We start from the raw sequence: 55,263 nt of genomic DNA, 5'->3' as shown, positions 1-55,263 counted from the left end.
ACAACGATCACGATTGCGCATATCACCTTTTCCATGGCCTATATCGCGGTCGTGGTCCAAAGCCGGCTGGTCGGTTTCGACCGATCGATCGAAGAAGCGGCGATGGATCTGGGCGCGCGGCCGTTGAAGACCTTTGCTGTCATTACACTGCCGATCATCGCGCCGGCGCTGGTTGCCGGGTGGCTGCTGGCTTTCACCCTTTCACTCGATGACCTGGTGATCGCCAGCTTTGTTACCGGGCCGGGGGCGACGACGTTACCGATGTATATTTTTTCCAGCGTCAGGCTGGGCGTCAGTCCCGAGATCAATGCCCTGGCCACCATCATTGTCGGAATCGTGGCAACCGGTATTCTGGTTGCGGGTGTGGTTCTGATGCGTCATGAACGACGGCGGCAGGAAGATGCGCAGGCCGCATTCAGGGATGACGACGGCTGACGACGGGGCTGACGACGGGGCTGACCACGGGGTTGGCGACCGGGCTGGCATCGGCAATGCTGCACGGCAGGATTGCCAAACCCATCGACCATTCATACTCTCTTCCATCGCGTCACCATCAGCAGGATAGCCGATCATGGCCACGCCCGCAGACCACGGCTTCAGGATGCCGGCCGAATGGGCGCCCCACGCAAGGACGTGGATGGCGTGGCCTTGCCGTGCAGAAATCTGGGGAGACCGAATCGAGGCTGCACGCGCTTCTTATGCCGATGTGGCCAATGCGATTTCGTCGGTCGAGCCGGTTACAATGGTCTGCAACCCGGACGACGTAATCGAAGCATCGCTCGCCCTCGGGTCGAGCGTGGAGGTGATGCCGCTGGAAATTGACGATAGCTGGTTGCGGGATAGCGGTCCAATATTCCTCCTCGACGGTCAGGGCGGTATGGCCGCCGCTCATTTCCGGTTCAATGCCTGGGGCGGAAAGTACACGCCCTATGACAAGGACGCCGCCGTTGCCGCCGGTATCGTCGACCGCGTCGGTGTCCAGCGATTCGAAGCGCCATTCGTGCTCGAAGGGGGAGCTGTGACGGTCGACGGCCTTGGCACGGCCATCGTGACCGAGGAATGCCTGCTCAATCCGAACCGGAATCCGGGCATGACCAAGGAGAAGGTCGAGGAAAACCTCGCTCAGTGGCTGGGAATCACGCGAACGATCTGGCTGCCTCAGGGATACGAGGAAGACGAAACCGACGGTCATGTCGACGAGATCGCGGCCTTCGCCAAGCCGGGTGTCGTTCTGGCGTTGACGACTGACGACAAGGACGATGCGAATTACGACGTCCTTCAGGACAATCTTGACATATTGCGGAGTGCCACCGATGCGACCGGTGCGGCGCTGCAGGTCGTGGAACTGCCGCAGCCGGCCGCCCGGGACTATCCGACCGGTGGCCGCATCACCCTGTCCTATGCCAATTTTTACCTTTGCAATGGCGCGGTCATTATTCCCGGTTTCGGACAATCGGCCGACGACCGCGCCTACAAGGTCTTCCGCGAAGTCTATCCTGACCGCCAGATCATTCAGGTGCCGGCCTACGACATCGCCTGGGGCGGTGGGTGCATTCATTGCATTACGCAGCAGCAGCCTGCGATCGGCTGAAGATCCGCCCTACTGGCCAGCGGCGCCCGCTTCTTCAGCCTGGGCATCCAACTGCCGACGCAGTTCGTCCGGCAGATGCAGCGCATCGGCGAGCCTCTCAAGGTATCGGCGTTCTTCGGGCGTGTCGACATCCACCGACAGCGCCGAGGCGAGATAGATTTCGGCCGCCTGCTCCTCGCCCCTGGCCAGGCGCGCGATCGTGACGGGGTCGCTGGGTGCATTCATCTGGTCGAAAAGGAACGCCTTTTCGTCCGCCGCAAGATTCATCGACTGAATGGCTTCCTGCAGGCGAGCATTCTCGTCCTTGTCGATATGGCCATCGGCCTTTGACGCGCTGATCATGGCGCGCACGAGCGTCAGGCGCATGTCGCCGCCGGCACTGTCATGCTGGGTGGCGGGGTCGAAAGCGTCGGCGGCGGGTGAGCCAGCGCCGGTGGCGATCGCGCCGGGCGCGCCATTGCCGGAAGTGTTGGCCTTGTAGTTGCTCCATGCCTTGTAGGCCAGGCCGCCAACGACGGCGAGGCCGCCATAGGTAAGGGCTTTGCCGCCGAATTTCCGCGCGCTCTTGTTTCCCATCAACAGGGCAATCAGACCACCGGCGGCGGCTCCGCCCGCCAGGCCCGACGGCAGGCCCGATCCCCCGGCCGACCCCAGGCCCAGACTCGATGCGAGCCCCGATAATCCGCCGCCGGACTGTCCGGCTGCTTGCCCGGTAGCTTGCCCGGTAGCCTGCCCGGCAGCGCGTCCAGCGCCCTGACTCTGGCCGGCGCCGCCCTGACCGAGGAAATTCTCCAGTAAGCGATTGATATCCATGATGCACCCTTCCGTTCTGCCCGTCGCAGGTCGCCGCAGCACGTCAGATGGTGGCACCTGTTTCCAATTCCAAGTGACGGAACCATTGTCGCCGGACGGGGCTTCAGGGCTTCAGTCCGGGCTCGTGCCTGATGGCGATATTCGCCGCATCCCACGGCCCCGGCCAGACCTCGGCGCTGCCGTGGCGCATGGCCCTGACGGCCGCCAGCGGCAGGTCGCGGACCGATAGCACGGGGCCGTCTCCATGGTGCTGGTTCAGGCGCCCGGTTCCGATCAGCAGTCCGTCATCGATCAGGCCGGGTTCGCAGGGGCCATAGACGGCCGCGCCGCCGTTGTTGGTGGTTCCATCGGGCAACGTTCCGATCGTACCGACCGTTGCGACGACCGTCATCAGTTCGATGGCCCGCGCTCGGGCGCATGAATGGACGCGGTGATAGCCGGTTGCAGCGGCGGTCATGCTCGGCACCAGGATCAGGTCGATATCCAGTGGCGCCAGCCGCGCGGCAATGGATGGTTGCTCGATATCCAGACAGATCAGGATCGCCGTGCGCCAGCCGCGCCAATCGAACACGGCGACCGACTCGCCGGGCATCAGCGTCCAGGCGGCGGGGTCGCGCTCACCGGGGGTCAGTGTCAACTTGTCCTGGACGATCGCCGTGCCGTCGGGCCGGCAGAACAACGCGCGGTTGACGGCGGAGGTATCGCCCGTGTTGCATCGCCAGGGCCAACTGCCCGCCAGGATGTCCATACCGGTGTCCACTGCCATCCGGGCTACAGCCGACGCGGCATCGGCCGCCAGATCGGCCATCCACGGTATCTCGTCGCTGGCGGATTCCGGTGCGCCGGGCATGTGGAGCCATTGGGCGCAGGCATATTCCGGCAGCACCAACAGTTCGTGGCCGGTATCGGCAGCGATGCGGGCCTGCTTCGCCAGCCGATCGATCCAGTCGTCAAGGCTTCGGACGGGCCGGCCGACATTGGTCGCCCACAGCGAAATGGCAGGAAGCGACCCGGTGGGACGGTATTGGCTGTCGTCGGCAATAGGGTCGGACATCGGTGCCCCTCTTTTCCTGTGGCCGGCGCGGCGTGTCAATTCGGTGGTTCAAATTGAGTCGGCAAGCCGTTACATATAGCCACCATCGTCGCCGGGGCAAATAAATGGTAACCTGAACGCGTATAAATCAAAGCGGCGGCTGATCGCTGCCGCCGCTCGACGACACTCTTCAACTCAATCGCCGAAAGGCCGGGAACCGAATATGGCTGGCACCGCGGGCACTTCCGCCCTCAGAACCGTGATCGCTCCCATCCATCGGGCGGGCTACCCCTTTATCGCCGCATTTGCCGCCGTCACCCTGATCCTGTTCTTTCTCTGGGAGCCGCTTGGCTGGCTAGGGGTTCTGGCAACAGCGTGGTGCGTATATTTTTTCCGCGATCCCGTGCGGGTCGTGCCGACCCGACCGGGGCTGGTCGTCGCGCCGGCCGATGGGCTGGTGTCGGCGATCGGTCAGGCGCTGCCGCCCAAAGAACTTGATCTCGGCGACGAACCGTTGACGCGGGTATCGATCTTTCTCAACGTCTTCAATGTACATGTGAACCGGATACCGATAGATGGCCGGGTCTCCAGGGTTCACTATCACCCTGGCAAGTTCCTCAGTGCCAACCTGGACAAGGCCAGCGAGGAAAACGAACGCTGTGGCGCGGTGATCGAGCTGACCGATGGCCGAGAAATCGCTGTCGTCCAGATCGCCGGTCTGGTAGCGCGTCGGATCATCAACAACCTGACCGACGGCGCCACCTGCCGGGTCGGCCATCGTTTCGGTCTGATCCGATTTGGCAGCCGGACGGATGTTTATCTGCCGCCGGGCGTTGCCCCTCTCGTGGTCGTCGGCCAGACGATGATCGGGGGCGAAACGGTTATTGCCGACCTCGACACCGCCGAGCCGCAGCGGATCGGCCACGGCATCTAAGCGGCCGGTTCCGCCCGGGAAAGGCCCATACCAGGCGCCAGGCCGGGCAGAGATCGGCCGAAAGGGACACCATATGATACGGCCAAGACGCCATCGGCGGGCCAGGAACGTCACGTTCAATCGGCTCTTGCCGAATATACTCACGACCTTCGCACTCTGTGCCGGCATGACATCCATTCGGCTGGCCATCGACGGACGGTTCGAACTGGCCGCGATCGCGATACTGATCGCCGCTGTTCTCGACACGTTGGACGGTCGCGTCGCCCGGCTCCTGAAAGCCACCAGCCCGATGGGCGCGCAACTCGACAGTCTGTCGGATTTCGTGTGCTTCGGGGTCGCTCCGGCGCTCATGATCTATTTCTGGTCGATCCACGAAGCGGGGCAATTCGGTTGGGCCGTGGTGCTGATCTTTTCCGTCTGCGCGGCGATGCGGCTGGCACGGTTCAATGTGCAGCTCACCGACGAAGACCGTCCGCCCTGGGCATCCAGCTACTTTACGGGTGTCCCGTCACCGGCCGGTGCCGGACTGGCAATGCTGCCGATCTTCTTCTTCCTCGAAACCGGCATCGCGCTTCAGGAGTTCCCGATACTGATCGGCATCTGGACCATGGGCGCCGGGCTTCTGATGGTCAGCACGCTGCCGACATTTTCGCTGAAATCGGTGTTCATACCGGCGAAATACCTCGTATTCGTTCTCGTCGGTATGGGATTGGTGATCGCCGGAATGATCACGGCAACCTGGCTGATGTTGCTCGCCATGGGGCTTGCCTATCTGGTGAGCATTCCCCTGGCGTGGCGGCGCTATCAGAATCAGACTCTGCGCTATGCTGCCACCAGGGCCTCGATGCTCCATCGTGGCGACGAGGGTGGTGACGCGGGGAAGGGGCCGAAACCAGATTCCAGATCCAGCCCGATATCGGGAAGCGATGATGACGACGCGCCACATGGAGGCGGCGGTGCTGCGACGCCCGCAGCGCGACCGGATCATGGCGCCGCGAACATCCAGAATACCGATGCTGGCACAGATCGTCATCAAGGCAGGACCGCGTTGTCGGATCGCGCTCCATCAACCCTGAAAACATTGCAACCAGGTGTTTATCCGATTTCGTCCCGCAGCGCCTAGCCGATGCGGGCGATTCAGGTTAAGGGCGACAGCCACTGGTCGGTAAGGGCCGGGTCGGTCATTTCCGACAAGAGCGTGGCAAGTGCCGTGGCCGCGTGATCGAGAAGGATATCACCGGTCGCGGCGGTCGCCTTGGCGGCGTTGCCGGTCGCCCCGGCGGCGTTGAGATCTTCGGCGCGCCAGCCGATACGTGCCGCCCCCTCCGGTTCCAGCCATTCGTAACGCGCGGCCATATCCCGGGCCCGCGAGGGAAAATCCGCTAGCAGGTCCATCCGCACACTGTCGGGTGCCAGGGCCATCATCATTGCCGTTTCGACCTGGCCCGCATGCAGCCCATGCCGGCACTCGGCCTCGTCGATGATGCCGGCATCAAGGAGTTCACGCGGAGTACCGAAATCGGGCCAGCTCACGGCGGTTGCGAGCATTCCGTTCCGCGCTCTGGCCTCGCGGATCAGCAGTCGCGCCAGAGGGACCTGCCCGCCGTGACTGTTGAAGATGAGCAGCCGGCGGATCCCCGTGGCGGCCACGCAGGCGATGATTTCCGTCCAGATGCAAAGCGCGGCGGACGATGAAAGCGTCAGCGTGCCGGGGAACCGGTCGTGCTCAGGCGAATAGCCGATGGATTGTTCAGGCAGGACCAGCACGGGTGTGCCGGGATCCAGCCTGCTTATCGCGCGCCCGAGAATGCCGCGATTGATAACGGCGTCTACGGCCACCGGCAGATGCGGGCCGTGCTGTTCCGTTGCCGCGATCGGGAGAACGGCGACCGTCCGGTGACCATCCTGCCCGCCGAGAAGCGACGCGAACTCCCCCGACGTCAACGCGTCCCATCGCGCCGGCAGGCAAGGGGGCTGGGGGACGGGGTCGGCTGGAATCCGCGACGTCACGGGATTGCTCCGATCAGCTTTCGTACTGGATCAGGGTTTCGATCGGCGTATCGATCCGCTCCCGGCCGTTCAGGAAGGTCAGTTCGACGATGCACGCGCAGCCCCGGACGTCGGCACCGATCCGTCGCATCAGCTCGACCGACGCCGCCATCGTGCCGCCGGTTGCCAGCAGATCATCGAGAATCACCACCCGCTGACCTTCCGACACCGCGCCTTCCTGAACCTCGATCGTGTCCTCGCCGTATTCCAGCGCATAGGTATGCTTAACCGTCGGACCGGGAAGCTTGTTGGATTTGCGAACCATGACGAATCCCAGGCCAAGCTTGAGGGCGAGCGGGGCCGCAGTCAGAAAGCCACGGCTTTCAATCCCGACCAGCACCTCGGGCTGCATGGGGGCGATGGCGTCGGCCAGACGGTCGACGGTGGTGCGCCACGCGATCGGATGGGCCAGAAGGGTTGAAATGTCGTAGAAAAGTATGCCCGGCTTGGGAAAATCCGGGACATGGCGGATATGGTCCTTAAGATCCATTATTCTCGTGCCCTATTGTTGCCGCGACGGTTCGGCTATGTCGTACCGTGCGGAATTCATGCCGTTAGCAGAGGCGGCGGCATAACGACCGATCCACTGGAGAAGGTTGCCATACGCTTCAGCCAGGCAACGACGAAAACCGCAAGGATATTTCCGACATATGGGTTCACCGGACCATACGATTACGACACAGTCTACGCGCAATGGCGCGCGCGGGGAACCGCTCTTCGCCATTGATCTGGTGGCGGGATCCACGGGTGCCGTGATTCGCTGTGTCGGACGATGGACGGTTCAATCGGTCGAGGAATTGTCCGGCATGGTCGACACCGTCGTCGCGCGCTGTCCGGCAGGGAAGGTCCGTCTCGATCTTGCGGATCTGGAGGTTCTGGATACCGCCGGGGCATTGATGGTTCGCCGCCTTCGCCTCTTGCTGGCCGGGAGCGGCCGGACGGTGGAGGTGTCGGGCGCCCGGACGAAACCCGCTTCGGTTCTGGCGACGGTGTCGGAGTCCGTCGATAAACCGAAAGGGGAAGGATCGGGCGGCGAAAATGCATCGCCTGCATCCGGGCGATCGCGCCTCGGCGGGATCGCGGAATCCGTCGGCCGCACGGTCTTCGACGTCGGCGATGAAGCCCGCGGCCTGGTCGGATTCCTGGGGCTGATTGTCACCCGTTTCGGGCGGTTGATCAGGCATCCTTCGCGGCTGCGGACGACGTCGATTGTTTTTCATGCCGAGCAGACGGGCTTGAATGCCGTTCCGATCGTGTGTCTGCTGTCGTTCCTGGTCGGCATCGTGATCGCCTATCAGGGCGCCGTGCAGCTCCGGCAATTCGGCGCTGACCTGTTCGTCGTCAACCTGATCGGCATTTCCGTGCTGCGTGAACTCGGCATCCTTGTCACGGCGATCATCCTGGCCGGCCGATCCGGATCCGCGTTTACGGCGCAGATTGGCACGATGAAGGTGAACCAGGAGGTCGACGCCATGGGCACGATCGGCCTGGACCCGGTCGAGGCCCTGGTCGTTCCGCGGCTGATCGCGCTGCTGATCACGTTCCCGCTGTTAACGTTTCTGGCGAACATCGCTGGTATAGGGGGCGGCGCATTGATGGCATACGTGATCCTGGACATCGATCTCGGCACCTTCATTCGGCAGTTTCAGAGCGACGTTGCGATCGGGCATCTCTGGGCCGGGCTGGTCAAGGCGCCGGTATTCGCCTTTACGATCGCGATGGTAGGATGCTACCAGGGATTGCGCGTGACCGGCAGCGCCGAAAGTGTCGGGATACTGACGACGAAATCGGTGGTCCAGTCGATATTTCTGGTGATCGTCCTTGACGCGGTCTTCTCCATCGTCCTGTCCGACTGGGGCTTTTGATGGAGGGAATGACGGCGAAACTCAGTGACGGCGACGACGATGGGGATCCAGCCCAACCTGTCATCCGGGTTCGCGGCTTGCGGACCCAGTTCGGTTCGACGGTGATTCATGACGGGCTCGATATGGATGTCCGCCGGGGCGAGGTGCTTGGCGTGGTCGGGGGATCGGGGACCGGAAAATCAGTGCTGATGCGCGAGATTATTGGCCTGCAGTCCTATGCCAAGGGGACCATCGAAGTCTATGGTCATGACATCTCGACAATGTCCGAAGTCGAGATACATCGCCTTCAGGGCCAATGGGGCGTTCTGTTTCAGGACGGCGCCCTGTTTTCCTCCATGACGGTGGAGGAAAACATCATGGTGCCGCTCGCTGAGCATACCGGCATGAAGCGCGATCTGATGCGGGAGATCGCGCAACTGAAAGTGGCCATGGTCGGACTGCCACCCGATGCCGGAACCAAGGTTCCCTCGGAGCTTTCCGGCGGCATGCGCAAACGCGCCGGCCTTGCCCGGGCTCTCGCGCTCGATCCGGGCATCCTGTTCCTGGATGAGCCGACCGCCGGCCTCGACCCGATCGGTGCGGCGGCGTTCGATGACCTTATCGGAACCCTTAGCCGGAACCTGGAGTTGACGGTCGTAATGGTGACACACGATATGGACAGTCTGTTGACCATCTGCGATCGAATCGCCGCATTGATCGAGAAGAAGGTCGTGGTCGACACATGGGAGGGCCACAAGAGCAGTCAACATCCATGGCTGCAGGCCTATTTCAACGGTGTCCGGGCGCGATCCATGCCGGCCGCTGCCTCCATGAACGAATAGGTTGAGGTAATGGAGACGCGGGCGAAATATGTAGCCGTCGGGGCCTTCGTGCTGACCGTGGCGGGGTTGCTCCTTGGCTTCGCTTTCTGGCTCGGTCTGTCGAGCCTTACGGATCGCGGCGACCGTTATCTGATTTACTTCGACGGGGCTGTCACTGGTTTGCAATCCGGCAGTCAGGTCCGCTATCGGGGAATTCCCGTCGGCCAGGTGAGCGATATCCGCGTCGATCCGGCCAATATCGAGCGTGTCCGGGTGATGATCGAAGTCGATCCCGAAACCCCATTGCGCGACGACAGCTTTGCCATGCTGCAGCTTGCCGGTCTGACCGGCGGCAGTTTCGTCCAGATTTCCGGTGGCTCTCAGGATGCCGCAATGCCCACCATCCCGATCGGCGAAGACTACCCGGTAATCGAATCGCAGCCTTCGACCCTCGACAGCCTGACCGAGCAGGCACCCGATTTGCTCGCTCAACTGCTGGCGGTGACGAACCAGGCTGCGGATCTTTTGTCCGACGACAATCTGGACTCGGTCAATCGCATCCTGTCGAACGCCGAGAGCATTTCGTCCGATCTGTCCGGCCAGACGGAAGTGATCGCGGCGACAACAGACCGGGTGGGCGGTCTGATGATGAATCTCGACAGTCTGGTGACAGAATTTCGTGTCGACGTCGCCCGCATCAGCGATCGGCTCGATACCATCCTGACATCGGCCGATGACGGTTTGACATTGTTTCAGGACGAAGCCGGTGCGACATCCGCCGCGGCTCGCGAATTGCTCGCCAGCGCGGAACAGGCAGCCAACAGCCTCAATACGATCGTGTCAGCGGCTGGACCGGGTCTTGAAGACTTTGCCAATACCGGCCTTTACGAATTTACGATCATGACAACCGAGCTGCGAGATCTCGCGCGCAATCTGTCTCGGGTCATAGAGCAAATCGAACGCAGCCCAACCCAGTTCCTGCTCGGCCCGCGCGGCGGAACAGGCGTTCCGGTGGAGTGATGAGTCATGGACATGTGCAATACGACAGCGCGGAGAACCGCAATACCCTTAACCAGTGGCCGGTATAAGCGTGCAGCCCTGAGGTCGGCCCTGGTTCTTCTCGCCGTCGCCGTGTCAGGCTGCGGCGCGCTGCCGACGCTGCGCGAGAGCACAAATCTCTACAGCCTGTCGGCGCCGTCGGCGGAGTCGATCGCCGGGCCGACGGTTTCGTGGCAGCTTCTGGTCGACACCATGAACGCGCCTGCCGGGCTCGACACGACCTCGATCGCGGTGCGGCAGCGCACCTCGTCGCTCGACTACTACGAAGGGGTGGCATGGACGGACCGGGCGCCGGTCATGATGCAGCGATTGTTGGTCGAAACGTTGGAGAATACAGGCCTCATCACCGGTGTGGGCCGGGACAGTCTTGCGATACGCGCGAATTTCGTTCTGCGCTGTGAACTCCGGGATTTCCAGGCCGATACGACCGGTACCAATACGACCATTGCAACCGTGCGAACGAGTTGTGCGCTGATCAACATGCCCGACCGCGAAATCGTTGCACGCGAATCGCATTCCGGTCAGGCGACAGCAGGCGGGACGGAGTTCGCCCAGATCGTCGCTGCGTTCAACAGGGCAACCGACGATGCGTTGACAGACATAGCCCAATGGGCTCTGTCAGCTGGCGACAGAGAGTTCAGCGGGTGAGGGGTAGCCGATCGTGATGCCGATGCAACAGCGAGACCGGGGACAGATTCGGGGGGGACAGATTCGGGAAAGCACTGTTGATGATGCTTCCGGCGTCGACCGGTCATTGCGAACCCTCCTCGGCTGTATGGCCACTGCCCTCGCGATCGGGGGGCTGGCGATACCCGGCGCTGCCGCTGCAGAGGATGAAGCCCTGCCGCCAGCGGAGCAGGCCACCGAGACCGGCCCGGGTTCCGGAGAGACGGTTTCCCCCGTCGTGTCGATCGCGTCGGGCATGCCAAACGGCCTCTATTTTCCAGTGGCCGGGAGTGTCGCGCAGATACTCGACGCGAGCGGCAGTTTCGACGGGACGACGTTCGCGGCGGAAAGCACGACCGGTTCCTGGGAGAATGTCGTGCGGGTCAATGCCGGTGAGTTCGACTTCGGGATTGCGCGATCGGACCGCGTTTTCGAAGCCGTCATGGGAATCGGGCCGTTCGCCGACAGTGGACCATTGGGCGATCTGCGGCTGCTGATGGCGCTTCACGATGAACCGCTGACGATCATTGCACGCAACGATTTTGCCGCTGACGATTTTTCCGATCTCGGCGACGCCCGGATCAATCTGGGGCCCGACGAGCATAACGCGATGCGGGTTGCCATGACGGCGGCGCTTGAGGCTGCCGGCATGATCCCGGAGGCCGGGCAAGAGGGCGACGACGCCGGGGCGGACGGCGAAGAAGCGGGTCCGACACTCCTGTCGCTGCCGCTCGGGACCCAGCATGAAGCCTTGTGCGCAGGCGAAGTCGACGTGATTGCCTATATTGCAGGGCACCCGACCGGCACCGTCCACGAGGCTGTGACCGCCTGCGAGGCGCGGATCATCGGAATCGGTCCGGAAATCGTGGAAACGGTGCTGTCGGCACATCCCTATTACAAGGCATCGAGCATTCCGTCAGGCTACTACCGCGATACGGCGGTATCCGGCGCCGAAGATGTGGCCGCGGACGAACCGGCTGTACCGACATTCGGCCCGGTCGCACTGATGGTATCGCATGCCGGTGTCGACGATGCGATGGCCGAAAGCGTGACGGCAGTGATCGTCGAAGGTATCGAGGCGCTGCGCAACGTCCACCCGGCGCTGGCGAATCTGTCGATAACCGAAATCCTGGGCAGCGAATTTTCGGCGCCGCTCCATGACGGTGCCTTGGAATTCTTTCGCGAACGCGGTATCCAGTAATCTGGATAAACGGGCGAGAAGCGACGATATGACCAGCGTTTTCCACCGGCATACCCATAACGAGCTGCCGACGGCTGTCAGGGGCGAGGGTGTCTGGCTCTTCGACAACGAGGGCAAGCGCTATCTCGACGCATCGGGCGGGGCGGCTGTTTCATGCCTCGGCCATAGCGACGCGAGCGTGCGCGAGGCCATGAAAGCGCAGATCGATCGTCTGGCTTTTGCCCATAGCGGGTTTTTCACCACTGAGCCGATGGAGGCGCTGGCCGCCCGCCTGGTTGCCCGGGCGCCGGGACGGCTGCGGGACGGAAAGGTCTATTTCGTCTCGGGCGGCTCCGAGGCGGTTGAAACGGCGCTGAAGATGGCCCGGCAGTATTTCGTCGAAACCGGGCAGCCCCAGCGCAAACACGTTATCGCACGGCGGCAAAGTTATCACGGCAATACACTCGGTGCGCTGGCGGCGGGCGGTAACCAGTGGCGGCGGGCGCCGTTCGAGCCGCTGTTGATCGAGGCCTCGCACGTTTCGCCCTGCTACCCGTATCGTGGCAAGATCGATGGCGAAAGCGACGAGGCCTACGCCGATCGGCTGGCAGAGGAGCTGGAGCAGGAAATAGCGGCACAGGGGCCGGAAACGGTCATGGCCTTCGTTGCCGAAACCGTAGTCGGCGCGACGGCCGGTGTGCTGCCACCGGTGGAGGGGTATTTCCGCCGGGTCCGCGAGATCTGCGATCGACACGGCATTCTGCTGATCCTCGACGAGGTCATGTGTGGAATGGGCAGAACCGGAACCCTGTTCGCGTGCGAGCAGGACGGCATTGCACCGGATATGCTGGCGACGGCCAAAGGTTTGGGCGCGGGCTATCAGCCCATTGGCGCTCTTTTGTGCAGCGATGCGATCTGGCGCGCCTTTCGAGACGGATCGGGATTTTTCCAGCACGGCCATACATATATGGGGCATGCCCTGGCCTGTGCGGCGGCGATCGCGGTTCAGGAGCGAATCGAAGACGGCGACCTGCTGAGCAACGTCAATCGGCGCGGCGAAGAGCTTCGCAACGCCCTGGAAAGCCGCTTTGGCAATCATCCCCATGTGGGCGATATCCGGGGGCGCGGGTTGTTCATCGGCATTGAAATGGTCGCGGACCGGCTGAGCAAGGAGCCTTTCGATCCAGCCTACCGGCTTAATGCGCGGATCAAGTCCGAAGCCATGACCCGCGGCCTGATGTGCTACCCGATGGGGGGAACCGTCGACGGCAAGCGCGGCGATCATGTGATGCTGGCGCCGCCATTCATCATTGATGCCGATATGATCGAAGTGATTGTCGATCGACTCGGCGCGGCGATCGATGCCGCTACAGCTCAGTCCGCCGTATAACGACCCATCGACTGGTTCGAGGCCATCGAATGAAGAACGAAGACGATTCCGCGCTCCCCCGACCGATCGAGTCGCCATTGCCATGGGGGGCGCCATGCATCGTCATGGTCGCTCCCAATGGTGCGCGCCGCACCCAGGCGGATCATCCGGCATTGCCCCTGACGCCGGCCGAGATGGCCCGCACGGCGTCGGCTTGCCTGGAGGCGGGGGCGGCGGCGATTCACGTACATGTGCGCGACGCGGAATTGCAGCACAGCATTGATACCGGTGCTTACGTGGAAATGATCGACGCGATTCGCGGCGCGGTCGGCGAGGGTCTGTTCCTGCAGATCACGACCGAGGCGGTGGGCCGCTTCACGCCGGCGGAACAAATGGCGACGGTGCGGGCGGTCCGGCCGGAATCGGCGTCGGTGGCCGTTCGGGAACTGATTCCGCCCGACGCCGACGATGCGCATCTTTCAGTCGTGGAGTCCTTCATCGACTGGTGCGGCACTGAGAATATTGCCCTTCAGTACATTGTGTATGATGCCGTTGATCTGGAGCGATTCAACACATTAAGGGCGCGTGGCGTCATCCCGGATGAAAGCGCCTTTCTTCAACTCGTGCTCGGCAAATATGCGACGAACCGTTTCTGCGCGCCGCCGGAACTGTTGCCTTATCTCGGTGTGCTGCGGGAGGGCGATATCTGGTCGGTCTGCGCATTCGGCCCGCTGGAGGGACCGGCGCTTCTCGGCGCGGCGATGCTGGGCGGGCATGGCCGCATCGGCTTCGAAAACAACATCTACCATCTGAACGGCGAACCGGCCGCCTCCAACGCCGAACAGGTGGCGGGTTTGGTCTCGGGCATCCGTTCGCTGGGCCGGGACCTGGCCCGGGCCGACGACATTCGCGAACTGCTGGCGAATCGTTGAGCCGCGCCTGAACGACGGCGGGACGAACGCGATCGGCAGAGCGTCATTGCTCTGCCGTCGCCTCGCGGAGGAATGCGATCAGGGCAGCGCGCTCGTCACCGTCGCGCAGGCCGGCGAATGACATCCGGTTGCCGGGGACTACGCTACGGGGGGCAGCCAGAAAATCATCCAGGCTTTCCTCGTTCCAGACGATGCCGCTGTCGACCATGGCCGCAGAGTACCGGAACCCACCGGCGCCGCCAGCTTCGCGTCCGAAAAGGCCGACGAGGTGGGGCCCTGCGCGATGACGCTCTTCATCGATCACGTGGCAGGACGAGCAGACCTGGAACGCCGATCGGCCGGCTGCGACCTGCGGGTCTTCGTCGACCGCCGCCTCATCAGCGCCCTGGTCGCCGCATGCGGCCAGCACGAGCGGCAGGAGTCCGACGGCGAGGCCGAAGCGGGGAAATTTCAGCATCATGGTGCTTGTCTCATTCGCGATCGCGGAACCGGCCGGAAGCAAGGACCGGAGTGCAGCCTGTCCCTGATAGCAATGCAATGCACCCGGGGCCAGCATTCGCGGGGACATCGAGGAGCGGCAAATCGCGGCACGTCGGTAAGGCGACGACAGATCGGCTTGATCGGCTTGAGGCGGGGTTTAAGGCGGGCGAGCTTAAGAGGCGTTTAAGAACTATCGCACTATAGTCGCGCGACGCGGCGCATTCGTGAGAACACGGCCTCTTGTGCGTGCGCGTGGGTTAACGGTCGGAGACAAGCAGATGAGCGACCGGCTCACGGAAGAAGACGTTGCCAGGCTGCTGTCGGATCCATCGGTTGAATCGCGCGCCAGTCTGACTCCCAAACTGGCAGGCCAGATCGATACCGAGGGCCTGAGCGATCGCGCCCGGGCCATGGCCGAGGATATTATCCGCAGACTTTCCGCCGATGCGTCGGATCTCGTTCGGACGACGCTGGCGGAGAACCTGAAGATGTCGCCGCATGTGCCACGCGATGTGGCGCGGCAACTGGCTTCGGACATTGACAGCGTGTCCATGCCCATCCTGGAATACTCGTCCGTACTCACGCAAGACGATCTGGTGGAACTGGTCGCGCAGGCAAGCGAAGACGGGCAGGTTGCGGTTGCCCGCCGAACGGATCTGAACGATACCGTCGCCGATGCGCTGCTGGACCGCGCTTCCGGCCGGGTCGCCGAGACGATTGCGGAGAACACGTCGGCACCCCTCGGTGATACCGTATTGGGCCGTATCGCTGACGAACATGGCAGCAGCACGTCCGTGAGCCAATCGCTCAAGAGCCGCCCCGCCTTGTCGGCTACGGTTGCCGAACGCCTCGTTGCCAGAATGTCGGATCACCTGAGCAAGGTTCTGACAGAGAGGCAGGCGTTGCCGGAATCCGTTGCGACCGATCTGGTTCTGAACGCGCGGGAACGCGCCACGCTCTCAATTGCCTCCAGCGAGGCCGACCGCGAACTACTCGGTCTCGTTGAGCAACTGAAACGCGCCGGTCGACTGTCGCCGTCACTGCTGTTCAGGGCCGTCTGCGTCGGCGATACCGGCTTCTTCGAGGCCGGGATTGCGACGCTTGCCAGCATACCGGTCCATAATGCGCGCGTGCTGATCTACGATCAGGGCAAGGTGGCTTTCCGCCGCCTGTACGACAAGGCCGCGCTGCCGGAGCGGCTGTTCCCGGCGTTCCGGATGGCGGTCGATCTGGTCAACGATACAGATATGCGCAGTGCAGATTTCGATCCGCAATCCTATAGCAGGATGATGATGGAACGCGTCCTCACCCAGGCATCCGATCTGCACCCCGAAGAAGCCGACTATCTGCTGGGACGGCTGCTGGACATCGCGCCGGGCACGACCGACAGCCGCCCATCCAACTGATACCCGCCCGCCAGATGAGCTTTCGCCAGATGAACCTTCACCTGATCAACTTTTGGGGCAATCACAGCCGATCAGATGATGATATCGAGGATCTGCCCGCGGTCGCCGCGCTTCTTCCGTGCGCTGGTCTTGTGCACACGTTCCATGGCTTCGACGGCGTTTATCGTCTCGGTCTTTACCCGCGTCGGGTTGCGGGCCTGGCGCAGGGCTGGCGTCGGCGCCACTACATGAACAAGTGGGGCCGGCGGTACGACGGGAACTGCAAGTGCCATCACGTCACCTCCGGGTCTCGGGCCGGCACCCGCCGGGTCGTTCTTCCCGGACTGGATGCCACGATAATAGTATACGGCATTCTCGACATTTTCGCAGGTGAAACCGACGAGGTTACCGCTCGTTCGTTAACGTCCGCTCGGGACCGACCTCTTGTGGACCGACGCCGAAGGGCCATTTGAAGATGCGACAGTTTTACCGGCGGAGGACGCGAGAATGGATAAATCGGACCGCGAAGCGATTGACGATCTCTTCGACAAGGTAGCGAAGGCGGAACGGCAGGGCGGCGACCGCGATCCGGAGGCGGAGGCCCATATTCGCAGCAAACTGGACGAGCATCCGGCTGCTCCCTACTACATGGGGCAAGCCATCGTGATGCTGGAAGAAGCCTTGGGCCGGTCCAATGACCGCATTGCCCAGCTCGAAGAAGAGCTCCAGAAGCGTCCGGCGGGTGGCTTCCTGTCCGGTATCTTCGGCGGTGGCGACAGCCCGGTTCCGCCGCCCACACAGCGGCATGCCCATGATGGCGGATCCCCGTCGGACCAAGTGGGCCGCGGTGGCGGGTTTCTGGGCTCAGCCGCTGGCACCGGAATGGCCATGATCGGCGGTGCCATGTTGGGTTACGGCCTGGCATCCGGTTTCGGCAACGACGCCGAAGCCGCGGAAGCGGGCGCCGAGCAGCGCCCGGCGGAGGGTACGGACGATGGAGGCGGCGATATCGGGGGCGGCGCGGGCGATTTCGATATGGATTTCTAGATCGACCTGAGTTGAGTGTACGAAACCTAAGCACTTTCTAGTTGCTCCGGGAGCGGGGTGGAGGCTATCAGATCAGCGGTTTTCGTTCCGCCTTCTGGATGCTTCATGCCCCGCGATCCTGGAATCTATCCCCGCCGAACCGGTGTTCGCCCCGGAAATGGGGTTCGGCGTCTTCTCGTCGCGTCCACCGTCCTGTTGTGGGCCGGCTCCGTTCAGGCTGACCTAGACGTTCATTTCATCGATGTCGGTCAGGGCGATGCGGTACTACTGGCCACCGCCGATGCCCGGATCCTCGTGGACGGAGGCGGCGCCGGCGGGCAGGTGAGTGACTATCTGGCCGCGCTGGGCGTTACCGATCTCGATCTTGTGGTGGCGACACATGCGCATGCAGACCACATCGGCGGTCTCACGGATCTGCTGCAAGCCGGTGACATTGCGGTTGACGCCCTCTGGTATAATGGCCAGACCCATACCACCGTCACATTCGAAACGTTCATCGATGCAATCGCTGCTGCACCCGGTATTGATTATCGGGAACCGGTTCGTGGCGACCGAGTGTCGATCGACGGCATCGGGGTCTCGGTCCTCCATCCGGCAACATCGGCCGCCGATGCCACAGGTGACCTGCACGACAGCATGATCATCCTGCGTGCCGATTATGGGCAAACCAGCGTTCTGCTAACGGGCGATGCCGAGGTGGCGTTGGAAGCGAGCCTTCTGGAAACCGGAATCTCCGTCCATGCCGACATTCTGAAATTGGGACACCACGGATCGTCAACCAGCACCTCGGTTGCTTTCCTTGAAGCGGTGTCGCCGGAAATCGCGGTCTATCAGGCAGCGGCGGACAATCGCTATGGCCACCCCGATGACGCCGTGCTGGCCCGTCTGGCAGCTGCCGATATCGCAGTCTATGGAACCGATACCCACGGTACGGTCGTCGCGCGCAGCGACGGGAAAAACTGGGCGGTTCCGGACATTGACGGGGCTCCTCTAATGGCGGCGGCGGCATGTGTGGACCTGAACGCCGCCACGCCGGATCGGCTGGCGGAGATCGTCCATATCGGGCCTGCCCGCGCCGAGGCGGTTGCCGCAGCGCGCCCCTTTGGCAGCATCGACGAGTTGGGCCGCGTGCCGGGAATTGGACCGGCCCGCCTTGCCGATATCGCCGCCCAGGGGCTGGCCTGCGGTCCCTGACCGGCCACCGCCGGCAGGTTGCGCCTGCTATTCGGTCAGTTCAGCCACCTTGCCGATCATGGTGGCGCAGGCGTCGGCGACCTCACGGCCCTTGACCGTGAAATGGTCGTGGAAGAACCGGTGGTGCTCGGCGCTCTCATGGAAATGATGCGGCGTCAGAACCGCCGACAGCACCGGAACGCCGGTTTCGAGTTGTACCGACATCAGACCGTTGAGCACGGCGTGGGCCACGAAGTCGTGGCGGTAGATGCCGCCGTCGACGACGAACCCACAGCCCACGATGCCAGCGTATTTGCCGCTCCCGGCAAGAAGCTTGGCCGTCAACGGGATCTCGAAGGCGCCGGGAACATCAATGACGTCGATATTGGCGGCCGGTGTGCCGCGTTCCGCCATTCTTGCGAAAAAGGCCTCGCGCGCCTGACCGACAATGTCGCCGTGCCAGCCGGCCTGGATGAAGGCAACGCGGGTGCCGCGCGGCCTGTGGATGATGGAGGTCATGTGGATGGTGCCCCTGATAGAGCGCATTGAAGCGAGTGGCCGAAGGTGTTCGGATTACCAGCCTCCGTCTAGGCCAGTCGGCTCAAGGGCGCAACGGGAACGGCAACCGGTTTGCCACATTGCCGCATTTTTCGATCGCATTACGCTCGTCGCGCAACCTTGAGTATTGATTCTATGGCGGTGCATGGATACACTCTGCCGTATGGACAGAATGCTTTACACGGTCGACCGCTTATCCGACGGCGTTGCGGTCCTGATCGGCGATGATGGTACGGCGTACGAGATCGACGCCGGGCGACTGCCGGCCGGGGCGGGCGAGGGTGCGGTCCTGCGATCGCACCTGGACGAGTTTCAACTCGACGAAGGCGAGCGGCAGCACCGGGCGGATCGTATCCGCAGCAAGTTGCAGGCGCTTCGCGACCGATGAGGCGGTAGTGGATCGCCGTCAGGACGCGTTCGCGATCATGTCGGCAGTGGCGTCGAAGGCTTCCCAGAATCGGTCGCGCAAGGCGTCGCGCTCCATCAGGATTTCGTGACGCGCCTCGTCGATCCTGACCAGCCGTGCGTTCCCGAGCTTGTCGACCAGACGATCCTGGGCAGCGTTGTCGACCAGTTCTTCCTGGCCGGCCTGTACGATCGTCACAGGCATCGTCAGTTTCGCGATCGACTCCGGTTGCGACAACAGGCGGCAGGACCGATAGGCGGCCAGAAACCAGGCCCAGCTTGGACCGCCAACGGTCAGGCCGGGGTTGTGATCGGTCCATTTCGACTGCACCGCAAAGCGCAGCGGATCGCTGGTCAGGCAATTGCCGTCGAAGGTCTGGCGTTTGGGGGCGCTGCCGTCGCTCTGACCGGGCGGATAGGTCGAGCCCCGGCCGATGGCGACCATCAGCCGTGCCATCGCGGCGATCAGCCGGACCGGCACGCCGGCCACGGGCCGAAGACCGACCATCGGGGCGCTGAGGACCATCGACGGTGGCGCGATCAGCCCCGCCGCCACCGCCCGAAGCGCCATGTGCCCGCCCATGGAGTGGCCGAGCACGATGCGTATGGCCGATTTGTCGATCGAATCGACGACGGTCGCGACATCGGCGAGATAGCCGCTGAAATCGGTCACATGGCCCATGGAAGGATTGGACGGGGGGCGGCCGTCCGACAGTCCCTGACCGCGCCAGTCCCAGCCGACGACGTCATAGCCGCGGTGAGTCAGATCGGCGGCGGTCTCTGCGTATTTCTCCATGAACTCCGTACGGCCGCTCATCAGCAGGGCGATGCCGCGGGACGGCGATCGTGCCTGCCACCGGCCGCGCCGGATCGACAGGCCGTCTTTCGTGACGACCCGATCGATCGTCGGTCCCGGCCAATGTTTGGCCGCGACCGCTTCATCCGCCGAACTCGCCCCGTCAGCGTCCATGGAGTTCGATCATCCTGTTCTGTGTCCCGGCGGGTCCGATTTCAGGCTTGCCTGCGCCGCTGCCAGCCGCGCAATCGGAACGCGGAACGGCGAGCAGGACACATAGTCGAGCCCGACGGATTCGCAGAAGCTGATGCTGTCAGGATCGCCGCCATGCTCGCCGCAGATGCCGAGCTTGATATCGGGCCGGGTCTCGCGCCCGCGTTCGACGCCCAGGCGGACGAGTTGACCGACGCCTTCCTGATCGAGGGTGGTGAACGGATCGCGATCGAGGATACCCTGATCGACATACGCCCCCATGAAATTGGTCGCGTCGTCCCGGCTGATGCCGAGTGTCGTCTGGGTAAGATCGTTGGTGCCGAACGAAAAGAACTCGGCCGATTGGGCCAGTTTGTCCGCGCACAGCGCGGCGCGCGGCAATTCGATCATGGTTCCGACGAGATATGTCAGCTTTTCTCCCGCGCCCACTTCGGTTGCGACCCGGTCGATCATCGTCTTCAGGATGTCGAGTTCCTCACGCGAAAAGGCCAGTGGGATCATGATTTCCGGGATGACCGTATCGCCGCTTTCGCGGGCGACCTCGACCGCGGCTTCCAGGATCGCGCGGACCTGCATTTCGTAGATTTCGGGATAGGTGATTCCGAGGCGGCAGCCGCGATGCCCCAGCATCGGGTTGGATTCATGCAGTTGCAGCGCCCGGTGGCGCACCGTGGGAACATCCACGCCCGCGGCTTCCGCAACATCGGCGAAATCGCCGTCCGACCGGGGCAGGAATTCGTGCAGTGGCGGATCCAGTAGCCTGATCGTGACCGGAAACCCGCGCATAATGGTGAAAAGTTCGACGAAGTCGCTGCGTTGCATCGGCAGCAGCCGGTCCAGGGCGGCGCGGCGGGCGGTCTCGGTCGTCGACAGGATCATGCGGCGCACCTCGGTGATCCGCTCCTGGTCGAAGAACATGTGCTCGGTCCGGCACAGGCCGATACCTTCGGCGCCGAAGGATAGCGCGGTCCGGGCATCGGCAGGCGTCTCGGCGTTTGCCCGCACACGCATGCGGCGGTGCTTGTCCGCCCATGCCATCAGGGTCGCGAAATCGCCGGACAGGGTTGGCTGGATGGTACCGACGTCGCCCAGCATCACCTCGCCCGTGCCGCCGTCGATGGTCAGCCGGTCGCCGGCAGCCAGTGTATGCCCGGCGACAATGACCTTGCCGGCTTGTTCGTCGATTCGGATTCCACCGACGCCGGAGACGCACGGGCGTCCCATACCGCGCGCCACCACGGCGGCGTGGCTCGTCATGCCGCCGCGCGTGGTCACGATTCCGGCGGCGGCGTGCATACCGTGAATGTCTTCCGGGCTGGTTTCCTCGCGCACCAGAATGACGGTTTCGCCGCGACCGGCACGCGCTTCGGCGTCGTCGGCATTGAGCACGATGATCCCGGCTGCCGCGCCGGGCGATGCCGGCAGTCCCTTGGCGATGACATTGCGCTCGGCGTCCGGGTCCAGGCGCGGGTGGAGCAACTGATCGAGACTGGCAGGCTCGACCCGGCGGACGGCTTCGGATTCGTCGATCACGCCGTCATGGCAGAGGTCGACGGCGATCTTCAGGGCGGCGGGTGCCGTTCGCTTGCCGTTGCGGGTCTGCAGTATGAAGAGGTCGCCTTGCTGTATGGTGAACTCGATATCCTGCATGTCCTTGTAGTGGGCTTCCAGCCGGTCGCGGATATCGACCAACTGGCCGAACACCGCCGGCATTTCTTCTTCCATGCTGGGCAGTCTCGAGCCGGCATTTTCGCGAGCCGCTCTGGTCAATGACTGCGGTGTGCGAATGCCGGCAACGACGTCCTCGCCCTGGGCATTGATCAGGTATTCGCCATAGAAGACGTTTTCGCCGGTGGAGGGGTCACGGGTGAAGGCGACGCCGGTGGCGCAGTCATTGCCCATATTGCCGAACACCATCGCCTGAACGGTGACGGCCGTGCCCCAGGCATCGGGGATGTTGTGCAGCCGGCGATAGGTGATGGCGCGCTGGTTCTGCCATGAACCGAAAACAGCACCGACGGCGCCCCATAGCTGCTCGCGGGCGTCCTGGGGAAAGCCATCGGGTGTTTCGTCGGCGACGACCCGCTTGTAGCCTTCGATCACTTCTTCCCAGTCGGCGGCTGTCAGGTCGGTGTCCAGTGTGAACCCGTTGGCGCGCTTGGTGCTGTCGAGCACGTCTTCGAACAGGTAGTGATCGACACCCAGCACCACGCCTGAATACATCTGAATGAAGCGGCGATAGCTATCGAGGGCAAAGCGGCGGTCGCCGGTCTTCTTCGCCAGACCTTCTGCCGTTTCGTCGTTGAGGCCCAGGTTGAGGACCGTATCCATCATGCCCGGCATCGACGCCCTGGCGCCGGAGCGCACCGAAACAAGCAGCGGGTTGTGCGCGTCACCGAATCCCATGCCCAGCCGCTTCTCGATGCGGGCAATCGCCTCGTCGACGGCGGCATTCAGGTCGTCGGGATACCGCCGGCCGTTGTCGTAGAAGTGGGTGCACACGGCGGTCGAGATCGTGAAGCCTGGCGGCACCGGCAGGCCCAGCGTGCTCATCTCCGCCAGATTGGCGCCCTTGCCGCCCAACAGGTCGCGCATGTCGGATCGACCGTCGGCTTCGCCGCCGCCGAAATTGTAGACCCACTTGGTCATGGCTTGAATCCCCTTCAGCCTTTTCTTGCACGCGCACGTCAACCGCTTCGGCCGTCACCGTGCGAGGCGGGCCGGATCCGGTTCTAATCCGTGCGCTATCGTCCGCGCGGCGGTATCAGCCTTCTATTCGGCTGAATGTTGCCACGCGGTCCATCGTGGTGACCATCGCCTGAAGCAGCGCCAGACGATTCCGCCGAATGGCGCCGTCCTCGGCGTTCACGGTCACCGTATCGAAAAAGGCGTCCACCGGCCCGCGAAGGCCGGCAAATACTGTCATTGCGTCTTCGAACCGGTCCTGCGCCGTGAGCGGACCGATCTGTTCGTCCGTGGCCATGATTGCCGCGTGAAGTGTGGTCTCCGCCGCGTCGGTGAGCATCTCAGGTTCTACCGGCGCATAATCTTCGGCGCGCTGGCCGTCCTTTTTGGCCTCGATCCGGACGATGTTCGCCGCTCGCCGATACGCAACCAGCAGATTGGCGCCGTCGTCGGTTTTCAGGAATGATTCCAGCGCCCGGACCCGGGCCAGCAGGCGCACCAGATCGTCTTCGGTCGCGGCGGCGAACACGGCGTCGATCAGGTCGTGCCGGACCCCGCTGTCGCGCAAAACGACCTTGAGTCTGTCGGCGAAGAAGGCCAGCAGTTCTGTTTTAAGGTCGGGGCCGGCTTCGACGTGGTGGCCGTACAGCGACGCCGCCTCGTCGAACAGCGATGACAGCGACAGCCGATAGCCGTTCTCGACGGTGATCCGGATGATCCCGAGCGCAGCGCGCCGCAACGCATACGGGTCGCGGCTGCCGGTCGGTTTCTCGTCGATGCCGAAAAAGCCGACCAGGGTATCCAGCTTGTCGGCGAGGGCGACGGCGGCTGTGACCGGATCGTCGGGACACTGGTCGTTCGGGCCGAGCGGCGCATAGTGACCGCCGATTGCAGCGGCCACGGCGGCATCTTCGTGCTCGGCGGTGGCATAGTACCCGCCGATGATGCCCTGCAGTTCCGGGAATTCACCGACCATGCCGGTTACGAGGTCGGCCTTTGCCAGTGTGGCAGCACGTGTCGCCTGATCGATCGGGCATCCGAGCAGGGGCGCCAGGGTCCCGGCGAGCGCCACCATCCGGTCGACCTTTTCGGCCATGGTGCCCAGCCGCGCGTGGAATGTCACTTCACTCAACTTGGGGACACGGCTGGCCAGGGGTGATTTGCGGTCCTGGTCCCAGAAGAACTTGGCGTCGCTCAGCCGTGCCTGAAGCACGCGCTGGTTGCCCTCGACAACGGCCTTGCCGCCATCGGCGGCCTCGATATTCGCGATGACGACGAAATTCGGCGCCAGGGTGCCGTCAGGCCGTTCAAGGGCGAAATAACGCTGATGAGTCCGCATGGATGTGGTCAGCACTTCCGGCGGAACATCCAGAAAGGCGGTGTCGAAATGGCCCAGCAGTGCGACCGGCCATTCGACCAGTCCGGCAACTTCATCGATCAGCCCGGGATCGTCACGCAGCGTCAACCCGGCTTCGGCGGCACGGGCGCGGGCGCCGTCCTCGATCAGGCGCTTGCGGTCGTCCCGGTCGAGAACGACCTTTGCGTCCAGCAGCTGGGCGGCGTAATCGGCCATTCCGGTAACCGTGATCGGTCCGGGCGCCATGAAGCGATGGCCGACAGTAGTATCGCCGAATGCGAAGCGGGTTCGGGCGTCGGGCTCGAACCCGCCATCCAGCACCACGCCATCGAAAAGCGCGACGATCTGGCGAAGCGGCCTGACCCAGCGGAACGGTCTGTCGCCCCAGCGCATGGATTTCGGCCAGCCGAATCCCGAAAGCACCGTCGAAATCGTTTGGGTCAGCACCTCGGCCGTCGGGCGGCCGGGTTTCTGGATCACTGCGTACCAGATATTGCCTTTGGGCGTTTCGCGCTGTTCGCATTGGTCCAGCGTCAGTCCCGTAGCGCGCAGGAACCCCTCGACCGCCTTTTCCGGCGCATCGACCTTCGGGCCCTTGCGTTCCTCGACCCGGTCGTCCTGCCGGATCGGCATGCCGCCGATCGACAAAGCCAGCCGGCGCGGCGTGACATGGGCGGTGCCGCCGTCATGGGGCAGACCGGCGTCGGTCAGCGCGGCCGCGAACAGGCGTCGCAACTCGTCCGCCGCCCGCGCCTGCATGCGCGCGGGGATTTCTTCGGAGAGGATTTCGAGAAAGAATTCCGCCATGGATCGTCTATCGCTCCGCCAGCCACATTTCGCAGCATGCCTTGGCCAGTTCCCGCACCCGGCCGATATAGGCCTGGCGTTCCACCACGCTGATGACGCCGCGCGCGTCGAGAAGGTTGAACAGATGGCTGGCCTTGATCGCCTGATCGTAGGCCGGCAGCGCCTTGCGCGCCTTGATCAGGTCCTGACAGGCCGTTTCCGCGTCCGAAAAATGCCGCAGCAGGACGTCGGTGTTCGCCAGCTCGAAATTATAGGCGGAATATTCCCGCTCCGCCCGATGGAAGACGTCGCCATAGGTCTTGGCGCCGGGCGTATCCGGATCGTTGTACGGAAGATCGAAGATCGATTCCTTCTTCAGGACGTACATCGCCAGGCGTTCCAGGCCGTAGGTCAGTTCCATCGGAACCGGATCGCATTCGATTCCGCCGACCTGCTGGAAATAGGTGAACTGCGTCACCTCCATCCCGTCGCACCAGACCTCCCACCCCAGGCCCCAGGCGCCGAGGGTCGGGCTTTCCCAGTCGTCCTCCACGAAGCGGATGTCGTGCAGTGCGGGATCGATGCCCAGCGCCGCCAGACTGCCGAGATACAGCTCCTGGCTGTCGGCGGGCGAGGGCTTCATCAGGACCTGAAACTGGTAATAGTGCTGAACCCGGTTCGGATTCTCGCCGTACCGGCCGTCGGTCGGCCGCCGTGACGGCTGGACATAGGCACAGTTCCAGGTGCGTTCCGGCCCCAGCGACCGCAGCGTGGTGGCCGGGTGGAACGTGCCGGCCCCGACCTCCAGATCATAGGGCTGAAGGATAACGCAGCCCTGCCGGCTCCAGTATTGCTGAAGCGTCAGGATAACGTCCTGAAAGGATCGTGGTGGTGAGGTGGCGACGTCCATGCGGTGGCCTGACGGCTTTTCGATTGTCGTTCGTCGGGGCGCGGCCCGATATCCGCGTTGCAGCGCACACTAGTGCCGCGCGCCGGCGGGATCAAGCGCGCGACGCAAGAATTCCGGCCGGGCCTTCGCGTTCCGGCCCAAAACAGGGGGCCAATTTCGAGGGCTATCGGGCCGGACCGTCTGGATCGCAGACATGGATGTTGGGGTCGGAAATGTAGGCGCCGCACTGGGGACACCGCACCAGATCGAGTTCGGGCTTCTTGTTGGCCGAACGGCGCGCCTGATCGGCCGCGCGGCGGGTGCGGGCGGAATCGATCCGGGCGTAAACCCGGTAACCATACCAGACGACGAAAATAATCACCGCCAGGACGAGGAGTTCGCGGATGCTGAGCATGTCCCGAAGACGTTAGGGCCGGGGCCTGTTGCCGGTCAAGTGGACCCTGCGGCGCAGGGCGCGAAAGATGGATATTGCGACAGATGGGGGGGCGCGAAGCTACGACAGATCGTAGCGTTGGTTCTGAGCGCGTTCGTCCATGACGTCCAGCACCGCATGAACCAGGCTGCGGGCATCCTCGGTCGTCAGTCCCCCGGCCACACCTCCGGACACTCCTCCTGCCAGGCCGAACCGCCGCCGAAGCGAGGGCTTGTCCGGATTAACAACCCTCAGGCGCAGCTTCGAGCCATAGCGGGCGCGCAGGAAGGGCCGCATATGGTCGATCGCGTCGACCAGCCCCAACCGCCGGGCAGCCTCGCCACTCCAGAACTCGCCGTTGAAGATGTCAGATCCGGTCGTGCCGTCGCCGGCGGCCAATCGGTCACCACGGCGCTCGCGGACCAATTTGATGAAGGCCTCGTGAACGTCCTGTTGCAGGCTTTCCAGCTTGTGCACGTCGTCCTGCCGCTCCGGAGAGAAGGGGTCCAGAATCAGCTTACGGGTGCCGGCGGTATAGACGCGCCGCTCGACTCCCATACGTTCGAGGAGTCCCGTAAAGCCGAAACCGGCTGAAATCACGCCGATCGAGCCGACAATGGATGATTTGTCGGCAATGATCTCGTCGGCAGCACAGGCAAGCCAGTAGCCGCCACTGGCAGCAACATCCTCGACGAAGGCGATGACGGTCTTGTTTTTTTCCACCGCCAGATCGCGAATGCGGCCGGCGATGAGGGATGATTGAACGGGCGAGCCGCCGGGCGAGTTGACCACAAGTGCTACCACCGGCCCCTTGGTGGCGAAGGCACGCGCGATGTGAGATTCCAGCGACGCCAGCGTCATGCCGGAACGGCCGAACCCGGCCTGGCCGATCGTGCCGACCAGCCGCAGGACGGGAATGTCGGGCTGACCGCGTCTCAACAGCCGGTCCAGCCAGGAACGGGATTGCGCCCCAAGCCTGGACCGGGGCCACGATCCGGGCGTCCGATCGGGCGGAGCCGGCGGCTGTGGGGCCGGGTTCGGGGAGTCGGAGATTTCAGCACTCATGAATGGCGATGCCTGTGGTGTCGGACGTGCGACCAGATCCTGACAAATGCCCATGGTTCGCGGTGTTGCAAGGGGGGTGGGCACTCGATCATCGCCTGCCGGCATTTTCTTCAAGGGGCTGTGCGTCGTTCAGGATCCGAAGCGCGGCCGGGGTAAAGCCGCCATCGGCCTCGTGCAGAACCAGACCGGCAGCAATCGATGCCGGCGTTTTGACGTCGCGCCGGGCGTGAACGATGACGCGGCGCGCGCTGTCCCCATGGCGGCTGTAGATCGGATGGATGGCGATCGCGCCGAATCGCGGCGCAAGCGTGGCGATGATGTCGGCGATTCTGTCAGCCCGATGGATTATCGACAACCAGCCCCGTGGCTTCAGCAGGCGATGGGCCGCCGCGATCCAGGCCCGAAGGTCGATATCGCCTTCCGCCATGGACATGGCGCGGTCGGCTCGCGGCGAGCGCCCGTGTCCCGATTCCGCATAGGGCGGATTGGTCATCACGCGATCGGCAGTTCCAGGCGCGATGGGGCCTGAGGCCATGGTGCCGGCACCGACACAGCCCGCGACTATCGCCATACGATCCTGCACACCGGTCGCCGCGGCGCCAAGCCCGGCCAGCAGGGCATAAGCGGTCTGCTTTTCCAGCCCGATGATCGATACGCCGGGGGAACGCACGGCCAGACAGAGGCCGGCCGTGCCGACCCCGCAGCCGAGATCGACGACGACGTCGCCTGCATGCGCATCAACCGAGGCTGCCAGAAGGATCGGGTCGATCGCCGCACGATAACCCGCGCGCGGCTGGATCAGGGTAACGCGGCCGCCGAGCACGGCGTCCCGCGTCGTGCCTGCCGGGCGATCGCTCGTCCCCGCCGGGCGCTCACTGGTCAAGATGTCACTCCACCAGATCGTTCTCACCGGCGTCGGTCAGGAGTTTGATGGTGCTGGCGACATCGTCGTCGGCGACCATCAGTCGCCGGGGGATGGCCCCGACGCTGCCCTCCATGATCGACGTGTGCACATCCAGCACGAGGCATTCTATCCCCGCATCCGACAGCAAGGCGCTGATCCAGGACAGCCGGACGACATCGTTGGTGCGCATTATTTCTTTCATGGAACGAACGACTCGTCTACCAGTCGGGTATCTGTCGGGGCGAAAGTATCGGGGCGTCCATGGCCATGCTCTTGACCGGCGGCGAACGCCACCTATGCTGACGCTCATCACTCCCAAGGTCAACGGAGTTGGAGATTATCACCGTGCCCGGCGTTGTCGGATCCAATAAGGCAAAATCACCTGCAGCTTCCCGGTCTGACGACGTGGAGTCCTCCGCGCTGGACCGACTGGCATCGCTGGTCGCGGCGGACATGGATTCCGTCAACCGAACGATCGTCGACCGGATGCACAGCCCGGTGGAGATGATCCCGCAACTGGCCAGCTATATCGTGTCCAGCGGCGGCAAACGCTTGCGCCCCCTGTTGACGCTGGCGACCGCCCGGTTGCTGGGCTATGGCGGCGATGCCCATGTCGGGCTGGCGGCGACGGTGGAATTCATTCACACCGCAACCCTGTTGCACGATGATGTCGTCGACGAAAGCGCGCTGCGCCGGGGGCAGGCGTCCGCGAACGAGCTGTTCGGCAATCAGGCGTCGGTTCTCGTCGGCGATTTCCTGTTCGCCCGGGCCTTCGAACTAATGGTCGAAGGCGAATCGCTGGATATCCTGCGCATCCTGTCGCGGGCATCGGCGGTCATCGCGGAGGGCGAGGTTCTGCAGCTTTCGGCGCAGCATGATGTCGCAACGACCGAATCGACATACATGCAGGTGATCGAGTCGAAGACGGCCCAGCTTTTTGCCGCGGCCTGCGAAGTCGGGGCCGTTATCGCGGGTGCCGACGAGACCGCGCGCGACAACCTCCGCCGTTACGGGTTGTCTCTTGGCCTCGCATTCCAGTTGGTCGACGACGTGCTGGACTATTCGGCCGAGCAGGCGCGTCTGGGCAAACGCGTGGGGGACGACTTTGCCGAAGGGAAGGTGACGCTGCCCGTGATTCTGGCATTCGAAGCCGGTGACGAGACCGAAAAGGCCTTCTGGCGGCGGACCATGCAGGACCAGGATATCCGCGACGGCGATCTCGCCCACGCACAGATGCTGCTGGGTCGGCACGGAACCCTGGATGCTGCCATGGCGCGTGCCGGGACCATTGCGACCGAGGCCGTGGGGTTGCTGGAAGCGGCGCCCGACGGACCAATTCGCGACGCCCTGGCAGGGGTCCTTACCTTCGTGGTCGACCGCGACTATTGACCGGCACAATCCACGAACGAAAATGGCGTCACCCCCGCGAACGGGAGTGACGCCATTTCGTCAGTCCGCTGATACGTCCCGTTCCTCTGCCACGGCCGCTAGTTGGTCGTGATAGAAATCGAGCGCGGCTTGGCCGTCGACGTCGCGTTCTTCGGCCGCCTCGACCCAGTTTTCGGTCACGAAGGCCAGAAGGTCCTGAAGTTCGGAAAGTACCTCATCGTCGATCTGATGCAGGGTGGCGCCTTCTTCCTCCAGGGCTGCAATGGCGTTTTCCTCATATTCCTGCCACACCTCGGCAAATCTCAGCGCCATCGCCTCGCCCGACAGTTCCATGATCGCCTCCTGATCGGCTTCGGAGAGGCTGTCGAAGCTGTCGCGGTTCATCACCATGAACTGGCTGGAATGGGCGAAGCCGCCGGGCGCGATCGAGCCCATGGGCATGTGTTCGGTCATGTTGAAGGCAACGACGGTTTCCAGTTGCTGGAACATGCCGTCGATGACGCCGCGCGCGACCTGTTCATAAGCTTCGGTCAATGGCGACGAAATCGGCGTCATGTCCAGAGCCTGGGTGATCTGCTCTACCACGGCGCCGGGGACGCGAATGCGTTTGCCGTCGACCGCGTCGATCGATGTCAGGGTCGTGTCGTTCGTGAACAGCTGATAGGGGCCGTTGGTCCAGAGGCCGAGCAGGACGACATCGTCGTGCTCGCCGGCATCCATCATGAATTCTTCGTAAGTGCGCCAGTAGGCCAGTGAATTGACCACGGCATCGTTGGACGTGAACGGCAATTCCCCGATCTCGGTCAGCTTGAAGCGTTCCGGCGTATAGCCATGGACGCCGAACGCCAGATCGGCGACGCCATTGGCGACCAGATCGTAATGGGACGGCGGATCGCCGAGCGCCGAGACGATTTCGACGGTGACGCGCCCCTCTGTGGCTTCTTCGACGGCCTCGGCCCAAGGCGTCACCATTTCGGTGACGACGTGGTGGGTCGGTGGCAGCCAGTTGGAGAATCGCAGCACCGTCTGGTCGTCCGCAGCGGCGCCGGTCGCGCCCGCAGCGACCGAGACGAGGGCGGCAACGGCCGTTGCCGTCGTCAGGTATGGCTTTGAACAGGGTTTCATGACGGTATGTGCCTCCTTTTGGCGATTGATGATTCGTGGCCCGTTTCCGCTGGCTACATGCGTGACGGCAGGAACAGAGCGATTTCCGGAAAAACGACGACCAGCAGAATACGCAGGATGTCGGCTCCCAGGAACAGGGCAATGCCGGTGAAAATGGTGCCGAGCGGGACCGTGTTCAGGACCGTGCGCAACATGAACGCGTTCAGCCCGATCGGTGGGGTGATCAGCCCGACCTCGACGACCATGACGATGATGATGCCGAACCAGACCGGGTCGAGGCCCAGCGACGTGATCACCGGAAAGAATATCGGGATCGTCAGCAGGATCATCGACATGCTTTCCAGGATGCATCCCAGCACCAGATAGATCCCGCAGATGATAAGCACGATGACCATCGGCGAGGCGTCGATGCCGGCCAGGAACCCCGCGATCATGCGCGGCAGCCCGGCCACATTGACGTAGTTCATGAAGACCAGCGCGCCGACGATGACGAACAGCATCATGGCCGTCGTGATCGCGGTATCGATCAGCACGTCGCGCAGCACGATCAGGGTCAGGCGCCGCCGGATCAGGGCGATGATGAAGGCGCCGACCGCACCGACACCGGCGGCTTCGGTCGGGGTGAAGATTCCACCGTAGATACCGCCCATGACGATGCCGAACAGCAGCAGCACGGCCCAGACCCGCTTGAGCGAGCGCAACCGCTCGGGCCAGGATTGCCGGTCGGCCGTTGGCGCCCAGTCTGGCCGGGCGCGGGCGATGATTCCGCAGGTCACCATGTACAGCACGACACCGAGAAGCCCCGGCAGGAAGCCGGCGGCGAACAGCATGCCGATATCGGTTTCTGTCAGGACGCCGTAGAGAATGAGTACAACGCTGGGCGGAATGAGGATGCCCAGCGTTCCGCCGGCGGCGATCGATCCGGTGGCCAGAACGTCGCCATAGCCATAGCGTTTCATGGCCGGATAGGCGACGCGTGCCATCGACGCCGTGGTCGCCATGCTCGACCCGGAAACCGAGGCGAAGCCGCCGCAGGCCAGGATCGTCGCCATGGACAGGCCGCCCCGCCAATGCCCGACGAAGCTGTGCGCGCTGTCATAGAGATCGCGGCTGACCTCGGCCCGGTTGATCAGATTGCCCATCAGCAGGAAGAGCGGGATGACCGACAGGCTGTAGCTGGTGACAGTGGAATAGGCGGTTCGCGCCGTCATATACGCCGCCGGGCCGATATCGGTGATCAGTGCGAACCCGATGGTTCCCACCGCCAGCATGGCGACGCCGACCGGAATGCCAAGGCCCAGCATGGTGAAGAGAACGACCAGACCGAGAATGGGGCTCATCCGGCATCTCGATACAGGGCGGTGGTGGCGTCTTCGGCGGCCAGCGGTTCGATCAGCGCGGCGATGGTGCTGAGGCCGGTCAGTACCGCTGCGAACGCCACGAACGGGAACAGCGGAATGCCGCCGAACAGCGTGGTGTCACCACGCGCGGCGAACTGCAGTGCCAGTTGCCCCAGATGCCAGGCGAGAAAGCCCAGCATGGCGGCTGTAACCGCGGCCCGCAGCCACGCCAGATATGGCGCGAGTGCCGGGACGGCCTCCTGCAATGCCGTCACCTGAACATGCCCGCGCCGGACCGTGATCACCGGCAAAGCGCCGAATACGACGAACACCATCAGAAATTCGGTCAATTCGTAGGCGCCGGTGATCGGTGCGTTCAGCGCATAGCGGAACACCACGTCGGCGAACATCAATCCCATCATCGCGAACAGCGCGACGGCGATCAGAAGTGTCAAACCGGATTGAATTGCCGAAACGGCTTTTTCCATTGGCTGCGCCCCGAATACGTCGGTGCGCATCGTGCTATATCGGAATCATTTGATCAATATGACCTTGGCACGGCGACGGCGATCAGGCGGCCGACAGTTATGCGGCCTTACGGGCCGAGCTTTGCGCCGCATCTTCAGCCGCCCCGGCCAGACCGTCGATATGGGTCAGGATGTGCGTGGGCAGATCGTTTGCCCGGCCGACCGGCAGATGGAGTGCCTGGGTTCCGTTGCCGTTGGATCCGAAATCGTCATCGATGACCTGATATATGGGGCAGCCGCGATCCAGGCATTGCTGCAGGCCGGTAAACACGGCCTTGGGCAGGGCAGACTGCGCGATAAGGTCGTGAACCAGACGGCCTTTGCCGGGGCTGCCCAGGGCCGATTCAATCGAACTGCCGCACAGCGTGATTTCGAATTGCAGCGGCCCGCGCAGGCGTCTGACAACCAGCAGATTGCCCGACCAGGGAGCGAGTGTACGGCCCGAGAGTGAGGCCGGCTGAAGAAAATGGCCTTTGACCAGTTGCCGCCAGAGGCCAAGCAGCGCCGCCTGATCGGCCTTCGTCAGGCGGTCGATATCGGGATCGACTGCCAGAGCCGGCGTCGTGGGCACTTTGCCGAGAGTATGGATCGATGCTGTTGTCATGGATGGTATCCGAACCCTGCGCCACCCGCACCAGGACGGGACGAGTTTCAGGTTAACGGGGATATATTAATGGATGGATAATCCGATCCGGATGCCGCCGCGCGGGATGCGCCGGAGGGCAGCTCTAGTAGAGTTCGCCGATACGGGTCACGATGCTCTGGAATACGGCGTCCAGATGGGCCGTCATTGCCGCTGCCGCCGCGTCGCCGTCGCTGCGTTCGAGGGTATCGAGCAGATGTTCGTGTTCGTTGCATGTCTGGACGAATCGTTCCGGCAGCCGGCGGAGATCGAACATACGCGTCTTGCGGCGCACGTCGCGCACGATGTCTGCCATGAGCGCGTTGCCGCAGTGGTCGAGAATCGTGTTGTGAAGGTCGTCGTCGATCCGGCGATGGTCGCCGTCTTCCGGCTCCAGGCCCTGGGGCCGGTCGGCAAAGTCGCGTAATGCCTGCAGCTTCGTGCGCAGATCGGCCAGCGTGGCGGGCGGTATCCGGCCGACCGCCTGACGCGCGGCTTCGGGTTCGAGCAAACGGCGTATCTGCAGCGACTGGACGTAATCGGTGACGGTGAACTGCTTGACCTGAAGCAGTCCGCCGCTTTGCCGGGTCAGGATGCCTTCGCCCTCCAGCAGGATGAGTGCCTCGCGAATGGGGCTGCGCGACACGCCGAGCCGATCGGCCAGCCGCCGCTCCTGAATCGTTTCGCCACCCTTGATCTGGCCGGAAAGAATCAGGTCGATCAGCCGCTCATAAGCGAGCCGTGCCAGACGTTGTCCGTCCTTTTCCACTACAATGCGATCAGTTGTCACCGGTAACCCTTGAAGTCGAGTATTCAATTAAAAGCTGCAGCCATCGGCACCCGAACGGCGTCGACCGCCCTGTCTGGCCGGGGGTTTGGACCACGTTCTGGACCGGCGGCGATCCTAGGCGCAAATCGCGTCGGACGGAAGTGTCGGCTTGTTCGCGGTATACCACTTATATACCATGGTTGCGGGCAATAGGAGTTGTAGACCGTGACATCAGTCGAAGTAACAACGCTGGCGCCAGCGATCGACATCGCTGACGCGCTTTTCCGGAAGATAGCAGCCCGAACACCCGATCCAGCCGGCGAGGGGGCCGGAGTCTCGCGACCGTCCTTTGGCGAGGGTGAGCAGATTGCCCACGACCTGGTGCGAGCGATCGGGACACAACATGGTCTCGAATGCCATGTCGACAAGGTCGGTAGCCTGCATCTCACGCTGCCGGGCAGGGATCGTTCGGCGGCTCCGATCGTGATCGGGTCACATCTCGACTCCGTCCCACAAGGTGGCGACTATGACGGAACCGCGGGCGTTCTGCTGGGACTGGCCGTGGCGATCGGCCTCTCACGGATGGAGGTTGTCCCGCCGGTCGACATCGTCACCCTGGCGATTCGCGCTGAAGAAAGCGCCTGGTTCGACGCCAGCTATGTCGGCAGCCGGTCGGCTCTGGGGCTTCTTTCCCACGATGACGCCCGGAAGATCCGTCGGTCCGACACCGGCCGGTCACTGGCAGATCATATGGCCGAAGCCGGTTTCGATCCCTCTGAGCTGGACGATACGGCGCCGGCGATCGACCCCGCAAAAGTCGGTGCATTCATCGAAGCTCACATTGAACAGGGGCCGCTGCTGATCGATCGCGCCGTACCCTTGGGGCTGGTCAGCGGCATTCGCGGCAGCCTTCGCTATCGCACCGCGCGCTGCATTGGGGAATATGCCCATTCCGGGGCGACGCCGCGCCATCTGCGCCACGACGCCGTGTCGGCGACCGCCGCCCTGATCGAGGCCACCAACGCATTGTGGCGGCAATTCGAGGCGGCGGGCGAGGATTTGGTGTTCACGGTCGGGAAACTTCATACCGATCCGGCGGCCGATGCGTTCAGCAAGGTTTCCGGCGAAACGACATTCACGATCGACGTCCGCAGCCTGTCGACGGACACTCTTGATCGATTCGATGCCGAGCTTCAGGCCGCCGCTCAGGAAATTGCGAAAACGCACGGCGTTACGATCGAACTCGGCCCGAAAACGGGCTCCACGCCGGCAGCGATCGACGGCCGGATGATCGAAAAACTCAGTTCCCTGGCAGCGGATCTGAGTATCGGCACCGAGATCATGCCCAGCGGCGCCGGTCATGATGCGGCGGTATTCGCCGGGGCCGGCGTTCCGACAGCGATGATCTTCATCCGCAACACACATGGCAGTCACAACCCCGACGAATCCATGGAGATGGCAGATTTCGCCGAAGCGGCCCGGCTCGTCATGGCGTATTGCCTCGCGGCGAAATAATGTGCAATGCGGTGACGGTTTTTATCGTATGGGCAGATACGTTCGGCTATCGATGACGCCATGAGCGTTCGATCCGAGAATTGGTCCCGGAGCCGGGACATCCGGCTGTCCAGTCTTTTCCTGACCTTTGCCTTCATCGGCCTTTCGGGCTTCGGCGGTGTGCTGCCGTTCGCCCGGCACGAACTGGTCGAGCGCAAGCGATGGGTTTCGGCTGCGGAATTCACGGACATTCTCAGCATCTGCCAGTTTCTTCCCGGCCCCAACGTCGTCAATCTGACTGTCACGTTCGGCGTTCGAGTGGACGGCATACGCGGTGCCGTTGCGGCGTTCCTGGGGCTGATGGTCATGCCGGTGGCCATCGTTCTGGCGCTGGCGGTTCTCTATGCCGAGTTCAGCGAAGTGCCACAGGTTCGCGACGCCTTCCGCGCCATCGCCGCCGCCGCGGCCGGCCTGTTGGTGGCCATGGCTTTCAAGATGGTGACGGCGATGGGCATGGCCCTGCGCCCGCTGGTGCTGATGGCCGCAGTGATCGTCGCCATTGTCATGCTGCGCTTGCCCCTGTTCGCCGTCGTTGCCGTGCTGGGCCCGATCAGCATCGCGCTCGCCTGGTGGGACAACCGCGCCAAGGCAGACGGAGAGAGAGACACCGATGGACGGCCGTGATCCTCTGATCGATCTTGTCCTGCATCTTCTGGTGCTGTCGTTGGTCGCGGTCGGCGGAATCAACGTCATCCTGCCCGATCTGCACAGGGTCGCGGTCCTGGGCGAAGGGTGGATGACCGACGAGGAATTCACCACCTTGTTCGCGCTGGCCCAGGCCGCCCCGGGCCCGAACATGTTGTTCGTAACGCTTATCGGCTGGAAGGTGGGCGGCATTCCCGGTGGACTGGCGGCCACGGCGGCCATGTCCGGCCCGGCCGTGATTCTGGCCTATGGTATGGCCCGGCTTTGGCTCGCATGGGGGCATCAGCCGTGGTTCACGGCCTTGCGCAATGGTCTGGCGCCATTGACCGTGGGTCTGATTGTCGCCAGCGCGGCGTTGCTGACCATTGCCGCCGCTTCAGGCTGGCAAAGCTATGCCGTGACGGCGGTCGCGGCCGCCATCGTCATCATGACGCGCGTGCATCCGATTATCGTCCTTGCCGGCGCCGGCGCTCTGGGCGTTGCCGGGTTGGTCTGACCGGCGTTAACCAGCTTTCTTTCCCGGAACTGTATGCCGGATGTCGCGCGATCCCGGCACGGCGTTGGCTTGTCCCACAAGTACGCAGCACCATGTTCCTTTCCATTGCCACTTTGAACACATTTGCATACAATCCGCTGATGCAAAAGATCGGCCCGTTGTCGGGACCGGTCCGCACAAAGATGCAAAGAGGAGAACGATCCCATGCCGACACACGGCGACGATCCGGCGAATGCCTCCCTGATATCGGCGGCAATGGTTATCGCCGGGGCGGCGATCGGCCGTCCTGCCGCTGCTGCCTGCGGCTGCTGATCGGTCGTGGCAATGTCGAAGAATTCGGTCTCCCCGGCGACGCGATTGCCGTCGGGCTGGGACGAGCGATACGACGTTCTGGTCGTCGGCGGCGGCAACGCGGCCCTTTGTGCGGCCATTACCGCGCGCAATGCCGGATCGAAGGTTCTGGTGCTCGAAGGCGCGCCAAAATTCTATCGCGGCGGCAATACCAGGCATACACGCAATCTGCGCTGCGCCCATGACGAGGCGAACGAGGTCCTGACCGGTCCCTATTCCGAGGACGAGTTCTGGGACGATCTGATGCGCGTGACGGGCGGGCAGACCAACGAGGAACTCGCGCGTCATACAATTTCGGAATCCAGGGAACTCTGGGATTGGATGAACGAACAGGGCGTCCGGTTTCAGCCGCCGCTGGGCGGCACGCTCAGCCTCGGCCGGACAAACGCCTTCTTTCTGGGCGGCGGGCGCGCCATGCTGAACGCCCTTTATTTGCGCGCGGAAAAACTGGGCGTCGACATCGTCTACGATGCGATGGTCACCGATCTGGAGATCGAGGACGGCCATTTCAATTCGGCGACGGTCGAAGTCGACGGCACGTCCCACACCATCCGCGCCGCGACGCTGGTAACGGCGGCCGGCGGTTTCGAGGCGAATATCGACTGGCTGAAGGAATATTGGGGAGAGCGGGCCGGCAACTTCCTGATCCGGGGCACGCCCTATAACAAGGGGTCGATCCTGCGCCTGCTGCTCGATCGCGGTGTCGAGCCGGTTGGCGACCCTACCCAATGTCACGCGGTGGCGATCGACGCCCGGTCGCCGCAATTCGACGGCGGCATCGTCACACGGCTCGACTGTGTGATCTTCGGTGTTGTCGTCAACAACGAATGCGTCAGATTCTATGACGAGGGCGAGGATTTCTGGCCCAAGCGCTATGCCATCTGGGGTCGGCTGGTGGCCGATCAGCCGGACCAGACCGCCTATATCATTATCGATTCCAAGGCCATAAGCCTGGTGATGCCGTCGGTCTATCCGGCGATCGAAGCCGGCAGCATCGGTGAACTTGCCGGCAAGCTGGGTCTGTCGGCCGAACGGCTGGAGGCAACGGTTGCCGACTATAACGCCAGCGTGCAGCCCGGCGACTTCGACCCCAATACCCTTGACGACTGTCATACCGAAGGCCTCGAACCGCCCAAGACCCACTGGGCGCGGACCATCGACGAGCCGCCCTTCTATGGCTATCCGGTTCGCCCGGGAATTACCTTCACCTATCTCGGCACGCGCGTGGACAAGCAGGCGCGCATCCTCATGACCGACGGCAAACCATCGGCAAACATGTATGCCGCCGGCGAGATCATGGCCGGCAACGTGCTCGGCAAGGGATATATCGCCGGGATCGGCATGACCATCGGGGCCGTCTTCGGCCGGATCGCGGGCCGGGAGGCCGCAAAACATGCACGCAACTGACGCTCTCGCCGAAGCCGATCGGCAGATGACCATCTGCAACGCCTGCCGCTATTGCGAAGGCTTGTGCGCGGTTTTTCCGGCAATGGAGAAGCACCGCACTTTCGCCGACGGCGATCTGAACTATCTGGCCAATCTCTGCCATAGCTGCGGCGCCTGCTATCAGGACTGCCAGTTTTCCACGCCGCATGAGTTCGCTGTCGACGTGCCCCGTACGCTGGCGAAGGTCCGTAACGATTCGTACAAAACCTACGCATGGCCCGGCTTTCTGGCCGGTCTTTTCGACCGCAACGGTCTCGCCATCTCGATCGTCGCCGCTCTTGGCGTTGCGGCGTTCATCCTGGGTTTCATCGCATTCAACGATGCCGATCAACTGTTTGCCGTTCACCAGGGCGAGGGGGCGTTCTACCGGCTGATGCCGCACAATGCCATGATCATCCTGTTCGGCGCGGCGTTTGCTTATGCCATTCTGGCATTGTGCATGGGCTGCAGGGCGTTCTGGCGCGACAGTAATGCCGTGAATGCGGTGATCGGCGATGGCCGCGTATCAATCTGGCAGGCGATGAAAGATGCCTCGACCCTGCGCTATCTCGATGGCGGCGGCGTCGGGTGCATCAACGAGGACGAACGTCCGACAGACAATCGGCGCCTGTATCATCACCTGACATTCTATGGCTTTCTGCTGTGCTTCGGCGCCACGAGCATGGGCACGATCTATCATTATGTGTTCGGTTGGCAGGCGCCGTATCCGTGGTGGGATATACCGCCGATGCTGGGCAAGGTCGGTGGCGTCGGGCTGGTGATTGGCACCGTCGGCCTTCTGGCCGCCAAATGGCGGCGCGACCCGGCGCTGGTCGACGAGAGCAAGCGCGGCATGGACACGGCCTTCCTGGTGATGCTGTTCCTGACCGCGGCCACCGGGCTGGCGCTGCATGGCCTTCGGTCCACGCCGGCCATGGGCATGATGCTCGCCATCCATCTCGGCGTCGTGTTCAGCCTGTTCCTGACCATGCCGTATGGCAAATTCGTCCACGGCATTTATCGGTTCGCGGCACTAACCCGCTATGCGATGTCCAACCGCCATGGCTTCGCAAAGCCCGGGGCCTCGTCCTCCGACTCCTGATCGCGGCTGAACTCCCGGCCTGACCGTTCGCGTTCTGTGATCCGGATCGCCCCCGCCTCTCGCGGGGGCGCATCAGGTTCCATCGCTTAAGCGGAAGGCTGCTTCGTCTTGCGCAGATACGGCAGCACCGTGTCATACGATCCGAAACGCTTGGTGGCATCCTCGTTCGAGACGGCTGGCGTGATGATGACATCCTCACCGCTCTTCCAGTTCGCCGGCGTTGCGACCTGATGCCTGGCGGTCAGCTGCATCGAATCGATGGCGCGCAGAATTTCGTCGAAGTTCCGTCCGGTCGTCATTGGATAGGTCAGGACCAGCTTGATCTTCTTGTCCGGACCGATCACGAACACCGACCGGACGGTGGCGTTGTCAGCCGGGGTGCGGCCGTCGGAACTGTCGCCCACTTCAGCCGGCAGCATGTCGTAAAGCTTTGCGACGCTCAGGTCCTTGTCACCAATCAGTGGGTACTTGACGCTATGCCCCGTCGCCGTCTGGATATCCTGGCCCCATTTTTCGTGGCTTTCGACCGGATCGACGGATATGCCGATGATCTTGACGTTGCGCTTCTTGAACTCGCTCTCCATTCCCGCCATCGTGCCAAGCTCGGTCGTGCAGACGGGCGTGAAATTCTTGGGATGCGAGAATAGCACCGCCCAGCCGTCGCCGATCCACTCGTAAAAATTGATGGTGCCGTGCGTGGTTTCGGCGGTGAAGTCGGGTGCGGTGTCGTTGATGCGAAGGCCCATTGCCGGAAACTCCCAAATTGAACGTCGCGCGGGCGCCGCGCGCCCCGAAGAGCCGTTCGCCCTTCTGCGCGCTATATGGCATTCCTGCGATGTTGGAACAAGGTATCCTCGCAGATGCGATGTAGGATGTTGGAATTCTCCGATACAGACATGTTCAATTCATGGTCTGATGGCATTTGGCGGGTAAGATCGATGCACCATGATCCGGATATATCGATCCGAAACAAATCAAAAGGGGAGTAGAGGACCCTGCAGACGATCGACAGCCCGTTCGGCACGAGGGTGTTACCCATCTCTCCGGGTCGGACAATATCGGGGATGGTGACCGCTCAGGGACTCGAACCCTGGACCTACTGATTAAAAGTCAGTTGCTCTACCGGCTGAGCTAAGCGGTCGCCCGGAGGTGGTCCGGAGATGGATCGCGCGGACCATAGGGAATCGGACAGCGCCGGTCAACGCCGTAAGGCGGACCCACGTCACTTTTTAGGCGAACCGGCCGATTGTGTCAGGCGGACCGTTCGATCAGCAGTCCGGTGGTGATGTCGACGTCGATGAAAACCGTCATCGATTGCTGGGGTACCGTCTGGTCGGGCCTGCTGGCGGCGAATGTCAGGGTGGCTGCGGCCGGATCCTGACCGACCAGCACCGGGTCGACCAGACCGATGTCTTCCAGCGCCCCGACCAATGTCGGAATATGCAGGGGTGGCAGCGTGTCGCCAAAGTCCGGGCCAGTGTCGGGCTGGGTGCCTTTGGCGGCCGTGTCGTCATCAACGGCGCAGCAGGGAGTCGTCGCCTGGGCCGGCGGGGGATTGGCCGTCGTCATCGCCAGGGCGCTGACCAGGGCTGCGAAAATGGACGCACATTTCACCATATCTGCCATCCCCCATACTGTTGCTGTGGCCCGCCGCCTGCCGATTGATCGACCGCAGTCCGGATTCGTTAGTATATTACATCAATTATCGCTGATAAGGTTATGATATTATTGTGAATATCCGGGTTGACTGCGCCATTTCGTCACCATGATTCGGCCACCATTATGCCGCAATCCCTGGCCGGAAGCGAACGAACTCGACCACCGGTACGGCGCGGCCGTTATAGACATGAGGCTTGCGGATACGCACGCGGCAGGCTTCAACACGCTGATCTTCAAGGCAGAACTGGACCAGCGACTCGGCCAGCGTTTCCAGAAGGTCGGTATGTGGCTGCCGGCACCAGTCGCCGGTGACGTATCGATAAATGCGGTCGTAGTCGAAACAATCGCCAATCACCGTGCCGCTGAATCGATCAAGCGCAGCTGCCATTTCGACATCCACGATCAGCCGCTGCGATTTGCCCGGTGTCCGCTCCCAATCCGCGATGCCGACTTCGGCTTCCACCTCGATGTCGGAAAGGCTGACGGTCTGTGCATTGACGGCGCCGGGCAGCAATGAGGTCATGGCGTCACACGGTTGCCCAGCGACAGAAAATCGGCCAGATCGCGCACCTCTCCCGACGACATTTTCGACGCGAACACCGTATTGGTGCGCATATCGTCGGAGAACTGGCGCCGCGCGGCTGCTGCCATTTTTCGGGGAAGGCCGAAGGCGTCATGGTCGAGCCGGTTCAGGATCATTTCATAGGCATCGTGGGCCCGGTTGGGGGTGTCGGCCGAATGTGACAGAGAGCCCGGCCGATGGGCATAGAGGTACCCCGGCTCCAACAGGATCCGCATATCGGTGGCCTTGGCCAGTAGCGTCAGATTGAAGACGACGTCCTCGGCGAATGGAAGATCGGGCCAGCCGTCGCCCAGCAGGCTGCGGTGAAAGACCGGGGCGAACGGGATGCGCGGCGACAGCAGATCGTAGGTGGTCAGGGTGCGGTCGTCGCTGTCGACTGAAAACGCCGTGCGGATGAGGCTGCCGTCGGTGCTGGTCATGGCCGTGTTGTCGACGGCGGCCCCACCCTTTGCGGCCAGGGCAACCAGTTTGGCCAGACGGCCGGGCGCAAAGGCGTCGTCGGCATCCAGTGTCGCGATGAAATCGCCGGTGGCTTCGCGTGCCGCCGCGGTGCGGGCAATGCCCGCGCCGGACCGCATGGTCGGCGTCCGGATCATGCGCAGCCGCTCGTCCTCGACCCCTTGACGGGCAAGCTGTGCCAGATAGTCGATGTGGTCGTCACTGGCAATGATGATCTCGACGGCGACGTCTTCCTGCCGCAGGGCGCTGAAAACCGCGAAATCGATCGTGGAAAGGGCGTTGAACGCCGGTATGACGACGGAGACGCGGGGCGTCATTGCGGATGGCATTGGTGCGGTACACCCTGTCGTTTCGTTCTCGGCTTATGTTCGATAGATATTGCCGTGAACCGGCCGCGATCCACGTCTGGCTCTATCGATGGGGCGGTCCGTCCAAACCGATGGCACGATTGAAGATGTTGCCATCAGGCGGCGCCTTCAAGACTGTAAAGCAAATTTTGGCGGAATGGACAATGATTGGAACACTCCTGTGGCTATAGGCCAGAGCACGGGAAGCGAAGCAGCGCCGATCGCACTGGTGACCGGCGGGGCGGCGCGAATCGGTCGCGCGATCGCGACAGGACTGGCTGCCGATGGCTGGTCGGTGGTGATACATGCGAACCGGTCGCTGGCGGCGGCCCGCGATCTGGCCGCCTGCCTGACGACTGATCGGGCGCCGGCCTTTGCAGTAGAGGCCGACCTTTGCGACCCGGAGGCGCCGGAACGCCTTGTCGGCGCGGCGGTGGCCATGGCGGGCGGCGTGCCCGATCTGGTCGTTAATAACGCGTCGGTATTCGACTATGACGACGCCGCCAGCCAGACACCCGACAACTGGCGCCGGCAGATGACGGTCAACGCGACGGCGCCGATGATGATTTCGCGCGCCTATTACAGGCGGACCGCCGCGGGAAAGGGCGTGGCCAGCGGGGGCGCCATCGTCAATATACTCGATACGAAAGTGTTTAATCTCGACGGCCGCTTTCTATCCTACGAGGTCTCCAAGGCGACGTTGCTGGCAATCACCCTATCCACCGCCCGCGCATACGCGCCCCACGTCCGGGTAAACGCGGTCGCGCCCGGCCTGACATTGCCGAGCGGCCGGCAGTCAGAAGCGGATTTCGTCGCCGCCCATACGCTCAATCCCCTGGGCATGGGCGCGGCGCCGGATCAGATTGCGCGCGCCGTTGTCATGTTCGCGACGACGCCCGGCCTGACCGGTCAGATTTTGGCGGTCGATGGCGGCGAAGCGCTGGCCGGCGCCGATCCGTCGGTATTCGAGGCGATGTAGGCGGAGACCCGCCCGGAAGATGGATCCGTCGCAAGCGCAGTCATGGCGCCATGGGTGCTGAGATGAATCGCGCCGGACAGGTGCTGAAGAAATTCCGTGCCTGTCAGGCGGTCCATTACCGGCCCCTTGACCTCTGCCAGATGCAGGTCGACGCCGCTGTCCTTCAGCCGGGCGTTGAGGGCTTCCAGGCTTTCCAGGGCACTGGCGTCGATCGCATTGACCGCCGAGCAGATCAGGACCAGGTGCCGGGCGGCAGGCCGGTCCGCGACAAGACCGACGAGTTGGTCCTCCAGCGCCCTGGCATTGGCGAAGTTGAGGCTCTCGTCGACCCTGACCGCGACGACGGCGTCGTCGGTCAGGACCTCGTGGCGATTGATGTTGCGATAGTGTTCGGTGCCCGGCACCCGCCCCACGACGGCGACATGCGGCCGCGCCGTGCGCCATATCAGCAGCGCCAGCGACAGGGCGACGCCGGCCAGTATGCCGGCTTCGATGCCCTCGATCATGACCAGAGCCAACGTCACGATCAGGGCGGCGCCGTCGGCACGGCTGTAGCGCCAGGTCCGCACGATCGACCGGAAATCGACCAGCCCCAGAACGGCAACGATAATGGTGGCGCCCAGCACTGCGTTGGGAAGGTTGTGAAAAGCCGGTGTCAACGCAATGGCGGTCAGCGCCATGAGCGCGGCGGTGAATATCCCGGCGATCGGCGTGCGGGCGCCGGCGGCGTGGTTGACCACCGAGCGGGCGAATCCGCCGGTCACCGGATAGCCGGCGGTAAAGGCCGCGCCGAGATTGGCCGCCCCGAGGCCCATCAATTCGCGGTTTGCGTCGATCTTCTCCCGGCTGCGGGCGGCGAGGCTTTGCGCGACGGATACGCTTTCGACGAATCCGATCACGCTGATCAGCATCGCCGGGACGATCAGCGCCCCGATCAGCCCCGGGTCAAGCGCAGGAATAGTCAGAGGCGGCAGACCGCCGGGAATCGCGCCGACGACGGCGACGCCGAATCGGCTGCTCAGCTCCAGCGCACCGACGGCAACGACGGACGCGATGACCGCCAGAACCGGCGCCGCCTTGACCACGACATCGGCCAGGAACGCCGAGAGACCCCAACGGCGCAGCACGCCGCCGAGATACCGCCGGACCGCGAAAAGAAACGCGACCGTCGCGATGCCGATTATCGAGGTGACCAGATTAGGCCCCGCCTCGATCTCTGTTATCGACTGCCAGAACGCTGGCAATGTCGATCCCGACAACGGCAGCCCCAGAATGTGGCCCAGCTGGGACAGGGCGATCAGGATCGCCGCCCCGGTCATGAAGCCCGAAACGACTGGATGGCTAAGCAGTGTCGCCAGGGCGCCGAGCCGGAAAAGGCCCAGTGCGAACAGAAACACGCCCGACAGCGCGGCCAGCAGGACGGCGGCGGCCATGAACTCGGCCGTGCCGGGTTCGGCGACGACACCGATTGCCGAGGCGGTCATCAGCGAGACGACCGCCACCGGGCCGACGGCCAGGGCCCTGCTGGACCCGAACAGCGCATAGCCGATCAGCGGCACGATGCTGGCGTAAAGTCCCACCTGCGGGGGCAGGTTGGCGAGCATGGCATAGGCCAGGCTTTGCGGGACCAGCATGATCGTCACGATTACGGCCGCCAGCGTATCGCTCGACAGGTCGCGGCGAGAGTAGTCCGCGATCCAGCCGAGCAGAGGCAACACAGCTACCGCTCGCGATTTGGAATTATTTTGGGCGCGCATGTCGATATCCTGAATGCGGGGAGTCCGGGGCAGTTCCGGGAGACCCGGGGACCGGCTTTAGCCGTCCTGGCGAGTGGGCGCGGGACTCGTGGTGCGTGGTCCGCCGGTCGGCAGCAGGCGGGGCACGGCGAGGCCGGCCAGCATTGCCGCGACAAAGACGGCGACGGCCGTGACGCCGCTGCCCGACAAGGCGGCACCGCCAATTCCGGCGCCCAGCGCGGCCAGCGCCGGTCCGGGGCAGAAACCTGCCAGTCCCCAGCCGACCCCGAACAGGGCGGATCCGCCGACCAGCCGGGGATCGATGTCCGAGCGGGTCGGAAAGCGGAACATCTGCGAGAACACGGGCGCACCGCGTCTGCGCAACAGTCTGAAGCCGGGCAGGGTGACGAGGACCGCGCCGCCCATGACGAATGCCAGTGTCGGATCCCAGGCGCCGAAAAGGTCCAGAAAGCCCAGCACTTTTGCCGGATTGATCATCCCGCTGATCGTCAGGCCGAGGCCGAAGACGAGGCCGGCGGCGAGTGCAGTTCCGACTGCGGCAACGTTTGTTCTTGAGGTCGAAGTTGGTGAGGAGGTCATGGGATTCAGGCTCCGAGCAGGTGGCGGGCGATAAAGACGGTCGCGAAAGCCGTGGTCATGAAGACGGCGGTGGCGACGAGCGACCGCGGCGACAGCCGCGCAAGACCGCAGACGCCGTGGCCGCTGGTGCAGCCGCTGCCGAGCGACGATCCCAGGCCGACGATGAAGCCGGCAACAGCCAGCAGGGCCGGTCCTCCGGCCAATGCGATGTCGACCGGTCCGGTCGCAATGCCATAGAGAGCAGGCGCGGCGAGCACACCGATGACGAACGCCGCCCGCCATGCAGTGTCGGATGACGGGCGGGCCAGCAGCCCGGACGCGATCCCCGAAATGCCGGCGATTCGTCCGTTGAACAGCATCAGCATAACCGCCGAAAGGCCGATCAGCATGCCGCCGATCAGGCCGGAGACAGGGGTGAAATTTTCCATTGGGACCTCTTCAGAAGCGTCAGCATGCCGCACTGCTGCGACACTCAATTATGTGAATGATAGTTTATAAAATATGTAATCGATGGCTGTTCCGCAAGTGGCAGGGCACCATTCCGAACGACCCATTGCACTGATTTTCCGGAGAGCCGATCTTTCGGGGGAAGAATCGGCGCCGGTTCGGCCCTTGATTCAGCGAGGCGGCATGCCATCGCTTCGGAAAGCATCTATCGAAGGTCGGCAGAGCGCTGTGCAGTTTGATGCATATCAATGCACTCGGCGCGCGCTCGGTCGACTATCTCCGTTCGGGGAGTGCCCGAAAAATGCGGGATGGGGAGCGTTCACCATCCGGCGCTATTCAGGAGAACCTTGCCATGGCCTACAAGACCTTACTCGTCCATGTCGACAACACCAAGCAGAGCCGTGGCCGAATCGCGGCAGCGGCCGAGATCGCCCGCCGGAACGATGCGCATATCGTGGGACTTGGCATCCGCGTGCCGATGCCGCTTCCGGCCTATGCCGGACCCAGCATCGCGCCGGTCTTCATCCCCATTATGGATGATGACGGCGACGAGCAGATCGACGAGGCCAAAGCTCTGTTCGATCAGGTCATGGATCAGGAAGGTCTGACGGGATCCTCGGAGTGGCGTGCGGCCGGAGGCGATGCGGCCCATGTGCTCGATATTCATTCCCGGTATGCAGATCTGGTGGTGGTGGGGCAGACCGATTACGACCTGACGCCCAGCAGTGTCTGGGACCTGCCTGACAATCTGGTGCTGGAATCCACGCGCCCTGTGCTGATCGTTCCGCATATCGGACCGCGGGCGACGATCGGCAAAACGATCACTGTCGCCTGGGACGGCGGGCGTGCGGCCGCCAGCGCCGTCTATGCCGCCTTGCCGCTACTGAAGCGGGCCGATCAGGTCCAGATCCTGACCGTTCGTGCGTCGGACACGACCAAGCGCTGGCCGGGAATGGATGTGGCCGCCTATCTTGCGCGACACGGTGCCAATGTTACGGCGTCGCGCTTTGATGGATCGGAGATGTCGATCGACGATGTGCTGCTCAACAGTGTCTCGGACACCGGCGCCGATATGGTCGTCATGGGTGCCTATGGCCACTCCCGATTCCGTGAGACAGTGCTGGGCGGAACGACGCGCAACATTCTGAAGCATATGACCGTTCCGACGCTCATGGCTCATTGACCGGGGGCTCATTGACCGGGGGCGCATTGATCGGCGCTCATTCGCGGCGAAGAATACGATCCGTCAGCACGCGGGCGAATCGGGTCGGCTGGAAGCGGTCGTGCACAGCGACGATGTCGCAATGCCGACGCCGCCAGTCGATCAATCCCAGCCGCCGGGGTTCGCCTTCGTCTCGATAGGTTTCGAGAAATGTCGTGAGGATGCCGGGCATGCCGCGGCGGACATGCCCGAAGCGCCAATGCAACTGCCCGATCGCCTCGGCCGCGGATCGGTTTTCGGCGAGCATCAGATAGATGGCGGCGGCAAGCCCGGCCCGGTCGGCGCCGGATTTGCAGTGAAAGACGAGCGGCTTGTCGGCGGTCAGGAATATGTCGCTGAGGGCGACCAGTGTCTGCTCGTCCGGGATGTCCCGTGACTTCATGCGCAGGTCGATCAGCCGAAGACCGAGCGTCGTGGCGGTGCGGCTTTCCAGCTTGTAGGCGCCGCTGTCGTCGGCGCCGCGCAGATTGACGATGGTGCGCACGCCCTGACGGCTGAGCCGTCGCAGCATCCGGGGAGACGGTTGGGCGCTGCGATAGACGCCGGGGGCGACCTGATGCAGATTCGGTCGAAGCCAGCGAAACGCACCCAGATCGAATGCCACCAGATCGACATGGGCGAGCAAGCGCTGCCACGGCGTTTCCAGAGATCCCTGAGCGTCGCGGAGCCTGCGCCTGAGCCGCTTTTTAAAAGATCGCGCCATGGCGTCCCTGCCAGAGCTTGCAGCCCGACGGAACGTCGGCGCAATCAGTTGCCGCCATGGCCGTTGCCGTTCGAGCGGCCGTGAATCGACTCGACGTTGACTTCGACCGTGACCGCGTCGCCTTGTTCGAACGACAGGGTGAGGGGAAAGGATTCCCCCTCGATCAGCGGACCGTCGAGCCCGATCAGCATGATATGCTGCCCTTGGGGCGCCAGTTCCACTGTTTCGCCGGGCGGCAGCGGGATGCCGCCGTCGATCTCGCGCATCCGCATGACGCCGTCGTCATCGATCTCGGTGTCATGCAACTCGATGCGCTCGGCGACGTCGCCCTCGGCGCCGGTAAGCCGGTCGGCTTCGTCAGCCGTATTGGTGATGCTGACATAGACGGCGCCGGTCGGCGCGTTCGGCGCCGTCGCCCGCGCCCATGGCTCCTCGATCGACAGCCCTGCGCCGCTGGCTGCGAGCGTTTGAACCGATGCCAGTGCCGTCACCACCGAACCAACTGCAGCGAGAAGGGCGAAGCGGGGGATTGCCATGGACAGGAACTCCATTGATTGCCAGGACCTGTCCTACTACAGCCGATGGATCGCGCGTCGCAAGGTCAGGATTGTCACGCCAAGCCTTATCAGGAACTGGCGCCGGATTTCTCCCTGGCGGTGTCCTGCCCTGATCCTTCGGCCCCGGCTTCGGCCGCATCAGGCTCGCCGGTATAAAATTCCGGCCACAGCTTCTTCACCAGCGGGCCGTTGCTGGCATAGGCATGGCAGCTGTTCAGAAGAGTCGGCGGCTTGCGCGCCGGCGGCGTCTCGGTGCCGTCGGCTGCCGGTGGAGAGGACGTTGCCGGTGCAGCAGCGTTGGCGGCTTTCTCCCTGGCAGTGCGCTCGGCCCGCTCCTTGACCAGAATCGGGTAGATGGTCTGAAAGGCGGTGGTCGCCATCGGGCCCAGCAACTCGACCAGATGCGTGCAGCCATGAACGCCGCCAAGGCGGGTTCGGACCATCCGGGTAAAGCCGCCCTTGATCTTCAAACCGACCAGCTTCTGGAAATTCGGCGTTATCTGCGGGCAGATGGCATAAGGCGCCTTGTCCGTCGTCGCGTCGACGGCGGTGATCGTCAGCTCGTCATCGACCGTCAGTCTCAGCGTCATGTCATGCAGGGGGTCGCCGGGATGGATCGTTCCGCGAAAGTCGTTGTCGAATCCATACGTCTTGACGTCCGTCATCCGCCCTTCGATGTCCCACAGCCCGTCGCGGCGACGGAACCCTTGGCAGGTCACGGTTCGGGTATGAAGATGCTCGCGTTCTGCGGGCGCTGATAGCACCATGGTCTCGTCACTTTCGTCATACGGTGAGGCTGCCGGCCCAGGCATGCCCAAGGCCTGCAGTAGCTGGGCTTCTGCTGCGACGCCCATTGGCGCCCCGACAGCCGCAGATCGGGAATTCGGTCAGCATGCAGCACATATTCAGCTATATTGTGTCGATCTCTTGCCCCGTGCGTCAATCGGCGCGTGTCGACAGGCAGTGCGCCGCGCCACCTTTCGTCCGGTGTCGCTTGAAATCGGCCGCATGCCGATTTACCCCATGAACCGACGGCCGTCAAAGTTGGCCGATCGTCCCGAACCGAGACCCCGAGGGCCCACCATCGTGGCCAGTACCGTCGACGCTTCATCCGCCGCAAGGGCCGGAACCGACGCTCCGCAACGCGATGAGGCGTCGACCGACGACGGCCCCGATATCGATCGCCAGAAGCGGGCACGCCGGTGGCTGACGGCGCAAAGCCAATCCGCGCGGCATGCGTTGGCGCTGTGCGTCGGCGCGGGCGTGAGCAACGGGCTGCTGCTGGTCGTCCAGGCCGGATTTCTGGCCCATATCGTTCATTCCGTGGCCATCGACGGGTTGATCCGCGCCGATCTGCTGCCGTCCTTTGCCGCGCTTGCGATTCTTTACGTGCTGCGCGGTGGATGCGTCTGGCTGGCCGAAGTCGCCGGCGTCAACGCTGCGACGCGGGTCAAGTCGACCGTCCGATCCGAGCTTTTGGCCCATATTGCGGCACTGGGGCCGCGCTTTGTCCATTCCCGGCGCACCGGCAGCCTGATCGCGGCGGTGGTCGAGCAGGTGGATGCGCTGGATGGCTATTTCTCGCGCTATCTGCCGCAGATGGTCGTTGCGGCCGCCCTGCCGCTGGCAATGCTGGTCGTCGTTTTCTCGGTCGATTGGGTGGTCGGGATCATCCTTATGGTGACAGCGCCCCTGATCCCGCTGTTCATGGCGCTGGTCGGCATGGGGGCGGCGGCGGCGAACCGGCGGCAATTCCGGGCGCTGGCGCGGCTGAGTGGCCATTTCCTCGACCGTCTGCAGGGTTTGACCACACTGAAGCTGTTTGGCCAGGCACGCCGTGAGATGGCGGTCCTGGAACGCATCTCGGATGATTATCGCAAGCGCACCATGGGCGTCCTGCGGCTGGCGTTTCTGTCGTCGGCGGTGCTGGAGTTCTTTTCCAGCGTCTCGGTCGCCCTGGTCGCGGTCTATGTCGGCCTGAGCCTGCTGGGCATGATCGGCTTCGGCACGGCGGACTCCATGACGCTGTGGAGCGGCCTGTTCGTGCTGCTGCTGGCGCCGGATTTCTTCCTGCCGCTACGCCAGTTCGCCCAGTTCTATCACGACCGGGCGACGGCGTTGAGCGCGTCCGAAACACTGCTGGAAATATTCGAGGAAACACCCCCATCGGCTGCCGGCGCGGCGCCGTTCGCGCTGACGGCAGCGCCCGCGATTGCATTGCATGACGTGTCGCTGCAGCGAGAAGGCAACCGTGAAGCACCGCTGACGAATGTCGCCTTCACCGTCGCACCGGGGGAGAGAGTCGCCCTGATCGGACCCAGTGGTGCCGGGAAATCCACCGTCATTGGCCTGTTGATGGGACTGGAAGCCCCGAGCGGCGGCGACGTTACCGTCGACGGCCGGTCGACGGCATCCATCGCTCGTGACGATTTGATGGCCGCCGTATCGTGGATCGGGCAGACGCCACATCTTTTCCACGGTACCGTCCGCGACAACATCCGGCTGGCCAGGCCCGATGCTGATGACGCCGATGTGCGTGCGGCTGCCGCCACCGCAGGGTTGGGCCGGATCGGCGACGAGCTTCCCGACGGGCTCGACACGCTGGTCGGAGAACGCGGCCACGGCGTTTCCGGCGGTCAGGCCCAACGCATTGCGGTGGCCCGTGCGGTGCTCAAGGATGCGCCGATTCTGCTGATGGACGAGCCCACCGCCAGCCTCGACCTCGACAACGAGCGGTTGGTGCTGGCGGCGCTGGCCGAAGCGGTCAAGGGCCGTACTGTGGTGATCGCGACGCACAACGCCGCCGGCATCGATTGGGCCGACCGTATCGTCCGGCTCGACCGGGGCCGGACTCTCGGCGACGGGGAGGGCTGAACGATGGCCGATCTCGCCGTCTTCATGCGATTATTCCTCCAGCGACGCGGCTGGCTGATTTTCGGCGCCGCGCTGATGCTGACGACGCTGATCGCCAGTTTCGGTCTGCTCAGCCTGTCGGGGTGGTTCATCACCGCCAGCGCCATCGCCGGTCTCGGTCTCGGCGGGCTTTCGGCGATCGGCTTCGATATTTTCCGACCCGGTGCGGGCATCCGCTTCTTCGCCATCCTGCGCACCGGCTCGCGCTATGCCGAGCGTCTTGCCACGCACGAGGCGACCTTCCGCGTGCTGGCGGATCTCAGGATCTGGCTGTTCCGTAAATGCCTGCCGCTCGATGCCCGACAACTGGCGTCGATGCGCAGCGGCGACGTCCTCAACCGCCTGACCAGCGATATCGACGCGCTGGACAGCCTTTATCTGCGGGTCATGGCACCGACCGTCGTTGCCGTGGCGATGGCCTTGATCGCGCTGGTGTTCCTCGGCCTGTTCGATCCGATGATCGCGGCGGTATCGGTGGGCCTGCTGGCGCTCTCCGGGGCGGCGGTTCCGGTGCTGGCCAACCGCCTGGGCGACGCGACCGGACGGCGCATGGTCGCGCGGGCGGCGGATCTGCGAATTCAGGTGGTCGACGGCGTTCAGGGGCTGACAGAATTGAAGCTGTTCGGCGCCGATGTCCGCCAGCGGCGGATGGTCGACGAAACCACGCTCGATCTGGTGCGCGATCAGCGCCGGATGGCGCAGGTGACGGGATTTTCCTCGGCGCTCAGCCAGATCCTGGCCAATTTCGCCGTCTGGTCGGTGCTTTTCATCGGTCTGGCCCGCCATGGCGACGGCACCCTGTCCGCACCGGTTCTGGTCATGATGGTGCTGGCGACCATGGCCCTGTTCGAAGCCTCGGCACCGTTGCCGCTGGCCTATCAGTATCTTGGCCGCACGCGGGCAGCAGCGGCGCGCATTCTGCAGATCGCAAGGCAGGAACCGGCGATCCGCGATCCCGGGCAACCCGCTGCGCCGCCGGCGGAGAATGGCCTCACCTTCGAGGGCGTGACCTTTGGCTATGATCCCGCACGTCCGGTGCTGCGCGACCTGTCGCTGACGATCGCGGACGGCGAGAAGGTCGCCCTGCTGGGGCCGAGCGGGGTAGGCAAGTCCACGCTGATCTCGCTGGCGCTGCGGCTGGAGGATCCCCAGGCCGGGCAGGTGCGCCTGGGCGGAACCGATATCGCAACGCTTGACCGCGAGATCCTGTGGGATCGAATGGCCTATATGTCGCAGCGCAGCCAGATATTTGCCGGGACCATTCGCGACAATCTCTATCTCGGCAACCCGACGGCCGAGGATGCGGCGTTGTACGACGCCCTTGCCGCGGCCAATCTCGACCGGTTCGTTGACGAACTGCCCGACGGTCTCGACACCTGGGTCGGCGAGAACGGGGTTTCGATCTCGGGCGGACAGGCGCGGCGTCTGGCGCTCGCCCGCGTCATTCTCAAGGATTCGCCGGTTCTGTTGCTCGACGAACCGACCGAAGGGTTGGATGACGCCACCCGGGCCGATCTTTTTGATCGGCTGATGCCCGTGGCGGCCGGGCGCACGGTCCTGATGATTACCCATCAGCGGCGTGGGCTCGAACTTTTTGACCGCGTCCTGACCCTCGATTCGAATGGTGCCGTGGCCGATGTGCCGGGATAGGGCGGTCGAAAAGGGTTCACACGCGCAAGAGGGCGCGGCGCCGGTGGCCAATCCCGGGTCGGAAACCCGCGAGCCCGACCGGCCCCCCAAAAGCGGACTCCGGCCCGTCCGATGGGCGTATGCGGCGTTCGGTATGGTGTGCGTGGGGCTTGGCGCTCTTGGCATCGTCGTGCCCGGCCTGCCGACGACGATCTTCCTGATCCTGGCACTGTGGGCGTTTGCCCGCAGCTCCGACCGGCTTCACGACTGGCTCTATTACCATCCGCGTTTCGGGCCGTTTCTGTCGAACTGGACCCGCTATGGCATCATGAGCCGGAAGGCAAAATGGTATGCCGTCGTTTCCATCATTGTCAGCTATGCGCTGACCGTCGCCATTTCCCGAAGCCTCGTGCTGTCGCTCGTCGTCGGCGCGATCCTCGTCTGTGTCACCACCTATATCCTGACGCGGCCGGAACACCCGCCGGCGGAATGAAGCTTGCCGGCGCGATTCGTCGATTTGTTGGCGCGGCTGATTGTGAGAAACTGGAGGCGACCGGCAATGGGCCGCGTTATCAGCCTGGGATGGATTGACGAATGATCACACCCTCCGGGGTCGCGACCGTGCATCTGGTGATGGTCGGCAGCGAAGACGGGATCGGCGGCGCCCCCGTGGCCGTCATCCCCGACGCGTCAGCCATTCCGATCGCGGCCCGGCAGGTTCTGGCCGCGCGCGTCGGCGTTGATGAGACCGTATTCATCGATGGGGCAACCGGCGACCTGCTCACCATCGCGGCGTTCAGGCCGTCGCGGCGCGTGCAGGGGCATCGCGGCGCCGAGAACGGATATATTGCTGCGGCATGGCTTCATTGGGCCGGGCAACGCGCGCCACTGCGGCCGGTCCGCTGCCGTACGCCCACGGGCATCGTTGCCATCGGCCTTTCGGCTGACGGTGTATTGTGTCTGCGGTTCCCGGCAAGCGGGTTCCAGCCAGCCGAACGGACGCCATCGTTAGGCGCTGTCGTGGACCTCCTGTTCGAGGGCGGGGAGCCGGCCGCCGACGCGCTCGTCGCCAGCGATAACGGCAGCCGCTATCTGCTGGCCGCTGTCGACGGCGCCGAGCAGCTTGCAGCCATCGATGGCGGCCGATCGATCCTGGCCGACTACGCCGCCGAGGCCGGACTTGCGGGCATATATGCATATCATTCCGCAACGGACACCTCCGAAGCGCGCCTGTTTGGCAGCGGTGCCGCAGCCCCAATGCCGGCCGTCGCGGCGCTGGCGCAGCGGATTCACGCCACCCATCCCGATGGGCTGGGGCCGGAAGCCGTGAGTGTGCGTCATCACGGGGCATCCGGTCAGCAGGGAGGCTGCCTGCTCCGCGCCGATGTCCGCACCGATCCGGACAGCGGCGCGCCGGTCGCCGTCGATGTTGGCGGCTATTGCCACCATGCCGGGACGACCAGCTTTAGCTGGTAGCAAGGCCGCAACAGGGCCCGTCAGGCCAGCGCGTTCTCGACCTTCTCCGTCGCGCCGCTGATATCGGGCAGATGTTCGCCGGCGTCGATGCGCTGCAGTAGGGTGATTTCACGTTCCTGCATGCCGATGGCGCGGTCGGCC

The 55,263-nt window shown here is 63.7% G+C and carries 58 protein-coding genes and 1 tRNA gene (2 of these 59 only partly in view); 27 read left to right on the top strand and 32 right to left on the bottom strand.

The genetic code is table 11. The features are described from left to right. Together ABZ728_RS10190 and ABZ728_RS10185 are read left to right on the top strand one after the other, a co-directional pair. A protein-coding gene (locus tag ABZ728_RS10190) for an ABC transporter permease subunit (protein ID WP_366655990.1) crosses the window boundary here: on the top strand, positions 1-435 show its 3' portion. It extends 405 nt beyond the left edge of the window; only the last 435 of its 840 coding nucleotides appear in the window; its start codon lies beyond the left edge, outside the window; its stop codon occupies positions 433-435. 136 nt (positions 436-571) lie between these two features. Beyond that, positions 572-1,591, top strand: coding sequence for an agmatine deiminase family protein (locus ABZ728_RS10185; protein ID WP_366655989.1), 1,020 nt, complete (start codon positions 572-574; stop codon positions 1,589-1,591). Between the two features lie 9 nt (positions 1,592-1,600). Here the strand turns inward: ABZ728_RS10185 and ABZ728_RS10180 are convergent, their stop codons facing one another. Beyond that, on the bottom strand, positions 1,601-2,404 hold the full coding sequence (locus tag ABZ728_RS10180; protein WP_366655988.1) for a tellurite resistance TerB family protein: 804 nt from the start codon (positions 2,402-2,404) through the stop codon (positions 1,601-1,603). A 103-nt stretch (positions 2,405-2,507) separates the two neighbouring features. Beyond that, on the bottom strand, positions 2,508-3,458 hold the full coding sequence (locus tag ABZ728_RS10175) for a nitrilase-related carbon-nitrogen hydrolase (protein WP_366655987.1): 951 nt from the start codon (positions 3,456-3,458) through the stop codon (positions 2,508-2,510). A 202-nt stretch (positions 3,459-3,660) separates the two neighbouring features. Between ABZ728_RS10175 and ABZ728_RS10170 the strand changes: the two genes are divergently transcribed. Beyond that, the gene (locus ABZ728_RS10170) at positions 3,661-4,371 is read left to right on the top strand and encodes a phosphatidylserine decarboxylase (RefSeq protein ID WP_366655986.1); all 711 of its coding nucleotides are present in this window, start codon (positions 3,661-3,663) and stop codon (positions 4,369-4,371) included. A 73-nt stretch (positions 4,372-4,444) separates the two neighbouring features. Next, positions 4,445-5,494: a CDP-diacylglycerol--serine O-phosphatidyltransferase gene (pssA, locus tag ABZ728_RS10165; protein WP_366655985.1), complete on the top strand. Its 1,050-nt coding sequence runs from the start codon at positions 4,445-4,447 to the stop codon at positions 5,492-5,494. A gap of 14 nt (positions 5,495-5,508) precedes the next feature. Here pssA and ABZ728_RS10160 read toward each other — a convergent pair whose 3' ends face one another. Then, positions 5,509-6,381, bottom strand: coding sequence for a creatininase family protein (locus ABZ728_RS10160; protein ID WP_366655984.1), 873 nt, complete (start codon positions 6,379-6,381; stop codon positions 5,509-5,511). Positions 6,382-6,394: 13 nt separating this feature from the next. After that, complete coding sequence (locus ABZ728_RS10155; RefSeq protein ID WP_366655983.1) at positions 6,395-6,910, bottom strand: adenine phosphoribosyltransferase; 516 nt, start codon at positions 6,908-6,910, stop codon at positions 6,395-6,397. A gap of 160 nt (positions 6,911-7,070) precedes the next feature. On the opposite strand from ABZ728_RS10155, the gene ABZ728_RS10150 reads away from it, so the two are divergent. From ABZ728_RS10150 to ABZ728_RS10120, 7 genes are all read left to right on the top strand, one after another. Continuing rightward, positions 7,071-8,285: an MlaE family lipid ABC transporter permease subunit gene (locus ABZ728_RS10150; protein ID WP_366655982.1), complete on the top strand. Its 1,215-nt coding sequence runs from the start codon at positions 7,071-7,073 to the stop codon at positions 8,283-8,285. An 8-nt stretch (positions 8,286-8,293) separates the two neighbouring features. Further along, a complete protein-coding gene (locus ABZ728_RS10145; RefSeq protein ID WP_366655981.1) occupies positions 8,294-9,106 on the top strand; it encodes an ATP-binding cassette domain-containing protein in 813 nt (270 codons plus the stop codon). A 9-nt stretch (positions 9,107-9,115) separates the two neighbouring features. Further along, positions 9,116-10,105, top strand: a complete 990-nt coding sequence (locus tag ABZ728_RS10140) for an MlaD family protein (RefSeq protein ID WP_366655980.1) — start codon at positions 9,116-9,118, stop codon at positions 10,103-10,105. Between the two features lie 12 nt (positions 10,106-10,117). After that, positions 10,118-10,792, top strand: a complete 675-nt coding sequence (locus ABZ728_RS10135; protein WP_366655979.1) for an ABC-type transport auxiliary lipoprotein family protein — start codon at positions 10,118-10,120, stop codon at positions 10,790-10,792. Between the two features lie 127 nt (positions 10,793-10,919). Next, positions 10,920-12,011: a TAXI family TRAP transporter solute-binding subunit gene (locus tag ABZ728_RS10130; protein WP_366655978.1), complete on the top strand. Its 1,092-nt coding sequence runs from the start codon at positions 10,920-10,922 to the stop codon at positions 12,009-12,011. Positions 12,012-12,039: 28 nt separating this feature from the next. Further along, the gene (locus ABZ728_RS10125) at positions 12,040-13,380 is read left to right on the top strand and encodes an aspartate aminotransferase family protein (protein WP_366655977.1); all 1,341 of its coding nucleotides are present in this window, start codon (positions 12,040-12,042) and stop codon (positions 13,378-13,380) included. A gap of 29 nt (positions 13,381-13,409) precedes the next feature. After that, a complete protein-coding gene (locus tag ABZ728_RS10120) occupies positions 13,410-14,291 on the top strand; it encodes a 3-keto-5-aminohexanoate cleavage protein (RefSeq protein WP_366655976.1) in 882 nt (293 codons plus the stop codon). Between the two features lie 43 nt (positions 14,292-14,334). On the opposite strand, the gene ABZ728_RS10115 is transcribed toward ABZ728_RS10120, so the two are convergent. Next, positions 14,335-14,751, bottom strand: coding sequence for a cytochrome c family protein (locus ABZ728_RS10115; protein ID WP_366655975.1), 417 nt, complete (start codon positions 14,749-14,751; stop codon positions 14,335-14,337). 298 nt (positions 14,752-15,049) lie between these two features. On the opposite strand from ABZ728_RS10115, the gene ABZ728_RS10110 reads away from it, so the two are divergent. After that, complete coding sequence (locus ABZ728_RS10110) at positions 15,050-16,177, top strand: DUF2336 domain-containing protein (RefSeq protein WP_366655974.1); 1,128 nt, start codon at positions 15,050-15,052, stop codon at positions 16,175-16,177. A gap of 71 nt (positions 16,178-16,248) precedes the next feature. Here the strand turns inward: ABZ728_RS10110 and ABZ728_RS10105 are convergent, their stop codons facing one another. Further along, the gene (locus tag ABZ728_RS10105) at positions 16,249-16,449 is read right to left on the bottom strand and encodes a hypothetical protein (RefSeq protein WP_366655973.1); all 201 of its coding nucleotides are present in this window, start codon (positions 16,447-16,449) and stop codon (positions 16,249-16,251) included. Between the two features lie 214 nt (positions 16,450-16,663). Between ABZ728_RS10105 and ABZ728_RS10100 the strand changes: the two genes are divergently transcribed. Both ABZ728_RS10100 and ABZ728_RS10095 read left to right on the top strand, forming a co-directional pair. Continuing rightward, positions 16,664-17,203, top strand: coding sequence for a DUF2076 domain-containing protein (locus ABZ728_RS10100; RefSeq protein ID WP_366655972.1), 540 nt, complete (start codon positions 16,664-16,666; stop codon positions 17,201-17,203). A gap of 105 nt (positions 17,204-17,308) precedes the next feature. Next, positions 17,309-18,397: an MBL fold metallo-hydrolase gene (locus ABZ728_RS10095; RefSeq protein ID WP_366655971.1), complete on the top strand. Its 1,089-nt coding sequence runs from the start codon at positions 17,309-17,311 to the stop codon at positions 18,395-18,397. 27 nt (positions 18,398-18,424) lie between these two features. Here ABZ728_RS10095 and ABZ728_RS10090 read toward each other — a convergent pair whose 3' ends face one another. Further along, the gene (locus ABZ728_RS10090) at positions 18,425-18,895 is read right to left on the bottom strand and encodes a 6,7-dimethyl-8-ribityllumazine synthase (RefSeq protein WP_366655970.1); all 471 of its coding nucleotides are present in this window, start codon (positions 18,893-18,895) and stop codon (positions 18,425-18,427) included. Between the two features lie 202 nt (positions 18,896-19,097). Here ABZ728_RS10090 and ABZ728_RS10085 point away from each other — a divergent pair, with 202 nt between their 5' ends. Beyond that, the gene (locus ABZ728_RS10085; RefSeq protein ID WP_366655969.1) at positions 19,098-19,322 is read left to right on the top strand and encodes a DUF3006 domain-containing protein; all 225 of its coding nucleotides are present in this window, start codon (positions 19,098-19,100) and stop codon (positions 19,320-19,322) included. Positions 19,323-19,340: 18 nt separating this feature from the next. Here the strand turns inward: ABZ728_RS10085 and ABZ728_RS10080 are convergent, their stop codons facing one another. The 8 genes from ABZ728_RS10080 to ABZ728_RS10045 form a co-directional block, all read right to left on the bottom strand. Beyond that, the gene (locus tag ABZ728_RS10080; protein WP_366655968.1) at positions 19,341-20,309 is read right to left on the bottom strand and encodes an alpha/beta hydrolase; all 969 of its coding nucleotides are present in this window, start codon (positions 20,307-20,309) and stop codon (positions 19,341-19,343) included. Positions 20,310-20,318: 9 nt separating this feature from the next. Next, the gene (gene ppdK, locus ABZ728_RS10075) at positions 20,319-22,997 is read right to left on the bottom strand and encodes a pyruvate, phosphate dikinase (RefSeq protein ID WP_366655967.1); all 2,679 of its coding nucleotides are present in this window, start codon (positions 22,995-22,997) and stop codon (positions 20,319-20,321) included. 115 nt (positions 22,998-23,112) lie between these two features. Beyond that, complete coding sequence (gene glyS, locus ABZ728_RS10070) at positions 23,113-25,197, bottom strand: glycine--tRNA ligase subunit beta (RefSeq protein WP_366655966.1); 2,085 nt, start codon at positions 25,195-25,197, stop codon at positions 23,113-23,115. Between the two features lie 7 nt (positions 25,198-25,204). Then, complete coding sequence (locus ABZ728_RS10065) at positions 25,205-26,086, bottom strand: glycine--tRNA ligase subunit alpha (protein WP_366655965.1); 882 nt, start codon at positions 26,084-26,086, stop codon at positions 25,205-25,207. A 163-nt stretch (positions 26,087-26,249) separates the two neighbouring features. Then, positions 26,250-26,480, bottom strand: a complete 231-nt coding sequence (locus tag ABZ728_RS10060; RefSeq protein ID WP_366655964.1) for a hypothetical protein — start codon at positions 26,478-26,480, stop codon at positions 26,250-26,252. A 99-nt stretch (positions 26,481-26,579) separates the two neighbouring features. After that, complete coding sequence (locus ABZ728_RS10055) at positions 26,580-27,563, bottom strand: S49 family peptidase (RefSeq protein WP_366655963.1); 984 nt, start codon at positions 27,561-27,563, stop codon at positions 26,580-26,582. 88 nt (positions 27,564-27,651) lie between these two features. Beyond that, complete coding sequence (locus ABZ728_RS10050) at positions 27,652-28,446, bottom strand: methyltransferase (protein WP_366655962.1); 795 nt, start codon at positions 28,444-28,446, stop codon at positions 27,652-27,654. 4 nt (positions 28,447-28,450) lie between these two features. Continuing rightward, positions 28,451-28,657 carry a DUF2007 domain-containing protein gene (locus ABZ728_RS10045; protein ID WP_366655961.1) on the bottom strand — a complete coding sequence of 69 codons (207 nt, stop codon included), beginning with the start codon at positions 28,655-28,657 and terminating at the stop codon, positions 28,451-28,453. Positions 28,658-28,920: 263 nt separating this feature from the next. Between ABZ728_RS10045 and ABZ728_RS10040 the strand changes: the two genes are divergently transcribed. Next, complete coding sequence (locus tag ABZ728_RS10040) at positions 28,921-29,856, top strand: polyprenyl synthetase family protein (RefSeq protein WP_366656238.1); 936 nt, start codon at positions 28,921-28,923, stop codon at positions 29,854-29,856. A gap of 60 nt (positions 29,857-29,916) precedes the next feature. Here the strand turns inward: ABZ728_RS10040 and ABZ728_RS10035 are convergent, their stop codons facing one another. From ABZ728_RS10035 to ABZ728_RS10015, 5 genes are all read right to left on the bottom strand, one after another. Then, positions 29,917-30,981 (bottom strand): TRAP transporter substrate-binding protein, encoded by a 1,065-nt coding sequence (locus tag ABZ728_RS10035; protein ID WP_366655960.1) that lies wholly within the window; start codon positions 30,979-30,981, stop codon positions 29,917-29,919. 53 nt (positions 30,982-31,034) lie between these two features. Further along, entirely contained in the window at positions 31,035-32,321 is a 1,287-nt protein-coding gene (locus tag ABZ728_RS10030) for a TRAP transporter large permease (protein WP_366655959.1), read from the bottom strand. After that, entirely contained in the window at positions 32,318-32,839 is a 522-nt protein-coding gene (locus tag ABZ728_RS10025) for a TRAP transporter small permease (RefSeq protein WP_366655958.1), read from the bottom strand. The genes ABZ728_RS10030 and ABZ728_RS10025 overlap by 4 nt, the downstream gene beginning before the upstream one ends. Positions 32,840-32,906: 67 nt before the next feature. Beyond that, positions 32,907-33,452: a hypothetical protein gene (locus ABZ728_RS10020; protein WP_366655957.1), complete on the bottom strand. Its 546-nt coding sequence runs from the start codon at positions 33,450-33,452 to the stop codon at positions 32,907-32,909. 124 nt (positions 33,453-33,576) lie between these two features. Next, positions 33,577-34,260, bottom strand: a complete 684-nt coding sequence (locus tag ABZ728_RS10015; RefSeq protein ID WP_366655956.1) for a GntR family transcriptional regulator — start codon at positions 34,258-34,260, stop codon at positions 33,577-33,579. 204 nt (positions 34,261-34,464) lie between these two features. Between ABZ728_RS10015 and ABZ728_RS10010 the strand changes: the two genes are divergently transcribed. The 5 genes from ABZ728_RS10010 (at position 34,465) to tcuB (ending at position 39,812) form a co-directional block, all read left to right on the top strand. Continuing rightward, positions 34,465-35,754: a Zn-dependent hydrolase gene (locus ABZ728_RS10010; RefSeq protein ID WP_366655955.1), complete on the top strand. Its 1,290-nt coding sequence runs from the start codon at positions 34,465-34,467 to the stop codon at positions 35,752-35,754. A gap of 60 nt (positions 35,755-35,814) precedes the next feature. Continuing rightward, the gene (locus ABZ728_RS10005; RefSeq protein WP_366655954.1) at positions 35,815-36,417 is read left to right on the top strand and encodes a chromate transporter; all 603 of its coding nucleotides are present in this window, start codon (positions 35,815-35,817) and stop codon (positions 36,415-36,417) included. Then, positions 36,404-36,934, top strand: coding sequence for a chromate transporter (locus ABZ728_RS10000; protein ID WP_366655953.1), 531 nt, complete (start codon positions 36,404-36,406; stop codon positions 36,932-36,934). The genes ABZ728_RS10005 and ABZ728_RS10000 overlap by 14 nt, the downstream gene beginning before the upstream one ends. 324 nt (positions 36,935-37,258) lie before the next feature. Further along, complete coding sequence (tcuA, locus tag ABZ728_RS09995) at positions 37,259-38,692, top strand: FAD-dependent tricarballylate dehydrogenase TcuA (protein WP_366655952.1); 1,434 nt, start codon at positions 37,259-37,261, stop codon at positions 38,690-38,692. Continuing rightward, the gene (gene tcuB, locus ABZ728_RS09990) at positions 38,679-39,812 is read left to right on the top strand and encodes a tricarballylate utilization 4Fe-4S protein TcuB (protein ID WP_366655951.1); all 1,134 of its coding nucleotides are present in this window, start codon (positions 38,679-38,681) and stop codon (positions 39,810-39,812) included. Before tcuA ends, tcuB begins: the two co-directional genes overlap by 14 nt. Positions 39,813-39,898: 86 nt before the next feature. On the opposite strand, the gene ABZ728_RS09985 is transcribed toward tcuB, so the two are convergent. From ABZ728_RS09985 to ABZ728_RS09965, 5 genes are all read right to left on the bottom strand, one after another. Beyond that, the gene (locus tag ABZ728_RS09985; protein WP_366655950.1) at positions 39,899-40,558 is read right to left on the bottom strand and encodes a peroxiredoxin; all 660 of its coding nucleotides are present in this window, start codon (positions 40,556-40,558) and stop codon (positions 39,899-39,901) included. Positions 40,559-40,877: 319 nt separating this feature from the next. Further along, a tRNA-Lys gene (locus ABZ728_RS09980) sits at positions 40,878-40,953 on the bottom strand. A gap of 110 nt (positions 40,954-41,063) precedes the next feature. Continuing rightward, a complete protein-coding gene (locus tag ABZ728_RS09975; RefSeq protein ID WP_366655949.1) occupies positions 41,064-41,429 on the bottom strand; it encodes a hypothetical protein in 366 nt (121 codons plus the stop codon). Positions 41,430-41,592: 163 nt separating this feature from the next. Beyond that, complete coding sequence (locus ABZ728_RS09970) at positions 41,593-41,994, bottom strand: dihydroneopterin aldolase (protein ID WP_366655948.1); 402 nt, start codon at positions 41,992-41,994, stop codon at positions 41,593-41,595. Beyond that, positions 41,991-42,842, bottom strand: coding sequence for a glycosyltransferase family 2 protein (locus ABZ728_RS09965; protein ID WP_366655947.1), 852 nt, complete (start codon positions 42,840-42,842; stop codon positions 41,991-41,993). Before ABZ728_RS09965 ends, ABZ728_RS09970 begins: the two co-directional genes overlap by 4 nt. A 199-nt stretch (positions 42,843-43,041) precedes the next feature. On the opposite strand from ABZ728_RS09965, the gene ABZ728_RS09960 reads away from it, so the two are divergent. Beyond that, positions 43,042-43,839, top strand: coding sequence for an SDR family NAD(P)-dependent oxidoreductase (locus ABZ728_RS09960; RefSeq protein WP_366655946.1), 798 nt, complete (start codon positions 43,042-43,044; stop codon positions 43,837-43,839). Here ABZ728_RS09960 and sulP read toward each other — a convergent pair. The 3 genes from sulP to ABZ728_RS09945 are packed head-to-tail and all read right to left on the bottom strand — an operon-like array spanning position 43,770 to position 46,603. After that, on the bottom strand, positions 43,770-45,596 hold the full coding sequence (gene sulP / locus ABZ728_RS09955) for a sulfate permease (protein ID WP_366655945.1): 1,827 nt from the start codon (positions 45,594-45,596) through the stop codon (positions 43,770-43,772). The two genes, ABZ728_RS09960 and sulP, sit on opposite strands and share 70 nt — an antisense overlap. A 57-nt stretch (positions 45,597-45,653) precedes the next feature. Then, positions 45,654-46,175: a YeeE/YedE family protein gene (locus tag ABZ728_RS09950; RefSeq protein WP_366655944.1), complete on the bottom strand. Its 522-nt coding sequence runs from the start codon at positions 46,173-46,175 to the stop codon at positions 45,654-45,656. Positions 46,176-46,180: 5 nt separating this feature from the next. Then, complete coding sequence (locus ABZ728_RS09945; RefSeq protein WP_366655943.1) at positions 46,181-46,603, bottom strand: YeeE/YedE family protein; 423 nt, start codon at positions 46,601-46,603, stop codon at positions 46,181-46,183. A 371-nt stretch (positions 46,604-46,974) separates the two neighbouring features. On the opposite strand from ABZ728_RS09945, the gene ABZ728_RS09940 reads away from it, so the two are divergent. Continuing rightward, positions 46,975-47,805, top strand: a complete 831-nt coding sequence (locus ABZ728_RS09940; RefSeq protein ID WP_366655942.1) for a universal stress protein — start codon at positions 46,975-46,977, stop codon at positions 47,803-47,805. A 37-nt stretch (positions 47,806-47,842) separates the two neighbouring features. Here the strand turns inward: ABZ728_RS09940 and ABZ728_RS09935 are convergent, their stop codons facing one another. From ABZ728_RS09935 to ABZ728_RS09925, 3 genes are all read right to left on the bottom strand, one after another. Continuing rightward, the gene (locus ABZ728_RS09935; RefSeq protein WP_366655941.1) at positions 47,843-48,547 is read right to left on the bottom strand and encodes a tyrosine-protein phosphatase; all 705 of its coding nucleotides are present in this window, start codon (positions 48,545-48,547) and stop codon (positions 47,843-47,845) included. A gap of 44 nt (positions 48,548-48,591) precedes the next feature. Continuing rightward, the gene (locus tag ABZ728_RS09930) at positions 48,592-49,083 is read right to left on the bottom strand and encodes a copper chaperone PCu(A)C (protein ID WP_366655940.1); all 492 of its coding nucleotides are present in this window, start codon (positions 49,081-49,083) and stop codon (positions 48,592-48,594) included. Between the two features lie 89 nt (positions 49,084-49,172). Next, positions 49,173-49,958 (bottom strand): DUF2889 domain-containing protein, encoded by a 786-nt coding sequence (locus tag ABZ728_RS09925; protein ID WP_366655939.1) that lies wholly within the window; start codon positions 49,956-49,958, stop codon positions 49,173-49,175. A gap of 232 nt (positions 49,959-50,190) precedes the next feature. Between ABZ728_RS09925 and cydD the strand changes: the two genes are divergently transcribed. The 4 genes from cydD to ABZ728_RS09905 all read left to right on the top strand — a co-directional run bounded on the left by cydD (position 50,191) and on the right by ABZ728_RS09905 (position 55,122). Beyond that, positions 50,191-51,978: a thiol reductant ABC exporter subunit CydD gene (gene cydD / locus ABZ728_RS09920; protein ID WP_366655938.1), complete on the top strand. Its 1,788-nt coding sequence runs from the start codon at positions 50,191-50,193 to the stop codon at positions 51,976-51,978. Positions 51,979-51,981: 3 nt separating this feature from the next. After that, positions 51,982-53,667 (top strand): thiol reductant ABC exporter subunit CydC, encoded by a 1,686-nt coding sequence (gene cydC, locus ABZ728_RS09915; protein ID WP_366655937.1) that lies wholly within the window; start codon positions 51,982-51,984, stop codon positions 53,665-53,667. Further along, positions 53,654-54,139: a YbaN family protein gene (locus ABZ728_RS09910; protein WP_366655936.1), complete on the top strand. Its 486-nt coding sequence runs from the start codon at positions 53,654-53,656 to the stop codon at positions 54,137-54,139. Before cydC ends, ABZ728_RS09910 begins: the two co-directional genes overlap by 14 nt. A gap of 101 nt (positions 54,140-54,240) precedes the next feature. Then, the gene (locus ABZ728_RS09905) at positions 54,241-55,122 is read left to right on the top strand and encodes a hypothetical protein (protein ID WP_366655935.1); all 882 of its coding nucleotides are present in this window, start codon (positions 54,241-54,243) and stop codon (positions 55,120-55,122) included. A gap of 20 nt (positions 55,123-55,142) precedes the next feature. Here ABZ728_RS09905 and ABZ728_RS09900 read toward each other — a convergent pair whose 3' ends face one another. Then, a protein-coding gene (locus ABZ728_RS09900) for an RraA family protein (protein WP_366655934.1) crosses the window boundary here: on the bottom strand, positions 55,143-55,263 show its final stretch. Its footprint extends 542 nt past the window's final position; the window shows 121 of its 663 coding nt (coding positions 543-663); its start codon lies off the right edge, out of view; its stop codon occupies positions 55,143-55,145.

Source organism: Fodinicurvata sp. EGI_FJ10296, from assembly GCF_040712075.1.
Classification (GTDB): Bacteria; Pseudomonadota; Alphaproteobacteria; order DSM-16000; family Inquilinaceae; genus JBFCVL01.
Note: the sequence above shows the minus strand (reverse complement) of the source record. Positions and strands in the feature narration are given on the sequence as shown.

Excerpts from the sequence above, each read along its gene's own strand:
- tcuB (WP_366655951.1), top strand. The coding sequence starts at position 38,679 with ATGCACGCAACTGACGCTCTCGCCGAAGCCGATCGGCAGATGACCATC.
- ABZ728_RS10100 (WP_366655972.1), top strand. The coding sequence starts at position 16,664 with ATGGATAAATCGGACCGCGAAGCGATTGACGATCTCTTCGACAAGGTA.
- ABZ728_RS09945 (WP_366655943.1), bottom strand. The coding sequence starts at position 46,603 with ATGGAAAATTTCACCCCTGTCTCCGGCCTGATCGGCGGCATGCTGATC.
- ABZ728_RS10030 (WP_366655959.1), bottom strand. The coding sequence starts at position 32,321 with ATGAGCCCCATTCTCGGTCTGGTCGTTCTCTTCACCATGCTGGGCCTT.
- ABZ728_RS10175 (WP_366655987.1), bottom strand. The coding sequence starts at position 3,458 with ATGTCCGACCCTATTGCCGACGACAGCCAATACCGTCCCACCGGGTCG.
- ABZ728_RS10005 (WP_366655954.1), top strand. The coding sequence starts at position 35,815 with ATGAGCGTTCGATCCGAGAATTGGTCCCGGAGCCGGGACATCCGGCTG.
- sulP (WP_366655945.1), bottom strand. The coding sequence starts at position 45,596 with ATGCGCGCCCAAAATAATTCCAAATCGCGAGCGGTAGCTGTGTTGCCT.
- ABZ728_RS09905 (WP_366655935.1), top strand. The coding sequence starts at position 54,241 with ATGATCACACCCTCCGGGGTCGCGACCGTGCATCTGGTGATGGTCGGC.
- ABZ728_RS10060 (WP_366655964.1), bottom strand. The coding sequence starts at position 26,480 with ATGCTCAGCATCCGCGAACTCCTCGTCCTGGCGGTGATTATTTTCGTC.
- ABZ728_RS09930 (WP_366655940.1), bottom strand. The coding sequence starts at position 49,083 with ATGGCAATCCCCCGCTTCGCCCTTCTCGCTGCAGTTGGTTCGGTGGTG.
- ABZ728_RS10105 (WP_366655973.1), bottom strand. The coding sequence starts at position 16,449 with ATGGCACTTGCAGTTCCCGTCGTACCGCCGGCCCCACTTGTTCATGTA.
- ABZ728_RS10090 (WP_366655970.1), bottom strand. The coding sequence starts at position 18,895 with ATGACCTCCATCATCCACAGGCCGCGCGGCACCCGCGTTGCCTTCATC.
- ABZ728_RS10055 (WP_366655963.1), bottom strand. The coding sequence starts at position 27,563 with ATGAGTGCTGAAATCTCCGACTCCCCGAACCCGGCCCCACAGCCGCCG.
- ppdK (WP_366655967.1), bottom strand. The coding sequence starts at position 22,997 with ATGACCAAGTGGGTCTACAATTTCGGCGGCGGCGAAGCCGACGGTCGA.
- ABZ728_RS09985 (WP_366655950.1), bottom strand. The coding sequence starts at position 40,558 with ATGGGCCTTCGCATCAACGACACCGCACCCGACTTCACCGCCGAAACC.
- ABZ728_RS10085 (WP_366655969.1), top strand. The coding sequence starts at position 19,098 with ATGGACAGAATGCTTTACACGGTCGACCGCTTATCCGACGGCGTTGCG.
- ABZ728_RS09925 (WP_366655939.1), bottom strand. The coding sequence starts at position 49,958 with ATGGGCGTCGCAGCAGAAGCCCAGCTACTGCAGGCCTTGGGCATGCCT.
- cydC (WP_366655937.1), top strand. The coding sequence starts at position 51,982 with ATGGCCGATCTCGCCGTCTTCATGCGATTATTCCTCCAGCGACGCGGC.
- ABZ728_RS10020 (WP_366655957.1), bottom strand. The coding sequence starts at position 33,452 with ATGACAACAGCATCGATCCATACTCTCGGCAAAGTGCCCACGACGCCG.
- ABZ728_RS10140 (WP_366655980.1), top strand. The coding sequence starts at position 9,116 with ATGGAGACGCGGGCGAAATATGTAGCCGTCGGGGCCTTCGTGCTGACC.
- tcuA (WP_366655952.1), top strand. The coding sequence starts at position 37,259 with ATGTCGAAGAATTCGGTCTCCCCGGCGACGCGATTGCCGTCGGGCTGG.
- ABZ728_RS10120 (WP_366655976.1), top strand. The coding sequence starts at position 13,410 with ATGAAGAACGAAGACGATTCCGCGCTCCCCCGACCGATCGAGTCGCCA.
- ABZ728_RS10045 (WP_366655961.1), bottom strand. The coding sequence starts at position 28,657 with ATGCGCACCAACGATGTCGTCCGGCTGTCCTGGATCAGCGCCTTGCTG.
- ABZ728_RS09965 (WP_366655947.1), bottom strand. The coding sequence starts at position 42,842 with ATGCCATCCGCAATGACGCCCCGCGTCTCCGTCGTCATACCGGCGTTC.
- ABZ728_RS09910 (WP_366655936.1), top strand. The coding sequence starts at position 53,654 with ATGTGCCGGGATAGGGCGGTCGAAAAGGGTTCACACGCGCAAGAGGGC.
- ABZ728_RS10065 (WP_366655965.1), bottom strand. The coding sequence starts at position 26,086 with ATGGACGTCGCCACCTCACCACCACGATCCTTTCAGGACGTTATCCTG.
- ABZ728_RS09970 (WP_366655948.1), bottom strand. The coding sequence starts at position 41,994 with ATGACCTCATTGCTGCCCGGCGCCGTCAATGCACAGACCGTCAGCCTT.
- pssA (WP_366655985.1), top strand. The coding sequence starts at position 4,445 with ATGATACGGCCAAGACGCCATCGGCGGGCCAGGAACGTCACGTTCAAT.
- ABZ728_RS10095 (WP_366655971.1), top strand. The coding sequence starts at position 17,309 with ATGCCCCGCGATCCTGGAATCTATCCCCGCCGAACCGGTGTTCGCCCC.
- ABZ728_RS10110 (WP_366655974.1), top strand. The coding sequence starts at position 15,050 with ATGAGCGACCGGCTCACGGAAGAAGACGTTGCCAGGCTGCTGTCGGAT.
- ABZ728_RS10155 (WP_366655983.1), bottom strand. The coding sequence starts at position 6,910 with ATGGATCTTAAGGACCATATCCGCCATGTCCCGGATTTTCCCAAGCCG.
- ABZ728_RS09975 (WP_366655949.1), bottom strand. The coding sequence starts at position 41,429 with ATGGTGAAATGTGCGTCCATTTTCGCAGCCCTGGTCAGCGCCCTGGCG.
- ABZ728_RS10115 (WP_366655975.1), bottom strand. The coding sequence starts at position 14,751 with ATGATGCTGAAATTTCCCCGCTTCGGCCTCGCCGTCGGACTCCTGCCG.
- ABZ728_RS09935 (WP_366655941.1), bottom strand. The coding sequence starts at position 48,547 with ATGGCGCGATCTTTTAAAAAGCGGCTCAGGCGCAGGCTCCGCGACGCT.
- ABZ728_RS10180 (WP_366655988.1), bottom strand. The coding sequence starts at position 2,404 with ATGGATATCAATCGCTTACTGGAGAATTTCCTCGGTCAGGGCGGCGCC.
- ABZ728_RS10000 (WP_366655953.1), top strand. The coding sequence starts at position 36,404 with ATGGACGGCCGTGATCCTCTGATCGATCTTGTCCTGCATCTTCTGGTG.
- ABZ728_RS10025 (WP_366655958.1), bottom strand. The coding sequence starts at position 32,839 with ATGCGCACCGACGTATTCGGGGCGCAGCCAATGGAAAAAGCCGTTTCG.
- glyS (WP_366655966.1), bottom strand. The coding sequence starts at position 25,197 with ATGGCGGAATTCTTTCTCGAAATCCTCTCCGAAGAAATCCCCGCGCGC.
- ABZ728_RS10135 (WP_366655979.1), top strand. The coding sequence starts at position 10,118 with ATGTGCAATACGACAGCGCGGAGAACCGCAATACCCTTAACCAGTGGC.
- ABZ728_RS10080 (WP_366655968.1), bottom strand. The coding sequence starts at position 20,309 with ATGGACGCTGACGGGGCGAGTTCGGCGGATGAAGCGGTCGCGGCCAAA.
- ABZ728_RS10185 (WP_366655989.1), top strand. The coding sequence starts at position 572 with ATGGCCACGCCCGCAGACCACGGCTTCAGGATGCCGGCCGAATGGGCG.
- ABZ728_RS09940 (WP_366655942.1), top strand. The coding sequence starts at position 46,975 with ATGGCCTACAAGACCTTACTCGTCCATGTCGACAACACCAAGCAGAGC.
- ABZ728_RS10170 (WP_366655986.1), top strand. The coding sequence starts at position 3,661 with ATGGCTGGCACCGCGGGCACTTCCGCCCTCAGAACCGTGATCGCTCCC.
- ABZ728_RS10040 (WP_366656238.1), top strand. The coding sequence starts at position 28,921 with ATGGATTCCGTCAACCGAACGATCGTCGACCGGATGCACAGCCCGGTG.
- ABZ728_RS09950 (WP_366655944.1), bottom strand. The coding sequence starts at position 46,175 with ATGACCTCCTCACCAACTTCGACCTCAAGAACAAACGTTGCCGCAGTC.
- ABZ728_RS10150 (WP_366655982.1), top strand. The coding sequence starts at position 7,071 with ATGGGTTCACCGGACCATACGATTACGACACAGTCTACGCGCAATGGC.
- ABZ728_RS10125 (WP_366655977.1), top strand. The coding sequence starts at position 12,040 with ATGACCAGCGTTTTCCACCGGCATACCCATAACGAGCTGCCGACGGCT.
- ABZ728_RS10145 (WP_366655981.1), top strand. The coding sequence starts at position 8,294 with ATGACGGCGAAACTCAGTGACGGCGACGACGATGGGGATCCAGCCCAA.
- ABZ728_RS10130 (WP_366655978.1), top strand. The coding sequence starts at position 10,920 with ATGGCCACTGCCCTCGCGATCGGGGGGCTGGCGATACCCGGCGCTGCC.
- ABZ728_RS10035 (WP_366655960.1), bottom strand. The coding sequence starts at position 30,981 with ATGAAACCCTGTTCAAAGCCATACCTGACGACGGCAACGGCCGTTGCC.